Below are 57,671 nucleotides of genomic sequence, written 5' to 3'. Positions count from 1 at the left end.
AGCGCATCGAGGCGAGCCACCGGCTGGGCGGGTAGGCATCCGTTTCGACCCGCCGCGCGCGCCGAGCCGTGAGTTTCGAGGCGTTGAATCGTTCAAATCACCCTGAGACCCACGGCTCGGCGACCAAAACTCACAGCTCGGGACGCACGGCTCGCGAAGCGGATGCCCGCTCTACGACAGCACGTCTCGCACGAGGTCGTCGTTCTCGTGGTTCTGCATCCGGGAGAAGATGTAGCCGCCGATCAGCAGCACGAACGGCAGGGCCACGAGCACCCAGCCGATGGTGCTGAGGCCCCACGAGGTGGTGGTGGGGTCGACGCCGTCGGCCACGGTGCCGGCCAGCAGTCCGAAGCGGCTCATCAGCAGGTATTCGCCGAGCAGCAGGCCGATCGTCGCCAACACCGGGGCGATCACGGTCTGAAAGACGTTCTCCGCGCCGGCGTTGCGGCGGAAGTACACGATGATCGCCACGCTCACCAGAATTTCAATGAGCACGATCGCGATCACTGCGAGGCCGCTGAACCAGTAGAACAGGTTGAGCACCGGGTCGAGCTGGAACACCGCGAACACCACGAGCACGATGCCCGTGATCACCGAGGTGACGAGCGAGGCCGTGCTCGGAGCGCCGCGGCCGTTGACCTTGCTGAGTGGCCTGGGCAGCGCGCCGCCGCGACCGAGCGCGAACAGGTAGCGGCTGGACGCGTTCTGAAAGGCCAGGAGCCCCGCGAACAGGCTCGAGAGCACCAGAATGCCCATGAGAGTCGCCATCCACGGGCCGACATACTGGGTGGCCAGCGCGAACAAGACAGCGGCCGGGTCGGCCAGGGGGACGCCGGCAACCGTCGACAGTTCGACGGTCTTCTCGACCACGGTCGATGCTCCCATTCCGGTCACCATCGCGAACGCGGTCAGGCCGAACAAAACGGTGATGACGACGACGGCGAGGTAGGTGGCGCGGGGAACGACGGTCTTTGGGTCCTTGGACTCTTCACCGTAGATGGCGGTGGCCTCGAATCCGATGAACGAGGCGAAGGCGAACGCGAAGGCGATGCCCGCCGAGCCGGCCAGACCGCCGGCGACGATGGCGGCGGGGTTGAACGAGGCCCAGAAGTTCAGCCCCTCCGGCCCGCCGTCGATGAGAACGGCGACCGCGGTGACCACGAGCGCGGTCAGTTCGAGCAGCATTAGCACGCCGAGCACCTTGGCGCCCACGTCGACGCTGAGCAGGGAGAGCAGCGTGACGACACCCCAGGAGAGGAGCGACCAGGCCCACCAGGGAAGTACGCCCACCTGGCCGGCCATGAGGGCGCCAAAGAATCCGTAGATCGCCAGCTGAATGGCGAGGTAGGCGAGGATCGACACGAACGCCGACGCGGTGCCGAGGTGACGGCCCAGGCCGCGGCCGATGTAGGCGAAGAAGGCGCCGGCGTTGGTGACACGCTGGCTCATTGCGGCGTAGCCGACGCTGAACACGAGCAGGGTCAGCCCGACGATGAGGTAGGCGCCGGGAGCGGCCGCACCGTTGCCGAGCACGATCGCCACCGGTACCGCGCCGGTCATCCCCACGAGGGGGGCCGCGGCCGCGACGACGAAGAAGACGATTCCGAGAACGCCGAGCCGCCCCTTGTGCAGGGCGGTTTCCGGTGCGCTCGTCGAAGCGGGTTTGGTCTGGGTCATGGTTACTCCTCGTTGAGTAAGAGGTCTGCGAGCGGATGCGACGGCATCCTCTTCAGGTATGTCTCACAGCGTGGCAATCTTCAGGCCGAGCCGGTTGCCATTTGCGGCACCGGAGTTGTCAAAGGGCGCAGTGTCGAAGGGCCCCATGCTGGGTTAGACGCGGCGGTAGGTGCTCGGCGTCTCGCCGAAGGCCGTGCGAAAGATGCGGCTGAAGTGGGCGGCGTCGACGAAGCCCCAGCGGGCGGCGATCGTGCCGACCGAGCGATCACTGAGAATGGGGTCGCGCAGGTCGCGGCGGCAGTGCTCGAGACGGCGGCTGCGGATCCAGCTCGCCACGGTGCTGTCGGCCTCGTGAAACACGTTGTGCAGGTGCCGGGTTGAGATGAAGTGGGCGGCCGCGATGCTCGCCGGGCAGAGTTCCGGGTCACCGAGATGCGCATCCACGTACGAGCGGATGCGCCCCAGCAGGTCGCCGTGCGCGCCCTTATCGCGGCGCAGGTTCAGCTCACTCTCAAACATGGTCGCGATCAGGTCGACGGCGTTATAGGCGAGGCGGTGCCCGCTCGCGCCGGTGAGCACGTCGAGGTTCTCGGCGAGCTGCACCATGAACGGGCTGATCAGGCGGCCGAGTCCGGCGTCGCCGGGCAGGCGCACAGCGGTGAGCTGGCCGACAGAATCGGCCGGCAGGTCGAGCACATCGTGCGGGAACATGAGTACGAGGGTGCGAAAGTCCTGATCGAACTCGAGCGTGTACGGTCGGTTCGTGTCGTAGACGGCCAGATCGCCGGGGCGCAGGGTGGCCTCACGGTTGTCCTGCACGAGCAGGCCGGTGCCGGACAGCTGCAGGTTCAGCTTGAAATACTGCCGAGTGGATGCCGCGATCAGCGTGGGTGTGCGCACCACCTGGTGCCCGTTGGCGCTGACCTCGACGATCGAGAGCTCGTCGAGCACGCGCGAACGCAGAGTGCCATGGAAGGTTCGAGAGGCGCTGCGCACCTCGAGGGGAACGAACGACTGCGACACGAGTGTGCGCCAGTGGGTGAAGGAATCGGCGACCACGCAACGAACGGTGTCGTTCGGGACGGCTTGCGCCAGGGAGTTCACAACCGTCAGCGTCACGAGCAGCTCCTTTGCCGGGTCCTGACCAGATTGGCCCTCAGGGGCGTTTCATGATCGTCTGCAGCCAATGTAGCCCTTGGCGCGCTCGCTGTCATTCTTTTTTCAACACTCGGCGAAAATAGCCCAACGATCCGCGAGAGCGGAAAGTAGGTTGCTTCAGCACCCGTGAAGCAACAATTTTGTCGCTTTCGCGGGAGGAGTGCCGGCTAGTCGCCGGTGGCGAGTAACCGCAGATACCCGTCGAGCTGCGCCACGAGCTGCTCGGGGGCATGCTCGTCGGGGGAGAGCGCCGCGGTGATCTGCGCGCCGAGCACGACGTTCATGAGGTGACCGACAACATCCGTGTCGGTAGTGGTGGTGTGCACCTCACCCGCGGCTCGTGCCTCGGCCAGGTGCCCGAGCAGGGCGAGGCGCCATTGCAGCATTGACTCATCGTGCAGCTGCGCCTTGGCCGCATTGGTCAGTGCCTTCTGCCAGAACGGAATAACGATGCGCGCCTCGCTCACCCGCGTCTCGTCCAGGGGCAGAATCTCGTGGCAGTAGGCGCGCACGGCGGCGAGGCCGGCCAGACCGGCGGTCGAGCGCTCGATGCGCCGGTTGGTCTGGCTGAACACGTGGCCGAAGGCGAAGGTGAGCAGGTCGTCCTTGGTGCCGAAATAGGGTTTGAGCGCACCGTTGGCGAATCCGGCCTCGGTGGCGATCTCGCGCATGGTCGCACCCTCGATGCCGTGCCGGGCAATGATGCGCCAGGTGGCATTGACCAGCTCGACGCGACGCTGGTCGTGATCGACGACTTTCGGCATGGGTCCTCCCGCTTCAGCTTGCCAGAAAGATTCGCGAAACGCTTGCCACCACCAACGTGATGGCTTTATATTCTACAACCATAGGAAATAACTCCCCGGGGTCACACCGACGTATCCCGGGCCGATCCGAAAAGAGAAGCAATGCTCACCGCCGAGACCGCTGACACTGTGCCCGCCAACACTCAGGCCGCCTTCGCGCTGCCCACCGCCGAAGAGCTGCAGAGCGTGCGCACGATTCTGGCCGATGCCGGACTGTTCGGCGACACCATTCGCGTCGCCTACCTTGGCCTGCTCGACCCGCCCCGGGGCTCGAGCGCAACCGACCGTCGCTTTCGCGTCTTCCTGCACGACGTGGCGGGTGCCGCCCCCACCGACGTGGTCGTCTCGGCCACCCACGGCACAATCGAGTCGAGCGTCACACTGGACACCGCCCTCAGCGGCGAACTGCCCGTGCTCGAAGAAGAGTTCGGCGCCGTCGAAGAGCTGCTGCGCGAGGATGCCCGCTGGCTCGCCGCGCTCGCGGCCCGCGGAATCGACGTGGCCCAGGTGCGCGTCGCACCCCTCTCGGCCGGAGTGTTCGAGTACCCGAACGAGAAGGGTCACCGCATTCTGCGCGGCCTGGCCTTTGTGCAGAATTTTCCGGAGGACAGTGCCTGGGCGCACCCGATCGACGGCCTCGTCGCCTACGTCGACATCGTCGCGAAGACCGTGGACCAGGTGCTCGACTTCGGTGTCGTGCCCGTTCCGGCCGAACACGGCAACTACACCGATCCTGCTCTTACCGGGCCGCTGCGTGAGACGCTCAAACCGATCAGCATCACCCAGCCGGAGGGTGTGAGCTTCACGGTCACCGGCGGCAACCACATCGAGTGGGAGAAGTGGAGCCTCGACGTGGGCTTCGACGTGCGCGAGGGCGTCGTGCTGCACAATATCGGCTTTCGCGACGGCGACCAGACGCGGTCCATCATCCGTCGCGCGTCGATCGCCGAGATGGTGGTGCCCTACGGCGACCCGGCCCCGGTGCGATCCTGGCAGAACTACTTCGACACCGGCGAATACCTCGTGGGCCAGTACGCCAACTCGCTCGAACTCGGCTGTGACTGCCTCGGCGAAATCACCTACCTGAGCCCGGTCATCACCGACGGCTTCGGCAACCCGCGCGAGATTCGCAATGGTATCTGCATGCACGAAGAAGACTGGAGCATCCTCGCCAAGCACAGCGACCTCTGGAGCGGCATCGAATACACCCGCCGCAACCGCCGCTTCGTCATCTCCTTCTTCACCACCGTGGGCAACTACGACTACGGCTTCTACTGGTACCTCTACCTGGACGGCACCATCGAATTCGAGGCTAAGGCCACCGGCGTCGTTTTCACGAGCGCCTACGCCGGTAAGGGCTATCCATACGCCTCCGAAATCGCGCCAGGACTCGGTGCTCCTTTTCACCAGCACCTGTTCAGCGCCCGTCTCGACATGGCCCTCGACGGCGACACCAACCGGGTCGAAGAAGAAGACGTGGTGCGCGTTCCGATGGGCCCCGGCAACGAGCGCGGCAACGCGTTCACCCGTCAGCGCACCGTGCTCGCCACCGAGTCCGAGGGCGTCAGACAAGCGGATTCCTCCATCGGCCGCACCTGGCACGTCTCCAACCCCAATTCCCTCAACCGCCTCGGCGAACCCGTGGCCTACAAGCTGCACCCGCAAGGGCTGCCCATGCTGCTCGCCGACCCCGCGTCGTCGGTCGCTCAGCGGGCGGCGTTCGCCACCAAGGGGCTCTGGGTCACCCGTTTCGCCGAAAACGAGCGCTATCCCACCGGCGACTTCGTCAACCAGCACTCCGGAGGAGCCGGCCTTCCCGCCTTTATCGCGGCCAATCGCGACATCGACGGCGAAGACATCGTGCTCTGGCACACCTTCGGCCTGACCCACTTTCCCCGGGTCGAGGACTGGCCGATCATGCCGGTCGACACCGTGGGCTTTAAGCTGCGTCCCGACGGCTTCTTCGACCGCAGCCCGGTCTTGGACGTGCCGGCGAACGTGCCCCCGGCATCCGGTGGTCACTGCCACTGACCCGCGCCCTGCCCCCACCCGTCCGCGTTGGAATCCGTGCGCGGGAGTTCTGTAGTCCTGTGCTTTCTGGGCCCGGGCCCGGAAAGTGGGTCCGCGATAGATCATGCTCAGTTTCCAAAGATGGTCGTGGGTGCGTGGGTCAGCCGCGCAGTGCGGTCTCGAAGAGTGCGAGCAGGTGCGTGTAAAACGCAGAGCTCGGCATCGTCGTAATCGGAAAGACCGCGTCGCCCGACACAGACTCCGGCGCCCCCACGTTGAGCAAACCCGCCGATGGAGTGTTGATCGCACGCATCGACGAGAGCACCGAACGCACCCGCAGTTCGGTCCACTCCTGGTTCCAGAACCGCCCGAAAGCGTCGTTGGTGCCGGCCGGCGTCGAAGGCAGCGTCAGAGCATCCGCTGCCAGGCGCTCCTGCAACACACTGACCGATACCCGATCCGGCTCCATCGCACGCGACCACATCGGCCCGACGCCCAGAAAGCGCAGGATGAGGTCGACGGTCTGTCCGACGGGCCGCATCTCGATAGCGAAACCACCGGCATCCATTTCGTTCTGGGGTGCCGTCGAGTAGGCGAACAGGGTGGACTCGCCGCGCGTCCAGCTGCGCAGGCTTCGAGTGATCCCACTGCGTGTGGTGCTGGCCTCGAGCTGGATGCCGGAGTCCCAGTGGGTGACGACCTGCAGGGCGAATGGACTCAGCCGGCGGCTGTGGCCTTCGAGCAGGCCGCTGTCCCGCAGCTCCTGCTGGGCGGGGGAGCGCCGGGCCAGGGCGCCTGTCGTGCGGGCGGCGAGCAGCGCGCCCTGCGCCGCCACGGAGATCTCCAGCGACGGCGGGGTGTACGGCTGAAACGACGGCACGCGCTCGAGCAGTTCGAGCGGCTGCCCGGCTGCCGCGCTGGCGGTAAGGTCGAGCTTCGGGGCGACGTCCGTATTCACCTGGGTGGCGCTCATTTCCCCCGTCAGTTCGAGTGCGGTCGCAATGTACGAGAGCGTCGGCTGGCAGGCGAGAAGCTGATGGGTCGCAACGGATGCCGTGAGGTGAACGTGCCGCAGACCGGTCGCCCAGATCCAGCGCAGGATGACAATCTGCAGGTCGCCGGCAGGGTAGCTTGCCGTGATCATGCGCCCGTCGATCGCCTGCTCGGCCCACAGGTCGACCGCGATGATCTGGGCACCGGGATGGTCGGTGAGAATCGCTGCGATCGAGACACTGGAGGCGGCCTCGATCGGTGCGGTCGACGGCGTCGAGGTGAGCACGATATTGGGCCGAAAAGCACCGGTGGGTGTGTCAGTCAGGGCGAGCACGAGTTCGGCGCCCTCGTTCGATCGGCTTTCCCAGCCGCCGAGCTCGGGCAGCGTGGCGCTCGCGAAAGTCATTCGAGTCCCTTCAGGGTCTTGAACCAGCCTGGCAGCAGAAAGCGGGGCAGCCAGAACAGGGACATCGCGAACGTGAGCATGCTCAGAAAGCCGATGGTGAACAGAACGAGGGTGAGAGCCCTCGAATCGGCAGCCAGCGCGGAGTCCGTCGCCGAAAGGATGATCGCGGCGAAGCCCATGAAGATAAATCCGAAACCCACGCTGTAGCCGTAGTGCCCCGGAGTTACTGGGCGGATCCAGTTGCTCCAGATGCGTCGGTAGGCGAGGGTGCCGAGGGTCAGGGCGACCAGCCCGATGCCGATCAGAGACCAATTCATCCGAACAATCCGTTCCACGTGTCTCTAATGCCCTTGCCGATTTCGGCGCCGCCCCAGCCGCCGGCAACGCCGCCGATCACTCCGCCGACGATGCCGCCGATCAGCGTTCCGGGTCCTGGAAAAATGCTGCCGATGGCGGCTCCCGCCAGTGCGCCGCCCCAGGCGCCGCCAGCGCCGCCGGCCGCGCTCGCTCCACCGACGATGACGGCGTTCTGGGTCGCGCTGGCGACACGGTCGCCGTCGTCCCATTCCGGGTGCGCCTCGAGATCTGAGTTGTACTGGTCGGAGTACTGGCCCCACACTGTGAGGCCGACCCCCGCGACGCCCAGAACCTTGCCACCGGTTCGCGCCCACGTCGGCGGCGCGGAGGCGTTGGGTGCCCCCGTCAGCACGGGCTTGGATTGCCAGCCCTCACTCAGGGGGATGGTGGTCGGCAGTGGCGACGTCAGGGTTCCGACTTTCACCAGGAGGCCGCTGGGCAGACGCGTGTAGCCGACCCCCTTGATGATCTCGTCGGGCACGATCGCGTCGATGCGAAGGACCAGGGGAAGAACGGCGCCCGGGGTGGGGACGGACAGGGTTCGGTAGCGAGCCATGAGCTCGGCCGCGAGGCCCTGTACCGCACCTCCGGGCAGGCTGTTGGCCGCGCCGAAAACGCTCGTGCCCCAGAGCGGTTGGTATCGCATCAGGGTGCCGAGGGCTGAGGCGCACTCCTCGTCGGCGGCGATGGCATTGGCGTTGAACCGGGCGACGTCGGCCCGCAGGGTCGACCGAATCTGACCGAAATCGACGGTGACCTCGGCGTCGAGATTTCCGAAGGCTGTGATCTCCAGCAGGAGGTTGCTGCGTTGTGTTTTCAGGGTGGAGAGCGTTGCGCTGTAGTTGTCGAGCGCCGTTTGGGCGCTTCGAGTGGTCTGGCCGATCTCATCGACGATGGAGCGTGGTGTCGCCAGGGCCGAATACACCGTTGCGCTTTCGGGAGCGTGGTATGCCGCCGACATGCCACCCCACTGTCCCTCTGCGCGGGTCATCGATTCGGCGAGCGTGTCTGCGCACTTGACGAGAGCGGAGCCGTGCCCTTCCAGCACGGCTCCGTCCGGCAGCGTTTCGAGCACGAAAGTGGTCATCGGGCTACCTCGTCGAGTTTCCCCTGATTGTCTTCGGCCATTTGCAGGTCGCCGCGTTCGTAGGCATCCACTGCCTCAGCAGTGTGAAAGGTCGCCGACTCGAGGTGGCTCTTGGCTGATGCGACGCTGACCATCAGTTGGGATTCGGCGAGCTCGAGCAGCGCCATCGCAGTCCTCGATCCGGGTGCAGCGGCCGAGGCCTCGGCCAGCTCGCTGGTCAGCGCGGTCGCTGCGGTGTCGAACTCCGCGGACTCTGCCGCGACAGCACCAAAAATGCGTCGAGTTTCGGGTAAATCAATCGACCACGACTGCGACATGATTCCCCTGTTCCTGTGCTGTTGCGCCAATCGACGTGTGCCCCTCGCAGATCGACACTATCCGATGACGGTGGGCTTTCCCCGTTTGGGGGCCTGACCGGATCGATTCAGCCCGCGCGCACACTCGCCTCCGGGCGCAGGTCGAGGCGACGCAGCAGCTGCGCATTGAGGGCGACGACCACCGTCGAGACCGACATGAGCAGCGCCCCGATCTCCATCGGCAGCACGAATCCGATCGGGGCGAGCACCCCGGCGGCGAGCGGAACCGACAATAGGTTGTAGCCCGCCGCCCACCACAGGTTCTGCTTCATCTTGCGGTAGCTCGCCCGCGAAAGCTCGATCACCGAAAGCACCGAGCGCGGGTCGTCGCTCGCGAGAATCACCCCGGCCGACGCGATCGCCACGTCGGTTCCGGCGCCGATCGCGATGCCGACATCGGCCTGGGCCAGCGCCGGAGCGTCATTGACGCCGTCGCCGACCATCGCCACGCGGCGGCCTTCATGCTGCAGCTCAAGAACCTTGCGCGCCTTGTCCTCGGGGTGCACTCCCGCGAACACCCGGTCGATGCCAAGCTGGGCGGCGACCGACTGGGCCACCGCTTCGGCGTCGCCGGTGATCATGACCACCTCGATGCCCTGCCGGTGCAGGGCGTCAACGGCCTGCCGGGACTCTTCACGAATCTCATCGGCTAGACCGATCGCGCCGATGACCACGCCGTCCCGCAGCACGTGCAGAATGATCGCGCCCTGGCTTTGCCACGCCGCGGTCTCGGCCAGCGGCCTTGCCCCGTGTTCGTCGAGCATGCTCGGCCCACCCACACTCACGCTGTGCCCGTCGACGAGGCCGGTCACGCCGACCGCCGCGGCCGTCTGAAACTCGCTCGCCCGCGGCACGGTCAACTCGCGCGCCCGCGCCGCCGTCACAATGGCTCGGGCAAGCGGATGCTCACTGTCTCCTTCTACCGCCGCCGCCCAGGCGAGCACCTCGTCGCTGCTGAAACTCGCGCCGTCCTGAGCTGCGCCGTCCTGAGCTGCGCCGTCCTGAGCTGCGCCGGCCTGAGCCGAGCGCGCCGCGGCATCCGCTTCGCTGCTGGAGACCGCCACAGCAACGTGACTCACCGTGGGCTCGCCCTTGGTGAGCGTGCCGGTCTTGTCGAACAGTACCGAGGTCACCTGGCGCATGCTCTCGAGGGCGAGGCGGTCCTTGATCAGTACGCCGCCCTTCGCCGCGCGTTCGGTGGCGATCGACACGACGAGCGGAATGGCGAGCCCAAGTGCGTGCGGGCAGGCGATGACGAGCACGGTGATCGTGCGCACGACGGCATCCTGAGGCTGGCCGAGCAGGGTCCAGACGATCGCGGTGAGCATTCCGGCACCGAGCGCGAACCAGAACAGCCAGCCGGCCGCCCGGTCGGCGATGCGCTGCGCCCGCGACGACGAACTCTGCGCCTCGCTGACCAGCCGTTGGATGCCGGCCAGCGCGGTGTCATCGCCGACCGCCGTGACCCGCACCCGCAGGGCGGAATCGGTCGCGACGGTGCCCGCCACGACCTGGTCGCCGACTGTGCGCTGCACCGGACGCGATTCGCCGGTGATCATCGATTCGTCGACGTCGGCCGTGCCCTCGACGACCTGCCCGTCTGCCGGCACCCGCCCGCCGGGACGCACCACGACGAGGTCGCCGAGCACCAGATCGTTCGGCGAGACGATGACGACAGCGTCGCCCTCGACCCGTTCGGCCTCATCCGGCAGCAGCGCGGCGAGCGACTCCAGGGCGGTGGAAGTCTGCGCCAGCGACCGCATTTCGATCCAGTGGCCGAGCAGCATGATCACGATCAGCAGCGCGAGTTCCCACCAGAAGTCGAGCTCAGCATCGATGAGGCCGAGGCTCGCGCCCCACGACGCGAGGAAGGCGACCGTGATTGCCAGGGCGATCAGCAGCATCATGCCGGGCTTTCGAGCCTTCAGCTCACTGACCGCTCCCGTGAGGAACGGCCGGCCGCCCCAGACATACATGACGGTACCGAGCACGGGGGAGACCCAGCCGATGCCGACAATGTCGGGCAGGGCGTACCCGACAAGCCTCGAGAACATGTGGCTGAACCCCACGACCGGCAGCGCGATGACGAGCATGGTCCAGAACAGGCGCCGAAACTGCCCCACGTGATCGCCGTGACCGGCGTGGTTCATCGCGCCATGGTTCGTCGCGGTGTGGTCCATCATTGCGTGATCGGTTTGGTTTAGGTCGGGCTGCGTCATGTCATTCCTCAAAGCCGGTTCTCTCAAGAGTAATACCCCCCAAGGGTATACCAAAAAGGGGTTGATCGCGCCCGCCAGGGGGCGTGAACGACGCCCATGCCGGCATCCTCATGCCGAGAATGTGGCAGGGGCAGATCGTGCGTAACGCGGTGCGCGGGTTCAGTAGCGCACCCTTCGAAGCGGATGCGGCCGCGACCGTTCTCGGGCTCATGCCACCTCCGTCGACGCGTGCCTGGCGGCGCGAGTATGCCGCATACCCCCCTAGAGTATCCGTCCTGCCATCCCTGCGCAAAGTTGAACGTTCCGTGCTGCCTACGCGCCGAGCCGTGAGTTTCACCCGGCGACCTGCGCCGAGCCGTGAGTTTCACCCGGTGACCTGCGCCGAGCCGTGAGTTTCAGGCCGTTGAATCGATTAAATCGCGTCGAGACTCACGGCTCGGCACCCGAAAGTAGCGGATGGGCGCAACCCGCTGGCACACCGCGCGTAAATGTGCACGCGCGCAGCACCGCGATCGGGCAGGCTTGAACCATGGCGCTAAGCGAAGCCCCCCAACCCGAAACGGCGACCCCCACGACATTCGGTGAAGCCCGACCCGTCGAGTCCCCGAACGAGACAGCCCGCCGCACCGCGCTGAAACGCATGAAACGGCTCGCGGCCGGCCTGCTCGCCCTCATGGCTGTCATCTTCACGGTGTCGTTCGCCCTGCAAAGCCGCTATCCCTGGCTCGAATACGTGCGCGCCGCGGCCGAGGGCGGCATGGTCGGCGCGATCGCCGACTGGTTCGCCGTGACCGCCCTGTTCCGTTACCCGCTGGGCCTGCGCATTCCGCACACCAATATCATCGCTCATCGCAAGGACGAGATCGGCGCGAGCCTGGGCGAATTCGTCGAGACCAACTTTCTCTCCGAGGCGGTCATCCGCGGCAAGCTCGAGTCGATGAAACCGGCCCGCCGACTCGGAGCCTGGCTCAGCGACGACACGAACGCCGAGAGACTCACCGATGAACTCGCCGTCGCCGGCCAGGGGCTGCTCAACCTGCTCGGCGACGACGCCATCAAGAACCTCATCGAATCCGTCGCCCGCGAACATTTGATCAAGCCAGAGTGGGGCCCGAGCCTCGGCCGGGTCGGGGAGCGCCTCGTCACGAGTGGGCAGCAGCACGCTGCCGTCGACCTGCTGCTCGACCGCGCCGACGGCTGGCTGCGCGACCATCCCGAAGCGTTCGGCCGGGTCGTCTCGCAGCGGCTGCCCACCTGGCTGCCCGGATTCGTCGACAAACTCGTCGACGACAAGGCGTACCGCGAGGTGCTCGCCTTCGTCGCGTCCGCGCGGCAGAACCGGCAGCATCCGGTGCGTACCGCCCTCGACGACTATCTCAACGAGGTCATGCATGACCTGCAGTACGAGCCGGCCATGATCGACCGGGTCGAGAACCTCAAGGCCGAGGTGCTCGACAACGCCAAACTGCGCGAGTTCGCCGGCGACACCTGGGAAGCCATCAAATCATCGCTCACCCAGGCCCTCGGCGAGCCGACGAGCGCGCTGCGGGTCGGCATCCGTTCGACCCTCGAAGACATTGGCAAACGCCTCACCACGGATGCCGCGCTCGGCTCCCGCATCGACCGCTGGCTCGCCGACACGGCCAGCTACATCGTGGCCAATTATCGCCACGAAATCGCCGGGGTCATCACCGAGACGGTCGAGCGCTGGCCTGCGGCCGAGACCGCCGCGAAGATCGAGCTGCAGGTGGGGCGTGACCTGCAGTTCATCCGCATCAACGGAACGGTGGTCGGCGCCCTGGCCGGCCTGGTCATTTTCACCCTCGCGCACGCGGTGGCCGCGCTGCTCTGAACCGCAAACTTGCTGGGAATTGGAGGTCTATTCACGGGGTTTCCCCCATAAGGGGCAGACTGAGTTTTTCTGCTGTCCCCGAAAGGCTTAAATGCACGACCTCACCCGGTGGGCGCTCCGCCCGCTGATGCGCGCTTGGACGGCGTCCGCCGAACGTCAGGACCGCCATCTGCCCCGTCCGAGCGACGCCCCGCAGGCCCATGCCGCCGGCATCGACAGCGATCGTGTGCTCATTCTCGGCTCCGGACCCGCTGTCGGCTGGGGTGTGCTCAGCCACCAGGTGGCCCTGCCCGGCTCGCTCGCCCGCGAACTGGCCGCGCGCACTGGTCGCGGCGTTGACATCGACCTCGTGGCCAGCCGCAGCATGACCGCCGCGAATGCTCTCGTGGCGCTGAACGGCACCCGGCTCGGTCGGTTTGACGCCGTCGTCGTCATTCTGGGCCTCAACGAAGCCCTCGACCTGACCAGCGTCAGCGAATGGCGCGACCGGTTGGCGGCCCTGCTCGCGGTGCTGGAGCACGAGACCTCGCGCAGCACCCAAATCTTCGTGCTCGGCATTCCGCCCATTCGCAGCATTGAAATCTTCCGACGCCCGCTGGTAGGCATCGCCGACTGGTCGGCCACCGACCTCAACACGGTCGGCACCCGCCTGGCCCACGAGGCACCGCGCACGACGTTTGTGCCGTTCTCGCCGGCGGCGACCGTCGACGTCGATCGGCATCGCACCGCTGATGACTATCGCGGCTGGGCGGTGCTTCTGGCCAATGCCATGTCCGACAGCCTCGACGCGGCGCGCCTGGGCCTCACCGGCCCCGAATCAGCACGCCAAACGGATGTCGCCGGCCGGGAACGCACCCGGCAGGCGGCCGTCGACGGCCTCGCCATTGTCGACACCCCGTCGGAGGCCCGGTTCGACCGGCTGGTGCTGCTCGCGCAGCGTCTGTTCGACACCGAATCGGCATTGATCACCATCATCGATCGCGACCGGCAGTGGCATAAAGCCCGGGTCGGGCTGGCGGCAACCGAAGTGCCGCGTTCCGACTCGTTCTGCGCGATCACGATTACTGACGACGGCCCGCTCATCGTCGAGGATGCCCGCAGCGACGCCCGATTCAACGAGAACCCGCTCGTGCAGGGTGATCCGCGCATCCGCTTCTACGCCGGGTTTCCCATCGAATCGCCGTCGGGTGAGCGCATCGGCGCCCTGTGTGTGTTCGATCCGAAACCGCGTTCGGCGGCCGACGTCGACCAGGTGTTGCTGCGGGAGCTCGCCCTGCTGGTGCAGCGCGAGCTGCGGGTGGGGCGGAAGGCGCGGTAGCTGCCGGTGCCAGGTGTCTGCCAGCTGATGTTCGGTGATTGGTGCTCGGTGTTCGGTGCCTGGTGCCTCGGTGTTCGATGCTCGATGCTCGGCGGGTAGGCTCGCGGCGTGAGCGATTCCCTGCGTCGGCGCCTGCGCGCCCTGCCCGATTTTCCCGCCGACCTGCCGTCGTTTGATCCGGCCACGGCTCCAGCCGATCCGGTCGCCCTCTTTCTGGACTGGTTCGAGCACGCGCTCGACGCCGGCGTGCCCCAGCCCCACGCCTTCAGCCTGGCCACGGCCACCGCAACCGGGCTGGTGTCGTCGCGCATGCTCATTCTGAAGAACCTCGAGCCGGCTTCCTCGGGCGCGACAGCGGGCGTCGACTTCGGAGTCTGGCAGTTCGCGAGCACACGCACATCCCGCAAGGGGCGCGAACTCACCGCGAACCCGCACGCGGCCCTGAACTTCTACTGGGCGGCCCTCGGGAGGCAGGTGCGCGTGGTTGGTGAGGTTTCGGTGTTGTCGGCGGAGGCATCCGCTGCGGACTGGGAGGAACGCCCGGGAGCTGACGGTCAGGCCAACCCCCAGTGGCAGCTGTACGCGCTGCACCCCACCGAGGTCGAATTCTGGCAGGCGAGCGGCGATCGCCACCACATTCGGCACCGCTACGTGCTCTAAACCGCGCCCCGCGGCATCCGCTGCCCGGCTCTGCCCGGGTTTTGGTGGCTAATTCAGGAAATCCGGGCCCAGGTTTTCGACTGGCCGCGGCTACGCCGGGCGGCGGCACGATCGGGCCGGGGATTTCCTGAATTAGCCACCGCCGCAGCAAGTCACCGAGCGCCATGGGGGCACCGGCCTGAAGAGCCCTGGGGCACCGGCCCTGGAACAGAAATGCGCACCGAATCCAGTGGATTCGGTGCGCATTTACCGCGCCACGTGCGCGATCATGGTGGGCCCCGTCGGGCTCGAACCGACGACCCAAGGATTAAAAGTCCTTTGCTCTACCAACTGAGCTAGAGGCCCGTAGGTTCTAATCTACCGTGGATTCGCGCTCAGCTTTTCTGGGTAGCGTGGAGGGCAGCAAAAACCAGCTGCCTGAACCGAAGGAGAACCCGCCGTGGCCGAGAACTTTCACAAGCCCACCCTGTTCTCCGCGAACAAATTCGAGGCCTTCCAGGGCGGCGACGATCCGGCTTACATCAGCCGCGTCGCGCACGAGACCGCGCAAGCTCTGCTCAACCGGGTGCGCAGCGACCCCGATCCGGAGACGGTCGAACGCCTGGTCGCCTACACCGACGAGAACGGTATCGACGCGGTCGCCGAGCTGTGGTCGCGGGCCGCGCCGCGCAGCCTGCCGGGCGCGCTCTGGCGCATCTACCTCATTCGCATGCTGATTCGGCAGGATCCCGAGGGGTGCGCGTTCTTGTACCAACGGGGAACGGATGCTGCCGCCACGATCGACCCGCTCGTCGCGGGCGCCGCGGTGCCCACCGGTCCGGCCGAGATCATGGTGCTGGCCGATGAAATTCTGCGCGGCTTGTTCACCGGAGACTTCGCCGTGGCACTGGATCGCGGCGCGGCCTACTGCCGGGTCACAGCAATCGGCGCGACGAGTATCGCCGATGACCTCGAGTTGACCGAGCCTCACCGTTCCTCCGAGTTGACCACCCGGGCGCTGCGGTTTTCCACGACCGCAGCCGAATTCGCGGCCTGCGCGCGCCTTTGGCGCCGCGACTCCCTGGAGTAGCCCGGCACGGGTGGTGTCGCCGGGCCGCCCGGTTGGGGCGCTGCCGCAGGCATCCGCTCGGCCACGCAGCCAGCCGCCCGCGCGGCATCCGCTTGCCGCTTTCTCATGGTCCGTCCAGAGCCGCTCCGATAAGCTGGGCGCGCGGTTGTAGTTCACTTCCGCCCCCGTACCGAGGAGCTTGTTCGTATGACTTTGATCGAGGAATTCCTCATGCCCGGCGGCGGCACGAGCATCAACACCCTGCCCAAGGTTTCGCTGCACGACCACCTCGACGGCGGCCTGCGCCCGCAGTCCATCATCGAACTGGCCGACTCCATCGGATTCGTGCTTCCCACAACGGATGCCGACGCGCTCGGCGAATGGTTCGCCGACCAGTCCAACGCGGGCTCGCTCGTGGAATACCTCAAAACCTTCGACGTCACGACCGCCGTGATGCAGACCAGGGAGGGCCTCAGCCGGGTTGCCCGCGAATTCGTCGAAGACCTCGCCGACGACGGCGTCATCTACGGGGAGATTCGCTGGGCTCCCGAACAGCACCTGGCCCGCGGACTCACCCTCAACGAGGTCGTCGAAGCCGTGCAGGACGGCATCGAAGCCGGCATCGAGAACGTCGAAAAGTCTGGCCGGAGCATTCGCATCGGCCAGCTCATCACCGCGATGCGCCACGCCAACCGCTCACTCGAAATCGCCGAACTCGCCGTGCGCTACCGCTTCGACGGCGTCGTCGGCTTCGACATCGCCGGCGCTGAAGCCGGCTTCCCGGCCGGCACCCACCGCGCCGCCTTCGACCTGCTGGCCCGCGAATTCATGCCGGTCACCGTGCATGCCGGCGAGGCCGACGGCCTGGACAGCATTCGCGGTGCCCTGTTCGACGGCCGCGCGCTGCGCCTCGGCCACGGTGTGCGCCTCGCCGAAGATGTCACCATTGAACGCCAGGACGACGACAACACCTTCGTCACCCTCGGCCCGGTAGCCCAGTGGGTTCGCGACCGCGAACTCACGCTCGAACTGAGCCCGTCCTCGAACCTGCAGACCGGAGCGGTCGCCGCCTGGGGCGAGGAACTGTTCGACCACCCGTTCGACCTGCTCTACCAGCTCGGTTTCAAGGTCACCGTCAACACCGACAACCGCCTGATGAGCGACACCACCCTCACCCAGGAACTTGCCCTGCTCTCCGACGCGTTCGGCTACGACCTGGGCGACCTCGAGACCTTCCAGCTGAACGCCGCCCACGCCGCGTTCCTGCCGCTCGAAGACCGCGAAGAACTCGTCGAAGCCATCGAAACCGGCTTCGGCGAGGCCTGACACCGGTCTGGCTCGCCGAGTTGGCTGAGCCGACTCACTCCTGAATAGTCGAAAGAAAAAATGCCACTGCCGCACCTCCCGCTTGACGCCATCACGATCGGCGCGCACGCTGACGACTGGCCGGCCGCCATCACGGCGGCCGGTGACGCCCTCGTGCGTTCCGGCGCCGCGACATCCAATTACACCGATCGCATGATCGAGGTGATCCGCGAATTCGGTGCCTATATCGTGATCGCGCCCGGTCTGGCGCTCGCGCATGCCCGCCCGGGAGCGGATGTTCTCGCCGACGGGCTCTGCGTCGTCACCCTCGCCGAGCCGGTCGCCTTCGGGCACCCGCACAACGACCCGGTCAGCGTGATCGTCGGCCTGGCCGTGACCGGCGCTGACGACCACCTGCAGTTCGTCGCCGAACTCGCCAACGTGTTCAACGACCCGAAGGTGATCCCGGCCCTCGCCGGTGCGACCACCGCCGAGTTCGTGCAGAGCGTGTTCGGGCAGACCGTGGCACCCGAATGAAGATCGTCGTGATGTGCGGCGTCGGGCTCGGCACCTCGGCGATCCTCAAGGTCAACGCCGAGCGCGCCCTCGACCGTCTTGACATCGAGGCAAGCGTGCAGGCCACGGATGTCGCCGGAGTGCGGGTCGCCGCGGCCGATGCGCAGGTCATTCTGACCTCATCCGAGCTCGTTGATGCGATCGGCAAGACCAACGCCGACGTGATCGTCATTAACAACTACTTCGACGTCGACGAACTCGTCGCCAAGCTCGAGATCGCGCTGGGTTCCTAGCTCCTCCCACTTTCGATCATGGGCCCGGTTTCCTAAGGTGGGCCCAGCAAGCGGATGGCCTCCACCCACTCCGCCTACGCGATCAGCGCGTGCATGCCCCGCTCGAGTTCGTCGAGCGCCGCCTGAGCGGCCGAGCGCCGCTCCACCAGGGTGCCGACCGTGCTGCGGGTGTCGATGTACACCTTGAGCTTCGGCTCGGTACCGCTCGGGCGCACCATCACACGGGACCCATCGGTCAAGCGGATGCGCAGCACGTCACTCGGCGGCAGGTCGCCGAACCCCCACCGAAAGTCGTCGATCTCGTCGACGCGAATGCGGCCCACGTGGGTCGGCGGGGACTCCCGCAGCCGCGTCATCACGAGCGCAATCGTCGACAGCTCGCTGACCCGCACCGAGATCTGGCCCGAGGCGTAGTGTCCGAATTTCTCACTGAAGCGGTCGAGATACCCGGCGAGGGTCGTCCCCTCCGCCTTGAGGTCACTCACCAGCGAGAGCAGCGCGACGGCGGCCGAAATACCGTCCTTGTCGCGCACGGTCTCCGGGTTCACCAGGTAGCCCAGCGCCTCCTCGAAGCCGTAGACCAGCCCCGGCACGCGGGATACCCATTTGAAGCCGGTGAGGGTCTCGACGAAACGCAGGCCGTAGGCATCCGCTACCGCGTGCAGCGCCGGCGTCGACACGATCGAGCAGGCCAGCGTGCCCGTGTTGTCAGCGGCAACAGCGTCGGGATCGGGGGAGGTGAGCGCGGCGGCGCGCCAGCCGAGAACGGCCCCGACCTCGTTGCCGCTCAACCGCCGAAAACCGCTCGCGCTCGACAGGTCGGGGATGGCGACGGCGAGACGGTCAGCATCCGGATCGTTGGCGATGATGAGTTCGGCGCCCACCTCGCGCGCGGTCTCGTAGGCGAGGTCCATCGCGCCGGGCTCTTCCGGGTTCGGAAACGCCACGGTCGGAAAAGCGGCGTCGGGGGCGATCTGCGCGTCGACGAGGGTTGGCAGGTCGAAACCGGCCTTCTCCAGCACTCGGCGGGTGGTGTCCCAGCCGACCCCGTGCATGGCCGTGTACACCGCGTTCACCTGCGCGCGCGGTGTGTGCGCGAGTGACGCCGTGGCAGCGATGTAGGCGAGCACCACGTCTTCCTCGGCGGTCTCATACGCGCCGCGCGGAAGCTTCAACACCTGTTCGTCGGCGGCAACGCGCAGAATTTCGTCCGAGATGGCCTTGTCGTCGGGGGAGACGATCTGCGCGCCGTTGTTCGCACCGCCGAGGTACACCTTGTAGCCGTTGTCGTTCGGCGGGTTGTGCGACGCGGTCACCATCACACCGCAACTGGTGTCGAGGTGGCGCACCGCGAAGGCCAGCACGGGCGTCGGCAGTAACCGCGGCAAGAGGATGGCGCGCACCCCCGCGCCCGCCATGATCGCCGCCGTGTCGGTCGCGAAAACGTGGGAATTCTTGCGTCCGTCGTAGCCGATGACGACCGACGGTGTCACTCCCGGGGCGGCACGCCGCCGCAGGTAGGTGGCGAGGCCGGCCGCGGCCTGCGAGACGAGCACGCGGTTCATCCGGTTCGGGCCGGCGGAGATCTCGCCGCGCAGCCCGGCCGTGCCGAAGGCGAGCCGGGTGTCGAAGCGGGAGTGCAGGTTCGACAGAGCCACGGTGTCGCCGTCGTCGACGGCGTTGATCAGCGTGCGCAACTGCGCCTGGGTCTCCGGGTCGGGATCCTGGTTGAGCCAGGCCCTGGCCGCCTGCAGCAGCGCCGCGGTGCGGTCGGTCGAGGCCGGCGGGGTCTCCTGGGCGAGCGGAGCGGTGGCGAGGTCGTCGTCCCCGGTGCTGCCCGGGGTGATCGTCGAAATGGCGACCGTCGGTTCGAAATCATCGTCGGTATTCTGTGTGAGGGGCGCACCGGCATCCGAGCGGGAATCGTCGGGAATGATCGGCAGGGCGCGGGTCGGCGTCGGGTCCTCGTCGGCGTCATCAGAGTCGGTGACGCGGGGCGCGGCATCCGCTGCCGTCGCAGGCGCAGCAGCAGGCGCCGCAACGGGCGCAGCAGCAACGGGCGCAGCCGCAACGGGCGCAGCATTGGGCGGCGTGACGGGGACGGAAGCGGGCGACGCGGCATCCGTTGCCGAAGCCGGCGGGCCGGAGTGGCGGCCGCCGGTGCGCTCTGCCGGACGGTCGACCTCCGAACCGGGCTCGCCCTGGCCGGTCACAGTGCGGCCACGATCCGCGCGAGCAGCGCGCTGATCACCGGTTCAGCGAGCGCACCGGCCTCGATCACTTCACCGTGGCTGAGCGGAGTCTTCTGAATGCCGGCCGCGAGGTTGGTGATGAGCGAGAGGCCCAGCACCTCCATGCCGGCCTGTCGGGCCGCGATGGCTTCGAGCGCGGTCGACATGCCCACGATGTGGCCGCCGATGGCCTTGGCCATCTGCACCTCGGCCGGGGTCTCGTAGTGCGGCCCGCGAAACTGGCAGTACACACCCTCGTCGAGGGTTGGGTCGATGCTGCGGGCCAGGTCGCGCAGCCGCTGCGAGTACAGGTCGGTCAGGTCGACGAAGGTTGCGCCCTCGAGCGGCGAATCACAGGTGAGGTTGATGTGGTCGCTGATCAGCACCGGGGTTCCCGGCGTCCACGATTCACGGATGCCGCCGGCCCCGTTGGTCAAAATCATCGTCGTCGCTCCGGTCGCCGCCGCCGTGCGCACACTGTGCACGACCCGGCGCACACCGTGGCCCTCGTAGTAGTGGGTGCGGGCGCCGATCACGAGTGCGCGCTTGCCGCCGGGCAACAGAATGGAGCGCAGCGTGCCGGCGTGACCGGCCAGCGCGGGGGCGCTGAACCCGGTGATGTCCGCAGCGGCCACGGTGTGCGTGGTCTCACCGATCAGGTCGGCGGCCTTGGCCCAGCCGCTGCCGAGCGTGAGAGCGATGTCGTGCCGGGGGACTCCCGTGATGCCGGCGATCTCCGCGGCGGCTGACCGTGCTGCCTCGAACGGATCTGTTTCGGGCAGGTCTAACGGGTTGATCTCGTTCGTGAACATTTCACTACTCTAGAACCCCCATCGCGGGCATGGAGATTCTGCGCGAATTCTGCTCATCGGCGCGCCGAACGGGCGCCGAGACGCCCATTCGGTGCGTTTTCGCCCATTTCGGGGGACAAAGCAGGCGGCGTCGGCCCGCAGACGGTTTTGTGAGGGGTGCGCGGGCCACGAGAATGGACTACATGGCCTATGAGTTCGAACGCAAGCAGCGCATCGCAGTATTAGGCGGTGGGCCCGGCGGATACGAAGCGGCCATCGCCGGAGCACAACAGGGTGCCGACGTCACCCTCATTGAAAGCGTCGGTGTCGGCGGTTCAGCCGTGATCACCGACGTCGTCCCTTCCAAGTCGCTCATCGCCACGGCCGAGGCTTCGAACTCGATCGGCGAGGCCACCGACCTGGGCGTGCAGTTCTTCGTACGCGGCGAGACCGGCAAACCGCTGCGCCCCGAAGTGGCCATCAACCTGGCCGCCGTGAACAAGCGACTGCTCGCTCTCGCCCGCCAGCAGTCCGAAGACATGAAGGCCACGCTCATTCGCGCCGGCGTGCGCTACGTGCAGGGCCACGGACGTCTCGACGGCACCACCGGCATCATCGTCGCCACCTCGGGCGACGCAACGGCCACCGACTTCGACCGCATCGACGCCGACACCCTCGTCGTCTCGGTAGGAGCCAGCCCGCGCGTGCTGGCCTCGGCCATGCCCGACGGTGAGCGCATCCTCACCTGGACCCAGCTCTACAACCTCAAGGCCATTCCCGAACACCTCATCGTGGTCGGCTCCGGTGTGACCGGCGCCGAGTTCGCCTCCGCCTACCGCGCCCTCGGCGCGAAGGTCACCCTCATTTCCAGCCGTGACCAGGTTCTGCCCGGTGAAGACGCCGACGCCGCCAACGTCATCGAGAACGTCTTCAAGCGCAACGGCATGACCGTGCTTTCCAAGTCGCGAGCCTCCTCGGTTGAACGCACCCCGACCGGCGTCGTCGCCACCCTCGCCGACGGACGCACGGTCGAAGGCAGCCACTGCCTCATCGCCGTCGGCTCCATTCCGAACACCGCCAACATCGGCCTCGAGCAGGCCGGGGTGCAGATCACCGACTCCGGGCACATCCAGGTCAACCGGGTCGCCCGCACCTCGATTCCGAACATCTACGCGGCCGGCGACTGCACGACCGAGATCCCGCTGGCCTCCGTGGCTTCCATGATGGGCCGCACCGCGGTGTTCCACGCCATGGGCGACACCGTCAACCCCATCGAGATTCGCAACGTGGCCGCGAACATCTTCACCCAGCCCGAGATCGCCACCGTCGGCTACACCCAGAAGCAGATCGAAGACGGACTCGCCCAGGGCGAGATCTACAAGCTGCCCCTGTCGCAAAACCCGCGGGCCAAGATGATGGGAATCAAGGACGGCTTCGTTAAGCTGTTCGCCCGCACCGGCAGCGGCACTGTCATCGGCGGCGTCATCGTGGCCCCCAAGGCCAGCGAGCTCATCTTTCCGCTCGCCCTGGCCGTCGAACACCGACTCACCGTCGACGAGGTCGCCCGCACCTTCCCGGTCTACCCCTCGCTCACCGGCTCCATAACGGATGCCGCGCGAGCGATGCACGTAGTCCTCTAGTTCCCGACGCCCTGCGCATGCTTCCGTCGACGGGGTTGGGGGCAGGGCATCCGCTCCTCAGCTCAAACAATGCCGGTTTCCAGGAAGAGATCCGAGAAAAGCGTTCGGATCCCTTCCTGAAAACCGGCATAACTCGTCACCCCGCGAATACCCCGCCCCCGCCCGGTCCCGCAGATACTCTCGCGTCGGACAAACGCATGTGACCGGCCTCGGGGGCCGGGTTATTCGCGGAGTTGCGAGTTTTGCGGTGTTTCAGGGCTCTGCGCACGCTTTTCGCGCAGGGCCCTGGAACATCGCAATGTTTGAGCGGGGAGCGGATGACCCGGTTTCCGGGGCCTACCTCGAAAGCATGCGCCAGCCTCCGAAACGCACGGCCGACGGGAAAACGAAGGGGCTAGGCGGCGTCGGAGACGGTCAGCAGGACGCTGCCGGAGGAGACCGTCTCGCCGACGACCGCAGTGACGTTGCCGACGGTGCCGTCGCGGTGCGCGACGAGCGGCTGCTCCATCTTCATGGCCTCGAGCACGAGCAGCAGGTCGCCCTTGACGACCGTGTCACCCTCGGCAACGAGCAGCTTGACGATGGTCGCCTGCATCGGTGCCTTGATGGCGTCTCCGGTGGCGGTGTCGACGGCGTGCAGGCCGCCGCGACGCTTGGGTGCCGGTCCGACCGAGCGGGCGCTCGCGCCGCCGGGCAGCAGCCGGGTGGGCAGGGTCACCTCGATGCGGCGTCCCTCCACCTCCACGACGATACTGTGGCGTTTCTGCGGTCCGGGGGCGTCTTCCCAGCTGCCGCTCCACGGTTCGATGTCGTTCTCGAACTCGGTCTCGATCCAGCGGGTGAAGACGGTGAAGGGTTGGCCGTCGGTCGGTGCGAAGGCGGGATCGCGCACGACCTTGCGGTGAAAGGGCAGCACGGTGGGAAGGCCGGCCACTTCGAACTCGTCGAGGGCGCGGCGCGAACGCTCCAGCGCCTCTTCGCGGGTCGCGCCGGTGACGATGAGCTTGGCGATGAGCGAGTCGAACGATCCGCTGATCACATCGCCGGACTGCACGCCGGTGTCGACACGCACGCCGGGGCCGCCGGCCGGCCTGAACACGTGCACCGGGCCGGGCGCGGGCAGAAAGCCGCGGCCGGCATCCTCTCCATTGATGCGAAATTCAAACGAGTGAGCGGATGCGACGGGGTCGCCGTAGGTGAGTTCCCCACCCTCGGCGAGACGGAACTGTTCGCGCACCAGGTCGATGCCGGTGACCTCTTCGGAGACGGTGTGCTCGACCTGCAGGCGGGTGTTGACCTCGAGGAACGACACCGTTCCGTCCTGGCCGATGAGAAACTCGCAGGTGCCGGCGCCCAGGTAGCCGACCTCTTTCAGAATGGCCTTGGAGGCTCGATACATCTCGGTCGTCTGCGCGTCGGTGAGGAACGGGGCCGGAGCTTCTTCGACGAGCTTCTGGTGCCGGCGCTGCAGCGAGCAGTCGCGGGTCGATACGACGACGACGTTGCCGAACGCGTCGGCCAGGCATTGGGTTTCCACGTGGCGGGGGGAATCGAGGTACTTCTCGACGAAGCATTCGCCGCGACCGAAGGCGGTGATGGCCTCGCGGGTGGCCGAGTCGAACATCTCGGCGACCTCGTCGCGGGTGCGGGCCACCTTGAGGCCACGCCCGCCGCCACCGAAAGCGGCCTTGATCGCCACGGGAAGGCCGTGCACGTCGACGAAGGCGAGCACCTCGGCTGCGTCGGTGCAGGGGTTCAGGGTGCCGGGTGCCATCGGCGCGTTGACCTTCTCGGCGATCTTGCGGGCCGAGACCTTGTCGCCGAGCTGCTCGATGGCTTCGGGCGACGGCCCGATCCAGATGAGCCCGGCACTGATCACGGCGCGGGCGAAGTCGGCGTTCTCGGCCAGAAAGCCGTAGCCGGGGTGCACGGCGTCAGCGCCGCTCCGCCGGGCGATCGACAAAATCTTGTCGATGACGAGGTAGGTTTCGGCGCCGCTGGTGCCGTCGAGACCGTACGCCTCGTCAGCGAGACGGGCGTGCAGGGAATCGCGATCCTGGTCGGCGTAGACGGCGACAGAGAGAATTCCACTGTCTTTCGCGGCACGGATGACCCGAACGGCGATCTCGCCTCGGTTGGCGATGAGGACCTTCGTTATGAGTGACACAATCACCTAGCCTATTGCCCCGTGCCACATCCCTTTTGGTTCTGTCCCACAAAAAGACTCGGCAGATTCTTGCGGATGCCTACAATTACAGCGCTCCCGGGCGATTCCACAGGGTCGGCCACTCGTGTCCGAGGGCCCGCACCAGGCGCCGCAGCGTGGGCAGTGACAGCCCCACCACCGTTGACGGGTCGCCGACGATGCTCGTGATGAAGGGAGCGCCAAGGCTGTCGATGGTGAACGCGCCAGCCACGAAGAGGGGCTCACCGGTGGCGATATAGGCGTCGAGTTCGGCATCGTCGAGGTCGTCGGCGAAGGTCACCTCGGCCACCGCAACCGCGCCGATCGCCCGGCCGGGCACACCATCGGCGAGCTCGATCAGCCAATGCCCGGAGTACAGGGTGCCGGTGCGCCCGCGCTGGCGTTCCCAGCGTTCGCGCGCGGCATCCGCTGTGTGCGGCTTGCCGTAGATCACGTCGTCCAGCACGAACACCGAGTCACCGCCGAGCAGCAGCCCGTTTAGCGGTTCGGCCAGCCGAGCGGATGCCGCAGCCTCCGCTTTGGCGCGCGCCAGCAGCTCCACGAGCACTCGCGGCTCAAGCGCTGAGCCGCGCACGGTCTCGGTCTCGGCGACGACCCGCGCCTCGTCCACGTCGGGGTTGATCAGCACCGGCTCGATGCCGGCTGCGCGCAGCAGGGCGAGACGGGCCGGAGACGTGGAGGCCAGATAGAGGCGCATGATGATCCTTTTCAAACGAGGCGTGGGCATCCATTCAAGCAGGCGGCAACCGGCAGCCGGCCAGGCGGTGTGGGATCATCGTTAGATGAGCAACACGAGTAGCCAGCCCGCCACCCCCGCCCCGACGTCGTCTGCGACGGTCGGCGACGAGCTTGAGCTCGACATCACCAACGTCGCCCACGGCGGAATTTTCATCGCCCGGCACGAGGGCCGCGTCATCTTCGTGAGCGACACCCTGCCGGGGGAGCGGGTGCGCGCCCGCCTCACCGAGGCCAACCACAAGAGCTTCTGGCGGGCCGAGACCGTCGCTGTCATCGACGCGGCAACCGAACGTCAGCCGCACATCTGGAGTGCGGCCTCCGTGGAGCGTGCTCCCGAAGACCGCGCCGGCGGGGCCGAATTCGGTCACATCGAGCTCGGCTTCCAACGCGAACTCAAACGTCAGGTGCTCGCCGACGCGCTGCAGCGCATGGCCGGGATCGTCACCGATGTGGTCGTGGAGCCGGTCGCGGTCAGCGCGAAAGCCAGCCCGGGTGACGCGATGGACGGCACCGGATGGCGCACCAGGGTGAGCCTGCACGTGGCCGACGACGGAACCATCGGCCCGTACGCCGCGCGCAGCCACCGGGTCATCCCGGTCGACGACCTGCCGCTCGCCGAGCACGAGCTCGAACTGCGCGCCCCGCTCGACACTCTCTTTCACAACGCGGCGAAGATCGATCTGGTCGCGCCGAGCAAGGGCGACGTGCAGGTGCTCGTCTCGGCCAAAGACGCCACCGGTAAGCCCAAGCGGGTGCCGCACGGGCTGATCCACGAGATCGTCGCCGACCGGGAGTTTGAACTGGACCGTTCCGGATTCTGGCAGGTGCACTCGATGGCCGCCGACACCCTGTACCACGCCGTGCAGAACATCATCGATCCGAACATCTTCGACCCGCGCGCCTCCAACCTCGACCTCTACGGCGGCGTCGGCCTGCTGGCCGCAGCCGTCGGCGACCGGTTCGGTTCGACGACCCGCATCACCTCGGTGGAAAGCGACCCTGACGCGGTCGCCTTCGCCGCCCGCAACCTTAAGGAATGGGCCGGAGCAACCGCGGAAGCCGACCGCGTCGACCGTTTTCTGCAGCGTCTGCTGCGCGAAGCGGATGCCGCGGAGCGTGCCCGCCTCGCCGCCGCCACCGTCGTGCTCGACCCGCCGAGGTCCGGCGCCGGAGCGGCCGTCGTCGACCAGCTTGTGACCCTCGCCCCGCAGCAGATCGTGTACGTGGCCTGCGACCCGGTGGCGCTCGCCCGCGATGTGGCACTGTTCGCGAAGCAGGGCTACCAGCTAAAAACCCTGCGCGCTTTCGACCTGTTCCCCAACACCCACCACGTCGAAGCCGTCGCCCTGCTCTGCAAATAGCTATCGTTGACACTAGACAATCCGAAAGCAGCCACACCGTGAGCTACGCAGCAACCGATCCCGCACCATCCACCCCCACGTCGGCACCCGTGCGCGTCGGCATCGTCGACGACCACGAGTCGGTGCGACTGGGCTTGCAGGCCGCCTGCGAGAACGCCGGCTACGAGGTGTTGTTCGCTGCAGCGACGGCGCAAGCCCTCGTCGACGGCCTCGCCGGTCGCAAGTGTGACGTGATTGTGCTCGACCTCTCCCTCGGCGACGGATCTCTCGTCACCGACAACGTGCACCTGGTGCAGTCCACCGGCTCCGCCGTTTTGGTGCACAGCATCGCCGACCGGGTCGCCTCGGTACGGGAGGCCCTCGCGGCCGGTGCGGCCGGGGTCATTCCCAAATCGTCGCCGACCACCACGGTGATGGCCGCCGTCGCGTCGGTCGCCCGTGGCGACGTGCTCAACAACCTCGAGTGGGCCACCGCCATCGACGCCGACCGGGACTTCGCCAAGGCGCAGCTCGGTCGCCGCGAACGCGACGTGCTGCACCTCTACGCCTCGGGCCTGCCGCTCAAGATGGTCGCCATGCAGCTGGGTATCGCGCACTCCACCGCCCGGGAATACCTCGACCGCATTCGCGTGAAGTACGTCGAGGTCGGGCGCCCGGCGCCGACCAAGGTTGATCTGCTGCGCCGCGCCGTCGAAGACGGGATTCTGCCCGGGCTCGACGTGACCGAAGCTGACCGCGGTGTCTAAACGGGCCGCCCGTGTGGGCGACCACGGCACCACCGGCACCCTGGTGTCCACCGCCACCCAGCCGTTCGCGGCGGTCCGCGGCGAGTCAGGCGGCACCGAGGGCAGCCTGTTCGGTCGGTCCCGGCAGCCGCGCAACCCGATCAGTCACGCGCAGATCGAGATTGCGCTCTCCCGTTCGGTGGCCGGAGTCGCGGTGATCTTCGCCGTGCAGACCCTGCCGCTCATGCTCGAGCAGCTGTCGACCCGCAAAACCGAGGCGGCGATCCCGCTCGCCGGCCTGCTCGGCCTGTCGATTCTGGTGTTCGTCGTCGCCACGCTGCTGCGGCGCGGCATTCGCACGTCGGCGGCCGTGGTGAGCGGCATCTATCTGTTCGCGCTGCTCGTCTGGCCGCTGGTCATGATCGATCCCACCCTGGTGCTCGCGAGCAAACCGTGGTTGTGGTATTTGTGCACAGTCGCCACCTCCTGTGCGGCGATCGCTTTTCCACTGTTTTGGGCCGCCGTGTACACCGTTGTCACCCCGGTGGCCTTCGGACTGGTGCGGCTGCTGCCCTCCGGCGGCGAAGCAGAGAGCCTGCTCGCCGTGCTCGACACCTGCTACGCCATGCTCCTCGGCGGTGTGGTGCTCATCATCATCTACGTGCTGCGCGAGGCCACGGCCAAGGTCGACACCGCCCAGTCGAACGCGCTGTCCAAATATGCCGTGGCAGTGCGCCATCACGCCACCGAGGTGGAACGGGTCGAGGTCGACTCCATCGTGCACGACAGTGTGCTCGCCACCCTGCTGTCAGCCGCCGGCGTGCGCAACGAGAAGGGCGCGGAACTGGCGGCGGCGATGGCTCGCAGCGCCATCATCCGCTTGCAGGAGGCCAGCGGTGAACGCAACCTCGACGATGCGTCGGTCGCCGTCAGCAAGCTGGTCGCTCGCCTGCGTACGGCGGCAATCGAGACCGGAGTGTTCACCGTGACCGAGCAATGCGTCGACGCGATCAGCATTCCGGAGCACGCCGCCGAGGCGCTCTACTCGGCGAGCGTGCAGGCCATGGTCAACAGCGTGCAGCATGCCGGCCCCGCCCAGTCGCGCCGGCTCATCATCGGCGGCAACGATCAGAACGGATGCACCATCAGCATCAGTGACACCGGCCGCGGTTTCGACGTTGCCAGCGTTGACAGCGCCCGACTGGGCCTGCGCGTGTCGATCCACGACCGGGTGCTGAGCGCCGGAGGCGTGGCCGTGTTGCGCACGAGCCCCGGCCTCGGCACCACCATCACCATCACCTGGCCCCGGCCCGACGACGAGGGCGCCGCGTTGAACGTGAACTCGCCGGACGGGGGTATCCGATCATGACCGGTGTCGTGGTGGTCTCTCGAACGCTGACTCTTATAGTGGCGACCTGCTTTTCCGGTTACCACGTGCTGCTCGGCCTGTATTCGATCAACGAACCGGCCTCCTCGATGCCGATTTTGGCGGCGATGGGGCTGTACATAGTGGCGACCATTGCGAGCCTCTGGCCCACCAGCCCGATGCGCATGTCGCTGCCGCTGGCCCTGTTCAACGTGGCGGTCGCCATCGCGATTCCGCTGATCGTCGGCAGCCAGCTTGACGGTTCCTCCACCACTCTCGGCTATGCCACCTGGTATGTCGCGGCGATCGGCACCCTGATGACGATCACGGCCACCCGCAAGCGCCCACAGCTGGCGCTGCTGGGTGTGGGGACTCTCGTCGTGCACAGCGTGCTCTGGGCGGGGCTCAGCGACGTGGGGAGGGGAGGCATCCTCGGCAGCGTGGTCTGGGCCGGAATCGGCGAGCTGGGGCACATGGGCGTCATCGGCAGCGTGGTCTGGGTGATGGCCGCCGCCGTGCTCTCCAAAGCGCTGGTGAAAGCCGGCCGGGACGCCCGCCAGTACGCTCGAGCCGAGCGGGAGGCCAGCGGATGGCACGCCGCCCAGGAGGCCCACCTCTACGAGCGCCAGGTGCGACTCACCCAGACCATGCGCCTGGCCATGCCCATGCTGCGCCGCATCAGCGACAGCAACGGCAATCTCAGTGAGGCGGACCGCCAGGAATGCCGGCTGCTCGAAGCGGCCATTCGCGATGAAATTCGCGGGCGCCGGCTGCTCAACCACGCGGTGCGGGAGCAGGTGATGGCCGCCAGACGACGCGGTGCCAGTGTGACCCTGCTCGATGAGGGCGGCATCGACGACCTCAACGGTGCCGACCTGGAGATTGTACTCAACACCCTCGCGACCGCTATCGGCCGCACGAGTGCCGACAAGATCATCGCCCGCACGTCGGCGGACAGTGCGACCGTCGCGGTGACCGTGGTTGGCCTGAGCAGTCCCGACCCGGCGGAGAGTGCCCTCGGGCCGGACTCCTCCAACGAAGAGGTCGACCTGTGGTTGGAAATCCCCCGGCAGGCTGAGCCCGCCGTCTCTGCCTAAAACTGCGCGTGCCGCGCATCGGGCGGGGCGCAGCGAGCACCGGCATCCCCCTGGCGAGAGGGGCGTGCTCAGCTGGCGAGAGCCGTGTGCGCTCAGCTGGCGGCAGGAACGCGAAAGGGGACCAGCCGAAGCTGATCCCCTAACGACTATTCGAGAAAGGACGACAACCCGAATGCCATCCGTTCTCGCCCCCAACACATTCGCTCGCTTACCCTAGTCAGCGAATGATTGGTGGTGAAACTCCAGGAGCGTCACCGAGCACTTCTATTCTGACCGAACGAATGCGCCTGCACAGTCGGCATTTAGGAGGACAGACATACCGGTGGTTGCGCCCCGCCCCACCCCAGCCCCACCCAACACGTGGACGGGGCCCGGGCCCCGTCCCTGGGCCCAGTTTATAAACTGGGCCTGTGGACGGGGCCCGGGCCCCGTCCAAAAAAAAGCGGGGTGAAAGCGGGAGCGTTAGCCGGTGAAGCCGCGCCAGCGGCCGGGGCCGGGGTGCACGGGCTTGCGAAGCGGGCGCTGGCTCTGCTGCCAGGCGCTCTGACCGGGTTCCGGGGCGGCCCGACGCTCGTCGGATTCCTCCCGCAACAGCCCACGGATGACGGCACTCACCGCCGACACCTCGGCGTCACTCACGTGCGTGGTCACGAAAACCAGCTCCGACGGATCAAACTCTGAGGGCTTCACAGAAGAAGGCATCAGAGCGGAATGTTCCCGTGCTTCTTGGCCGGCAGCGAAGCCCGCTTGGTGCGCAGCGCCCGCAACGCCTTGACGACCGACACGCGCGTGGCGGCCGGTTCGATGATGCCGTCGAGTTCTCCGCGTTCCGCAGCGAGAAACGGGCTCGCCACGTTGTAGGTGTATTCGTTGGCCAGGCGGGTGCGCACCGCGGCGACGTCTTCGCCGGCCTGCTCGGCCGCCTTGATCTCGGCACGGTAGAGAATGTTCACGGCGCCCTGGCCACCCATCACGGCGATCTCCGCGGTCGGCCAGGCCAGGTTGGTGTCGGCGCCGAGCTGCTTGGAGCCCATCACGATGTACGCGCCGCCGTAGGCCTTGCGCAGAATGACCGTGACGAGCGGCACGGTGGCCTCCGCGTAGGCGTAGAGCAGCTTGGCCCCGCGACGGATGATGCCGGTCCATTCCTGGTCGGTGCCGGGCAGAAAGCCGGGCACGTCGACGAGGGTGAGAATCGGAATCGAGAACGCATCGCAGAACCGCACGAAACGTGACGCCTTCTCCCCGGCCTCGATGTTGAGCGTGCCGGCCATGGCGTTGGGCTGGTTGGCGACGATGCCGATCGAGCGGCCCTCAACCCGAGCGAACCCTACGACGATGTTCGGCGCGTACAGCGGCTGCGTCTCAAGGAACTCGCCGTGGTCCACGATGTGCTCGATGACCGTTTTCACGTCGTAGGGCTGGTTGGGCGAATCGGGGATGATCGTGTTGAGGCGACGGTCGGCATCCGTTGTTTCGAGCTCGACCTCGCTGTCGAACACCGGCAGCTCGGCCAGGTTGTTGTCGGGCAGGTAGCTGAGTAGGGCGCGGGCGAAGTCGAGCGCGTCGGGCTCGTCGCTCGCGAGGTAGTGCGAGACGCCCGAGATCTTGTTGTGGGTGAGGGCGCCGCCGAGCTCTTCCATGCCCACGTCTTCGCCGGTGACGGTCTTGATCACGTCGGGGCCGGTGACGAACATCTGGCTGGTCTTGTCGACCATGATCACGAAGTCGGTCAGCGCGGGCGAGTAGACCGCGCCGCCGGCCGCCGGACCGCAGATGATGGAGATCTGCGGAATGACACCGGATGCTGCCGTGTTGCGGCGAAAGATCTCGCCGTACTTGCCGAGGGCCACGACGCCCTCCTGAATGCGCGCTCCGCCGGAATCGAGAATGCCGATGATCGGCACCCCGGTCTTGAGGGCGAGATCCATCACCTTGATGATCTTCTCGCCGGCCACCTCGCCGAGCGAACCGCCGAAGATGGTGAAGTCCTGCGAATACACGGCCACCTGGCGGCCGTGGATGGTGCCGGTTCCGGTGACGACGGCGTCGCCGTAGGGCCGCTTCTTCTCCATGCCGAAGGCCACGGTGCGGTGCCGCACGAACTCGTCGAGCTCTACGAAGGAGCCTTGGTCGAGCAGCAGGTCGACGCGCTCGCGGGCGGTCATCTTGCCCTTGGCGTGCTGCTTCGAGGTTGCGGTGGCCCCGCTGGCGGTCACGGCTTCGTGATAGCGCAGCTTGAGGTCAGCGAGTTTTCCCGCCGTCGTATACAGGTCGGGTGCCGCAGCGGGCGTCTTGTCAGTCACCATTTCACTCTACCGGCACCCCCCGACCGCTCCCCGTTGATGATGTTCCACAACTTTGCCGCGCAACACTGCACGTTTCCCCCTGCAGCCACCCAAGCCAGCCCCAAGTTCCTGTCTCTCCCGCCTCTTCGTGGCTAATTCAGGAAATCCGTCGGGATATCGGTCAGAACGGGGTGTTTGCGGGCCGAATCGAGCGAATATCCTGAATTAGCCACAGCGCAGGCCGGTGACCACCGGCAGAAACCCGGTGCGCGGGCACGAGAGGGTTGTCACCATGGAGTTTTCGCTCAGCCGCGCCGAGGTGACCCGGTTCGAGTACCGGTCTGAGGCCGCCTCGACCAACGATGTGCTCAAAGAACTCGCCACAGCGGATGCCGCAGCCTGGCCCGACCTCTCGGTGATCGTCACCGACAACCAGACTCAGGGGCGTGGCCGGCTCGGCCGCGTGTGGTTGGCCCCGACCGGCAAAGCCCTGGCCATTTCGGTGCTCGTGCGCCCGCAACTTCCCCCGGCGAGCCTCGGCTGGTTCCCGCTGCTGGCTGGCGCCGCCATGACCCGGGCCGTCAGAAAAACCGTCGAAGCCAGCATGCAGCCGGTCAAAGACGTGAAAGAGGCCGAGACGCCCCGCCACGACACGACTCTCAAATGGCCCAACGATGTGCTCATCGACGGGTACAAGGTGTGCGGAATCCTCTGCGAGCTGCTGCCCGACGGCGAGGGCATCATCATCGGCGCCGGCCTCAACCTGTCGCTCGACGAGCACGACCTGCCCACCCTCACCTCCACCTCGCTGCTGCTGGTCACCCGCACCGCGCCCGACCCCGACCAGGTGCTCGCCGCCTACCTGCACGAGCTCGTCACGCTCTACGACGCTTTCGTGCAGGCCAACGGCGACGCCCAACACGATCTGCACGCCGCCGTCACCCAACTCTGCGGCACCCTCGGCAGCGTCGTGCGGGTCGAGCTGCCCGGCGGCACCGACCTGGTCGGCACCGCCACCGGCATCGACAGTGAGGGCCGATTGCAGGTCGTCAGCCAGGCCGATGGCGAGCAATGGTCTGTCGCCGCCGGCGATGTCACCCACCTGAGGTATTAATAGAAGTAATGAAACCGAAGAAGACCGAGACGAACGAGACCGAACCCTCCGGCTACGCCCGTGAGAGTCGGCCCGAGAAGGTCGTCGCCCGCCTGCGCCCGCACGCCCGGGTGCTCGCCTGGCCCACCCTGCTTCTGTTCGTTCTGGCCGGCGCCACCGGCTACTTCTTCGGCAACCTGCCCGAGCCCTGGCAGAACGCGGCCCTGCTGGCCGGCGCCATCGTGTTCGCCGTGCTCGGCTGGCTGCTGCCGCTCGCCGCCTGGCTCACCAAGCGTTACACGATCACCACCCGCCGCATCATCTTTCGGCACGGCTTCTTCGTGCGCACCCGGCAGGAGCTGCTGCACAGCCGCGGCTACGACGTGAGCGTGCGGCAGAACTGGGTGCAGGCCGGGTTCCACTCGGGTACGGTGCTGATCAATTCGGGGCTGGAGCATCCACTCGTGTTGAAAGACGTTCCCAACGTCGACCTCGTGCAGAGCACCCTGCACGACCTCATGGAGCAGGCGACCACCGTCATGGGATCCCGCCGGCAGGAACAGTCGGCCCTCGCCGCCGAGTCAGCGTTCTGGGGTCGCCGTTAGCCGAATCGCTCCGGTGCGCGTGCTGACCGACCCGATACCAGCGGATGCCGCAGCGCCAGCCCCAGAAACAGCCCCGACCCCAGAAGCACCCCCAGCAGCAGAAACAGCCGGAGCCCCGCTCCGGCTCGGCGCAAACACCCAGTAGCGGTACAGCGTGAAGCGGAACACCGCGCCGAGCAGCAGCCCCACGACGTTGCCGGCGATGTTGTCGGCGAGAACGCTCGTGTAGCCGAGCACGTAGTGGCTGAACCAGAGGCAGGCGATGCCGATGCCCATGCCCACCAGGCTCACCGCGAGAAACTCCAGGCCCTCGCGCATGGTGTGGTTCTGCCGGTTCTTGCTGAAGGTCCAGAAGCGGTTGCCCAGCCAGTTCACCAGGATGGCCAGCACGGTCGAGATGACCTTGGCGTAGATCGGGCCGGCGTGCACCTCGGCGGAATCCAGCACGGTGGTGCGCAGCAGGTTGAACACCGTGAAGTCCACCACGAAGCCGAGCGCACCGACGGCGCCGAACTTGAGGCCCTGACTCAGAAAGCTGAGCAGGCGCTGCTTCAGGGTGATCGACATGCGTCCGTCCGACGTTCGGTAAAGTAGAAAAGCACTGAAGTCTCGCAGTCTACGGCGGTTCAAAACCCCCGGGCTGGGTATCCACGCGCGTTTAGCTGAACGCTGGCATAGAAAATGGTGAACAGATGGCTTTGACCGTCGGTGTGATTGGCGCAGGCCAGCTGGCCCGCATGATGATTCCCGCGGCCGTGAACCTCGGCATCGACCTGAGGGTTCTCGCCGAAGCCGACGGCATGTCCGCCGAGCTCGCCGCCGTGCGCGTCGGCGATTACCGTGACCTGCCCACCGTGCTCGCCTTCGCGAAAACCGTCGACGTGATCACCTTCGACCACGAGCACGTGCCGCAGCAGATTCTGCGCGAGCTCGTACGTGAGGGCGTCACCGTGCATCCCGGCCCCGACGCCCTGCTCTACGCGCAAGACAAACTGCTCATGCGCGAGAAACTCGCCGAGCTGGGCCTTCCCGTACCGGACTGGGCCCGCATAACGGAGCCGTCGGGCCTCGCCGACTTTTTGCAGCAGCACGGCGGCCGCGCCGTGGTGAAGACCGCTCGCGGCGGCTACGACGGCAAGGGCGTGCGCGTGGTCAGCCACGAACACGACGTCGACGACTGGTTTCAGGCGCTCGCCGAAGACGGCAACGACGGTGCCCTGCTGGTCGAAGAGCTCGTGCACTTCAGCCGCGAACTGGCCCAGGTGGTGGCCCGCCGCCCGAGCGGCGAGATCGCAGTCTGGCCGGTCGTGGAGACCGTGCAGAAGGGCGGCGTCTGCGCCGAGGTCATTGCGCCGGCCCCCCAGTCCGCGGGGCGACTGGCCGACGTCGCCACCGACATCGCCGTGGCCGTGGCCGAGGGCATCGGCGTCACCGGGGTGCTCGCCGTCGAACTGTTCCAAACCACGGATGAGCGCCTCCTCATCAACGAGCTGGCGATGCGCCCGCATAACAGCGGTCACTGGTCGATCGACGGGTCCACGACCAGCCAGTTCGAGCAACACCTGCGGGCGGTGCTTGACCTGCCGCTCGGTGCGACCGGTGCCAGGGACCCGTGGACGGTCATGGTGAACATCTTCGGCGGACCGGCCTCGGGCTCACTCGGTGACCGGTATGGGGCGGCTCTAGCGCAGCATCCGCACGTGAAAGTGCACAACTACGGCAAGGCCTCCCGGCCCGGCCGCAAGGTGGGCCACGTCACCGCGGGCGGCGACGATCTCGACGAAGTTGTCTACCAGGCGCGTGCCACTGCACAAATCTTTCAGGACTGAGCCATAGGATCATCTGCGTGCCAGATAACACCGAGACATCCACTGTGCTCAAGCCGCTCGTCGGCCTGGTCATGGGCAGCGACTCCGACTTCACCGTCATGAGCGCTGCTGCGCAAACCCTCAAGGACTTCGGGGTGGCGCACGAAGTACAGGTGGTTTCGGCGCACCGCACCCCCGAACGGATGCTCGACTACGGCCGCAGCGCACACGCTCGCGGCCTCAAGGTGATCATCGCCGGAGCCGGGGGAGCCGCGCACCTGCCCGGCATGCTCGCCGCCATGACCACCCTGCCGGTGGTGGGGGTGCCCGTTCCGCTCGGGCTGCTCGACGGCCTCGACTCGCTGCTGTCGATCGTGCAGATGCCGGCCGGCGTGCCGGTCGCCACGGTGTCGATCGGCGGGGCGAAGAACGCCGCGCTCATCGCGATCAAGATTCTCGCCACGAGTGACGACGCGTTGCGCCTGAAGCTTGAAGACTATTCTGTGCAGCTCCAAGAGCTGGTCGAGCAAAAGAACCGGGACCTCCAAACGCGATTATGAGTAGTGTCTCCGACCCGATCCGGCACCCGAATTCCGGCTCCACGCGCATCATGACGACGCGTGCGTGGTGGCTTGTCGTACTCAATCTTGTGCTGCCCGGCTCGGCGCAGGTGCTCGCCGGCAACCGCCGGCTCGGTCGGTTCGGTCTTCGCGCCACGCTCACGCTGGTCACCACCGCCATCGTCGCCGGCGCGGTCTACCTGCTCTGGCCCGAGGTGGTGCTCACCGTCTTCACGAGCACCGTCGGCCTGTGGGTCGCCGCCGCTGTACTCGCGTTTTACGCGCTGACCTGGCTTGTGCTCACCGTCAACACCCTCGGCCTGATCAACCTGGTGAAGGCCGCTCCCGGCGCCCGCCCGATCATCGCCGCGTTCTCGGCTGCGCTCATGGTCGTGGTGTGCGGCACCGCCGGTTACGGTGCGTTCGTCGCCACCTCGGCGAGCGGCTTCCTCTCCTCCGTCTTCGTCGGCGGGCCGAGCGAACCGCCGGTCGATGGCCGGTACAACATTCTGCTGCTCGGCGGTGACGCCGGAGCCGACCGTGACGGTCTGCGCCCCGACAGCATCTCGGTGGTCAGCATCGACGCCACGACCGGCCAGGCCACAACCATCAGCCTGCCGCGCAACTTGGAAAACGTGCCGTTCTCGGCCGGCTCCTCGCTTGGCGCGCTCTACCCCGAGGGCTACGGTTCCATCGACGGATGCGACGTGTCGGCCTGCATGCTCAACTCCATCTTCACCGAAGCCGAGCTGAAACGCCCCGAGTATTATCCCAACGCCACGGCCGAGGGCAGCTCCCCGGGCATTCAGGCCACGCTCGAGGCGGCGCAGGGCATCACCGGGCTCACGATTCAGTACTTCGTGCTCATCGACATGCAGGGCTTCTCCGACCTCATCGACGCCCTCGGCGGCGTCGACATCGACGTGCAGAACCGCGTGCCGGTGCACACCGACGAGACCTTCAGTGAGGTGTTGTTCTGGTTTGAGCCCGGCATGCAGCACATGGACGGCTACCACGCCCTCTGGTTCGCCCGCTCCCGGCACGGCACGAGCGACTACGACCGCATGCAGCGTCAGACCCAGATGCAGGAGGCCCTGCTCGCGCAGGCCAGCCCGGCGAACGTGCTCACCAAATTTCAGGGTGTCGCCGCCGCCGGCACGCGCGTTGTCAAGACCGACGTGCCGCAGGGCATGCTCGGCTACTTCGTGAACCTCGCGTCGAAGACCAAGGAACTGCCGGTCGTGTCGCTGCCGATGATTCCCGAGAACGGTGTCGACCCCGAAGACCCCGACTACGCCGCGATCCAAGCCATGGTCGCCGCGGCTCTCGCTCCCGCGCCCACCGCCACCCCCACCCCGTAGCCCTCACGCCGCCAGTCTCAACCCGCTGGTCGTGTCGGGACAGGCTCGACACCCGAGCCGAGACCGCAATCCCGGCACCGCAACCCGCCTGATAAAGGCCCGCATCGCGCAAGCGGATGCCTACGAGTGCGTCAACTGGTTCACTCGCTGCGTCGAGAGCCCGAGTAGACGTGCGCTGTCGCGCTGAGTGATCCCGCGATCGGCGAGCATTCGAACTGCCTCGCGGCGTAGCCGAGCGGCCTCCTTCACAGCCTCGCGCGCCGTCGATTCTTGCTCGTTGGCGACGGACCACAGTGATTTGACGTCGTCGGGAATCAGAACCGTCACGGAGACCTCTACCTCGCTGGGGTCTACGTTGAGCCACAGAGCGGCGACCTCGTGCGCGGCATCGTCAATTTCGGAGATCCGGCGCGCCTGGCCTACGGTGTCAAGCTCGGGAATCTGAATGAACCACCACTTTCCGTCACGAATGGCGGTGGCTTCAAGCTTGCGAATCATGGTCGTTCCTTCCTATCGCCAGCTTGGTGGAAACGCTGGGAGCTTCTTCATAAGCTGGCCCACTACTCCTGCGGAAACGTCACCATGTGCCGGAATCGATTCCTTGACAGATTCGTCAGGAAGCCCCCAAAGCTCGTGGCTTCCCTTGCCTTGTCGGAGTAATACCCAACCTTGGGATCGCAGGAACCGAACCACATCTCGGTATTTCTGCGCTCTTGGCATGATAGTAATCTAGCCCCGGATAGAACGCAATATCACCCCCGGGCTAGATAATGCCCGGTCATCGCTCCAGATCGGCAAAGACATCGTCAAGCACATTGTGCGGGTCCGGGGCTCGATCGCTGACATCCAGGGCGAGCTGCAGCACCTGAAGCACGTCGAAAACGCGAAAGAGTGACACGCCCACCTTCGCGGATTCGAAGTTGACGAGCCATTCCCGAGAGACTCGTGCGCGGTCGGCTACTTGCTGTTGGGTCAGTCCCAAAGCCTCGCGTTTCTCGCGCGCCACCGCGCCAAGATCCTGTGCGGAACGTGTATACATTTCAGCCTCCACTGTGGATGATCGTGCACATGTGGCCCGGCACAGTGACCCCACATCGTGGAGCGGACACCGAGGAGTGGGTCACCCGTCGGCGATCGGCGGCTCACCCTCGCTGTGCTCACCACCGCGGCGAAACGAGAACTTCTTGTGCCCGAAGAAGCTCAGCAGTGTCGTCACCAGAAGGATGATCAGCTGGGCGAGCAGCGGCGGCACGCGCACGATCTCCACCAGCAGCGGCAGCGCGGCCGCATTGATGCCGATCGCCACCAGGTAGACGCTCACGAACCGGGCGAAGTCGCGCAGTACGTGCCCGTGCACCACGAACACAAACCGCCGGTACAGCACGAAGGCGAGGGTGATGCCGACCACGTAGGAGAGCGCGAGGCTGATCAGGTAGCCGAGGTAGACATCCGCGAACACCCACAGGGTGAAAAACGAGAAGACCAGATACCCGACCGCCGTGTTCGTGGCGCCGACCGCGAGAAACCGCACCCGCTGGTCCCGCAGAAACCCCAGAAAGCTCACGAACTACAGGTCCGCGTGCAGCTGCCAGACCCGTTCGGCCGAGTCGCGCCAGCTGAACGCGCGCGACCGGTCGCCGCCGAAGATGCTCATGCGGTTGCGCAGTACGCTGTCGCCGAGCACCCGGTTGATGGCTTCGAGCAGCCGGCCGGGGTATTCCTTCGGGTCGGAGCGTTCGACCGCAACGCCGGCGTCGCCGGCCGCTTCGAGCAGGGCCGGGGCGTCGGAGTGCACAACCGGTGTGCCCAGGTGAAATGCCTCAATGATCGGCAGGGCAAAGCCTTCTTCGAGGCTCGGGTAGACGAACACGCTGGCCCGGGCAATCACCACGGCCAGATCGGAGTCGCTCAGCCCCGACAGGGCACGTACGCGGCCCGGCGCCAGCCCGGCTTCATCGGCGACCGAGGCGAGGTCGAGTTCGCCCCAGGTGTCCGGTCCGAGCACGATCAGCGGCAGGTCGGGTGCTCCCGGCAGCCCGAGCGCCGTGATCAGCGCTGTCACGCCCTTGCGCGGGTCGAGCGAGCCGGAGGTCAGCAGGTACTGCGACGGGAGGTCCAGCGCCTGCAGGCGCTCTTCTACGAGGGGGATGGCCGGCAGCACGAGGCCCCGCCCCACGGCGCCGCCGATCACGCGCACCCGGTCGCCGAGGTTCATGATCTCGGTCAGCTGGCGTGCCACGGCGTGGCTGGGCACGACGATGGCGTCGGCGTGCTTGCGGGCACGCTTGAGCATGCCCTTGGTCCAGGCCACGGTTGCCGGGGTCAGCGACGACGGATGCGTCCACGCCAGCACGTCATGCAGCGTCACCGCAATCTGGGTGCCGTCCTCGGCCCGGTTGTGGCGGCGCAGCGGTGCGAGCAGTCCCGGCGCGTGAATCAGTCCGGTGCCCGACGACGCGGTCACGCCGAGCGCCCAGGCCGCAGCGAGCTCGCGTCGGGCCAGCGACGTCTTGTGCAGGTTGCCCAGGCCGGGCAGCGCGGCCTCGATCAATTCGTACTCTGCGGGGGTCGACGACGAGACGATGCCCTCAACGTCGCACCCGGCCGGCGCACTCGCGATCAGCGCGCGGGTGAGTTCCTCGGTGTACCGCCCGATTCCGCCCGGAACCGGGGCGACCATCTGGTCGACGACTACCCGCAGAGTGATCATGCAGTCTCGAAAACTCCCGCAGCGAAAGCCTCAGCCTGGGCGTCCTGCCAGCTGCGCATCGGCGCAATCCCGGCGGCGGCCCAGTGGGCGTGGCCGAGCACCGAGTAAGCCGGCCGCGGTGCGGGCAGCACAAAGGCCGAGCTGTCGGTCGGCAGCACGCGTTCCGGGTCGAGCCCGGCCAACGCGAACACGTCGCGGGCCTGGTCGAACTTCGACGCCAGGCCGGAGTTCGTGCCGTGATAGATGCCGGCGGGCGCGTTGGAGTCGAGCAGCAGCACGATCTGCGCGGCCAGGTCCACCGTCCAGGTGGGCTGGCCCACCTGATCGTTGACGACGTTCAGCGTGTCGCGCGTGGCAGCGGCCTTGAGCATGGTTTTGGCGAAGTTCGGGCCGTTCTTGCCATACAGCCACGCGGTGCGCACGATGTAGCTGCGCGGCCCGTTCTCCACCTGCACGAAGTCTTCGCCGGCCGCCTTGGTGCGGCCGTAGGCCGAGATCGGGCTGTGCGGCGTGTTCTCGGCGTAGGGCGCGGTGGCACTGCCGTCGAAGACGTAGTCCGTCGAGATCTGCACGAGCTTCGCTTGCATAGCGGATGCCGCCACCGCCAGGTTCCACGGCCCCACCGCGTTCACGGCGTAGGCCTCGTCTTCATTCGTTTCGGCGTCGTCGACCTTGGTATATGCGGCGCAGTTGATGATGACGTCGTACCCGGCGACAGCGGCTGTGACCGCGTCAAGGTCGGTCACGTCGAGGTCGGCACGGCCGAGAGCCGTCACGTCGCGGCCGGCCAGGGCAATGCGCAGGTCGCGGCCCAGCATGCCCGTGGCGCCGGTGATCAGATAACGGGTCATATTAGATCAGAGCCGCACGAGCCTTGAGCGGTTCCCACCACTGGCGGTTGTCGCGGTACCACTGCACCACGTCGGCGAGACCCTGTTCGAACGGAACCTCGGGGGCGTAGCCCAGTTCGGCCTGAATCTTGCTGATATCCACCGAGTAGCGCAGGTCGTGGCCGAGCCGGTCGGCGACGCGGTCCACGTAGGACCAGTCCTTGCCGGTCGAGTCGAGCAGCAGCTGGGTGAGTTCCTTGTTGGTGAGCTCGGTGCCGCCGCCGATGTTGTAGATTTCTCCGGCGCGGCCGCCAACGAGCACCATGGCGATGGCGCGGGTGTGGTCGTCTACGTGCAGCCAATCGCGAATGTTGTTGCCCTCGCCGTAGAGGGGAACGTGCAGGTCGTCGATCAGGTTGCTGACGAACAGTGGAATGACCTTTTCGGGAAAGTGGTACGGGCCGTAGTTGTTCGAGCAGCGGGTGATCGACACGTTGAGGCCGTGGGTGCGGTGGTAGCTGCGGGCGAGCAGGTCGCTGCCGGCCTTCGATGCGCTGTAGGGCGAGTTGGGCTCGAGCGCCCGCTCCTCGTTCCAGGAGCCTTCGGCGATCGAACCGTAGACCTCGTCGGTGGAGACATGCACGAACCGGGCCAGCTTGTGGCGAAGCGCCGCGTCGAGCAGCTGCTGGGTGCCGAGCACGTTGGTCTCGACGAAGATCGTCGAGTCCATCACGGAACGGTCCACGTGGCTTTCGGCAGCGAAGTGCACCACCGCGTCGAGCCCGGGAAACAGGGTGTCGAGCAGCTTGCCGTCGCGAATGTCGCCGTGCACAAAGGAGTAGCGCGGGGAGTCGGCGATCGGGGCGAGGTTTTCGAGGTTGCCCGAGTAGGTGAGGGCGTCGAGCACGACAACCTCGGCGCCTTCCAGCCCCGGGTACTTGTCTTCAATCGTGCGTCGAACAAAGTTGGAGCCGATAAAACCGGCGCCGCCGGTGACGAGGATCTTCATATAGGAGTAACCGTTCCGTTCGCTTGCATGGCCTCCGCGATTCTACCGTGGCCGGCCCTTGGTTCCTGAGAGCCCCGGCAGCGGCCTGCTCAGGCATTGGGTGAGTGCACGTGTAACCATTACGATGAAATCCACCAAATAGGACAATGTCGTCCTTACAACCAGCGGTGCAAGGGAGATCGACTTGAACGATGTGGCCGAGATGATGTCTTCGACAGATTCGCGTGACGCCTGGTTGAGGGCGAGCTCCTATTGGAAGCCGACCCACATCACGATCTCCGCATGGCTCGGGCACGCTCCCTTTGCCTTTTGGCTCGTCGATGCGATTCGGCCGCGTTCCATCGTCGAGTTGGGCACGCACTTCGGCTTTTCATACTTCGTGTTCTGTGAAGCCGCGGTGCGGCTCGGGTTGGATACCCGTGCATACGCCCTCGATACATGGCAGGGCGACGATCAAGCCGGTATTTACGGTGAGGAAGTCTTCCAGTCCGTGAGCGCTACCAATAGCGCGGAGTTCTCGACCTTCTCGACGTTGCTGCGCGGCTATTTCGACGATTCGCTCGCTGCTATCCCCGACGGCAGCGTCGACCTCCTGCACATTGACGGTCGGCACGGCTATGAAGACGTCACACATGATTTCGCGGCGTGGCTGCCCAAAATGTCGAATCGCGGGGTAGTTATTTTTCATGACATCGCCGAACACCAAGAGGGATTCGGAGTCTGGCAGTTTTGGGAGGACGTTAGCAAGCAGTATCCGTCGTTTGAGTTTGAGCACGCCCACGGGCTGGGTGTCTTGGGGGTCGGGCCAGATCTGCCGCTTACGATGCAAGCATTCTTTGCCGCTTCGGCCGAGTCGCCTGGTCAGGTGCGAGCGGATTACGAGCGCCTGGGTGTCGAAATCGAAGAACTCGCCGACCTCCACGATCGCGCTCGGCAAACCGAGTCCTTGGTCAGCACGGTCGCAGCGCGCGAGGGGGTTCTCCGTGAGGTCCGGACGGAGCTTTACAACGCGCGTGCACGATTACTGGCGGCGGAGGCCGAAGTCACAGGTCTACGTCAGCAACTCGTTGCGCTTCAATCCAGCACCAGCTGGACTATCACTCGCCCGCTCCGGGCCATCAGTGCGCGGCTCAAATCATAGTCACGTGGTGGGCAGCAGAGCTCTAGCAGCCCCAGGGAGCGGCCATTGCTAGACTCCGAATGTGCAGATTCGCGAACTTTCTATCCCCGACTCATTCGAAATCACCCCCAAGCAGTTTGGTGACGACCGGGGAGTCTTTCTCGAGTGGTACCGGTTTGACAAGCTCGAGGAGAGGGTCGGCCACAAACTCGACCTTGCCCAAGCGAACACTTCCGTGTCGAAGCGTGGTTCGGTGCGCGGTATTCACTTCGCTGATGTCCCACCCAGCCAGGCCAAGTACGTCACCGCAGTTCACGGGGCCGTTCTCGACTACATCATCGACATTCGCGTTGGTTCGCCGACGTACGGCCAGTGGGACAGCGTCCTGCTCGACGACACGGATCGTCGTGCGGTCTACCTGGCTGAGGGACTCGGGCACTGCTTTGTCGCGCTGACCGATAACGCCACGGTGAGCTATCTCGTCAACAGCACTTTCAGCCCCGGCCGCGAGCACGGTATCAGCCCACTCGACGAAGAGATCGGCCTCGTGTTCCCGCCAGAAGCCGGGGAGCTGCTACTTTCTCCCAAAGATACGGAAGCCCCCACCCTCGCGGCCGCGGCTGCCTCCGGCCTGCTCCCCACTTGGGATGCCGCGCGCGCCTTTTACGCCACCTTGAACGACAGGAACTAACTCTCATGCGCGGAATCATTCTCGCCGGCGGCTCGGGCACGCGCCTGTGGCCGATCACCAAAGGCATTTCCAAGCAGCTCATGCCCATCTGGGACAAGCCGATGATCTACTACCCCCTCTCGACGCTCATGATGGCGGACATCAAAGAGATCCTGATTATCACCACTCCGGAGTACAACGAGCAGTTTCGGGCGCTGCTCGGCGACGGCTCCGATCTCGGTATCCGCATTGAGTACGCAATTCAGCCGTCTCCCGACGGCCTCGCCCAGGCATTTATCATCGGCGAGGAGTTCATCGGTGACGAGAGTGTTGCGCTCGTGCTCGGCGACAACATCTTCCACGGAGCGGGCCTCGGCTCGGCCTTACGCGGCAACGCCGAAATCGAGGGCGCGCGCATTTTCGCCTATCACGTCAGCAACCCGACATCGTACGGTGTAGTCGAGTTTGATGAGTCCGGAACAGCAATCTCGATTGAAGAGAAGCCCCCGAAGCCCAAGAGCAACTATGCCGTTCCCGGTTTGTACTTCTACGACAACTCCGTCGTCGCGATCGCGAAGACCATCGAGCCCAGCGCGCGCGGTGAGTTGGAAATCAGCACGGTAAACGAGCGCTACTTGGAGCAGGGGACCCTGCACGTGCAGGTACTCGACCGTGGAACCGCATGGCTGGACACTGGCACGTTCGACTCGATGATGCAGGCCTCCGAGTACGTGCGCGTCATTGAGGACCGTCAGGGCTTCAAGGTGGGCTGCATCGAGGAGATTGCCTGGCGCGCCGGCTGGATCACGGATGCGCAGCTCGCCGTTCTGGCTGCTCCACTAATCAAGAGCGGTTACGGTCGGTACCTGTCCGGTCTAATCGCTGTTGAATAGGTGTAAGCGGCACCCGGACTAGCGTGCTCGGCGCGCGGATATCCCGTTGCGAACAGTCTGCAGTGGATTGCGCAGCAGCCTCGCTAAGCGCTGGTTCCAAGTGTGCTGAAGGATTTCATTCTCGCCGCGAAGGTCGTCAACTTCATCGGCCAGTCGGTCTATCTCGTCAGCTAGTCTTTCATTTTCAGTCGACTGAGCAGTCTGCCTCGCGAGTGCGGATAGTCGCCGGCCCTCCACAAGTCCGATGGCGTTGTCGCGATCTGCAACTACATCTGAGGATTGGCTATGCCGCAGATTCTCGCGTCGAACGTCAGGCGGGATGGATGGACCCATTTTCAATGTGCCACCGTCATCGGTGGACAACCAATCAGCATACAGGTCGAAGGCGCGTTCAACACTGGCACGATCAGCGTCAATTCCGTCCCGGAAATCAAAAGTCTCCATGTTGAGGCGTTCAAGCATTTGCCTAAGACCGGAACTCGTTTGAACGACATGCTCATCGAGTCCACGGTCGTCAAAATAGTTGTTGATCTTTTCCTGGTGGATCGAAACAAAAGGAACGTTTTGGCTATACGCAAAAATTGATATGTGCAGTGACGAGGCCAGAACCTGAGTCATCTGCCCCACCACAGAATGAAGTTCCAACGCACTTAATCGGTCGAGAAAGATGCAGTTGTCTCGGTCAAATGGCAACGATTTCATGAACGACGCGTCCGCGTTGTAATGCGTGAACGGGATGAAGACTTTCTTGTGCGGGATCGCATTGATGATTGGAACGAGATCCTCGATGAGCCGCATGGAATGCGGAACCAATTGGATGCCGATAACAGGTTCGCCTGGCGTGATACCTGGAATTGAGAAATGATCGCTGCGCAGAACTGTTGTGGTACAAGGGACGACCGCGGCCTCAGGTACCCACTTGCGCAGGTACTCAGCTTCACGGTTGGTTCGAGCAGAGACAAAGGCGTAATCGGTCAAGTACCCCAGGTCGTCGGCCTCCGACCACACTCCGGCCGCATTCAATATATTTTGCCCGTGTGGGCGGAAGAGATCGTAATACGGGTCGCCTTTGACTCGGATGAGGTCGCCCCCGCCAACAATTAGCTGACGAGGAAATTTCGGATGGAACGGGTCGACCACTTGCGAACCTATTCCGCGATCATTCAGCGCCTGCGCCGATGCTAGACCTATCGCTATGTCCCCGGTGTTCACGCTGACAGAGTCGAAAAGAAGGCTGGCCCGGCGTGGTGACATGATTAAGTCTTTTCTCGGCAAATTCACCGTCGGTTCGTACGAAACTCTTCTATCCGCGCTCGTGTACCGAGCCCTAGAGAAAGTACCACTCGAAGGGGGAAAAGTAGTGGTCCTGAATATTTCTTGAACAGGAACCTCCTTGCGCTGTCATGATGCGCACGAATCATGCGGGTAGATTCGTCACCTTGGGTGGAGTGAGCGCCAGTATGCACGACCACGGAATTTGGTTCGTAGACGTTTCTCAGCCCTAGTTGACTAATTCGATAGCCCAGATCAACGTCCTCGAAATACATGAAGTAGCTCTCGTCGAAGCCAGCGAGTTGTTCGAACACAGACCGGCGCACCATGAGAAACGCTCCGGATAGCCAACCCGCGTCGCGGCGCGCGAGTGCGGTGCTGAGCTCGCGGCGGTAGGTGCGAGTCCACGGATTCCGGGGCCAAAGTCCCGAGAAGAGAGCGTGCCCGACACCAGAACGCAGGGAGGGAATCGTCCTGGCTGAAGGATACACGTCGCCTGTCGACGAGAGTATTCGAGGGCCCACGGCAGCAATGGAGAGGTCATTGCCAGCACTCTCAAGGAGAGTGTCGATTGCTCCGGGCGTGAGCATTACGTCAGGATTGCTGACAACAATCCATTCAATGGTAGAAGGCAGGGTCCGCACGGCCTCGTTGATTGCGTGTCCGTATCCTTGATTGGATCCCAACGGCAGATACAGTGCGCCGATGTCTGATGCAAGGCCGGAGATGGTATTGGGCTCACGCTGACATTTATTGTCGGCAATCACCACGACGAGCTGTTCGACGGACGCGTCAGCCAGGGAGGCTAGGAAAGCACCAATGACATCGTCAGACCCGTAGCTGACGGTGACGACGGCGAGTCTGCTGGATTCTAGGCGCGAGTTCGGTGGAATGGCCATACGACTCCCAATCATAGTTCTAGGCTAGATTGACATGCGGCCACTCCGGTCTGATATTCAGTGAGGTTACATGCGATACCTAAAGGAAGTTCTCGAGTCGAGAGAGCTCCTGGCCAATCTCACCCTTCGTGAGATTCGCGGTCAGTACAAACGGACGATTTTCGGTCAACTCTGGTCGCTGGTGAACCCACTGGCCTCGATGTTGGTTTACACCCTCGTCTTTGCGTTCATCCTTCGAGTGGAACCGGAAGCTGGCGACCCAAGCGGGCTGGATATTTTTGCCGTTTGGTTGCTCTGCGGGCTTCTCCCGTTCGCATTCTTCTCAAATGTGGTGCAGCAAGGCATGGGATCCATTTTGGGGAACGTTGGCCTTGTGCAGAAGGTCTACTTCGCGCGAATCGTGCTGCCCCTGTCTAAGGTCGGCTCGGTCGGATATAACTGGCTATTTGAGATGGGCGTACTCGTCGTCGTGCTCGTCATCTGCGGAGCTTTCGTCTGGCCGTGGCTCCCTCTTGTCGTCCTGACGATGGTTCTGCTGGCCATCTTCGCGGCAGGGATCGCACTCATGCTTGCCGTGGCAAACGTGCATTTCCGAGATACTCAGTATTTTGTCTCGATCATCATGCAAATCTGGATGTACTTGACTCCGATCATTTACCCCATCAGCCTCGTCACGGTCCAATCCGACAAATTTGGCGGTCTCTTCGGCACCTCGGTAACGATCCTCGATGTATACCGCATCAACCCTCTCGAGCGATTTGTTGCGGTGTTCCGTCAGCTTTTGTATGACAACCGGTGGCCAGATCCGCAGGACTTTCTACTCTGCGCGATCTGGGCATTGGCCGCGTTCACCGTGGGACTGTGGATCTTCCGACGGAGCGAGAGAGGACTGGCTGAAGCACTGTGAGCGAAATCGCCGTAGAAATTGAACACGTCAGTAAGAAATTCCGCCTCTATCACGAGCGGAATCAATCGATCAAATCTGCGATCATGCGCGGTCGGCGGTCCGTGCACGAAGACTTTTGGGCTTTGAAAGATGTCGGCTTTGAGGTCCCGGTCGGTTCGACCTTTGGCCTGATCGGTAGCAACGGGTCGGGTAAGTCGACTCTGTTGAAATGCCTCGCCAAGATCTACTACCCCGAGACCGGAAACATCACCTACAACGGCAAGATCGCTGCGCTTCTTGAAGTCGGCTCTGGTTTTCACCCCGAATTGTCGGGCCGAGAGAACATCTTTTTGAACGGTTCGATTTTGGGAATGTCCAAGAAAGAGATCACCGGAAAATTCGACGAAATCGTCGATTTCTCAGGAGTTGAACAGTTCATCGACCAGCCCGTCAAGAACTATTCGTCGGGAATGTACGTGCGGCTCGGTTTTTCCGTGGCCATCAACGTAAACCCCGACATTCTCGTAGTAGACGAAGTTCTGGCCGTGGGCGACACAGAATTTCAGGCGAAGTGTGCGCAGAAATTCGTTGATTTCAAGAATGAGGGACGAACCGTAATCCTCGTCAGCCACTCTATGGAATCCGTGCGGGAAATGTGTGACAGTGCAGCGTGGCTCAGCCACGGCGAGCTCGTCAAGGTCGGTCCGGCTGACGAAATAATTGACGCCTACCTCAAATCATTGCCGGGTGCGTCCGCAGCTTAATCGTGCGGGTGTGCTGCGCTAGCGCAGCACAGGCATCGACGCCATTTTTAGTCATCTATTTGTGAGGTATCACTGTGAAAAAGCGACGTACAGGTGTTGTAACGGTCGTCCTCGTCAATTTTCGGGGTGCTGAAGACACGATCGAGTGTGTACAGGGTCTGTTGACATTGGATTGGCCGTCGGAGCTGCTCGAAATCATCGTCGTTGAAAATGGTTCCGGTGATGACAGCCTGGCAAAGCTCCAAGTCATTGGCGAGCAAATAACCCTGATCGAATCCGCCGAAAACCTCGGCTTCACTGGTGGATGCAACTTGGGCGTCTCGAGGGCTACCGGCGAGTTCATCGCTTTTCTCAACAACGACGCCAAACCCGACTCGGGCTGGATCAGGGAAGCGATCGCCACTTTCGCTACCGGAAACAATATCGGCGCCGTCGCCAGCAAAGTTCTCGATTGGGAGGGTGACCGCGTCGACTATGTCGGCGCCTCGATCACTTGGTACGGCATGGGATACAAACCTCATGCGGGCGAGACAGACCGTGGCGCTTGGAACGATGAACGGGATGTTCTGTTTGGTACGGGTGCTGCCATGTTTATCCGTGCATCTGTGTTCGAGGAGCTCGGCGGTTTCGACGACAGCTTCTTTATGTTCTACGACGATGTGGATCTCGGTTGGCGCCTGAACTTGTTGGGCTACAGGTTTCGTTTTCAACCGAAGTCATTGGCCTTTCATAAGCACCATGCTTCCATGAACAAGTTCGGCAACTTTCGCGAGACGTATTTGCTCGAGCGCAACGCCCTTTACGCCCTTTACAAGAACCTCGACGATGAGTCCCTGGCGCAGGTTTTGCCAGGCGCGCTATTACTTGCAACCCGACGCGCCGTTGCCCGCGGTGAGCATGATTCTGCGTCCCTAGACCTTCGAGTCCCCGGCAACGATGCCGAGCCGACGCTACCGATTTCAAAGCAGACAATGGCCGGTATATACGCGGTCGATCAATTCGTTGAGCTTCTTCCAGAGATGTCACAGTCTCGAGCCGAAGTGCAGGCCTCGCGAAAGGTGACGGATCGCCAGCTTAAGCGGCTGTTCGGAAATACTGACGAGCCTGCTTATCCCATTGAGAAGTACCTTCGCGGTTACGAGAAAATCGTCGACAACCTAGGTCAGCTCTCGATCGAGGGTCGCCGGCACATTCTCGTCATTACCGGGGATCCGGTTGGTCGCCAGATGGCGGGCCCAGCGATTCGCGCATGGAACATCGCAAAGCTGCTATCTGATGAGCACGACGTTCGCCTGCTGAGTATGACGAAAGCCGTCGCTCTCGACGATGAAGTCGAAGTTGGCGTGATTGACCATCATCACCCGAACTCAGTCGTTGAGCATGAGAAATGGGCTGACGTCATTATTGTTCAGGGCCACGCGCTGGCGCTGTTCCCGAGCCTGGAGACGTCAAGCAAGATTCTCGTCGTCGACGTCTATGATCCTCTGCACCTCGAACAGCTGGAGCAAGGCAAGGGCCAAACCCTGAAGGTCTGGAACAAGCAGGTGACCGAGGCGACGGATGCCTTGAACCATCAGCTGCTTCTCGGTGACTTCTTCCTGTGCGCGAGCGAACGCCAGCGCCACTTTTGGTTGGGCCAGCTATCAGCGCTTGGCCGTGTGAACCCCTACACGTATTCGCGTGACAATGATCTGGATTCGCTTATTGCCGAGGCTCCATTCGGAATTCCCAGTGTGGACCCGGTGCAACGCAAGCCCGCACTGCGCGGAGTGGTGCCAGGCATCAGTGAGGGCGACAAGATCATCATCTGGGGCGGTGGAATCTACAACTGGTTCGATCCCGAGACACTCATTCGCGCCGTGGCTCACTTGACAGTGCGTCACCCGACAATTCGTTTGTTCTTCATGGGCGTCAAGCACCCGAATCCAGCCGTTCCCGAGATGGAAGCCGTAGCTGCAGCACGCGTTCTCTCCGAGCAGCTCGGACTCACCGGCAAGAATGTCTTCTTCAACGAGTCGTGGGTGCCCTACAGCGACCGGCAGGACTATCTTCTTGAGGCTGATGTCGGAGTGTCGACTCACTTTCAGCATGTTGAAACTACTTTCTCGTTTCGCACGCGAATTCTTGATTACCTCTGGGCGGGGCTGCCCATCGTCACTACCGAAGGTGATTCTTTCGGTAGTCTCGTCGAGAAGGAATCCCTCGGGGCATCGGTCCCGGAACGTGACCAAGCCGCACTAGAGTCGGCCCTCGAACGATTCCTGTTTGATGTTGAGGCGATCGCAACGGCCCGCGAAAATGTGAGTCGGGTACGCCAATCGTTCACCTGGGACAAGGCGTTGGCGCCTCTGGTAGAATTCTGCCGCAACCCACAACAGGCCGCTGATAAGCAAGGCGCCAAGAAGGGTGGCAAGAGCAAGAGTTTGAAGGGAATTCCCAACGGTATTCCCAAAGCCAAGTCGTCTCGCAGCACAGGGCTTCGCCGCGACATAGAGCGCGCCGCGTACTATTTTCAACAAGGCGGTCCAACTGCTGTCGTGGAGCGGATCCGCGCACGCCAGGATCGAAATCGGCCGCCCGCCGAGTAAGGGGAGCTCACCAATGACTTTATTACCAGCGCGGTACGAACAATGAGGATCAAGATATGAACGCGGACGACAACGTTGGCCCCGACTTCTTAGCCGACGAAGTAGCGCGACTCAGAGCGGAGCATGATGTCTTGGTCGCGTCGATTCGGGACCTTACACACTCGCAGCTCATCGGCCGCGATTTGGAATTGGGCCTTCGTGCCGAACTTATGCAAGCCAAGATCGACCTTGGGCACGTTCGCGATCGAGGAGTGCACGACCTGTACATGACGCGACGATCAACAACCTGGCGAGTCGGCCGATTGGTAATGAAACCAGTCGTATTCGGGCGTCGTGTGCTCAGACGAATCACCAAATGAAAATCCAGAGATCCGAACCGCTTTTCTCGATCATCACACCGGTCTACAACACGCCACTCGACGTACTTCACGACACCATCGAATCGGTGCTCGCGCAGACATTTAGCGAGTGGGAGTTGATATTGGTCGACGATAAATCGCCCAATCCACTTGTCGTGCAAGCATTGCTAGCGGCATCTGAACGCGACGCACGCATTCGCGTACTAGCGCGCGAAACGAACGGCGGAATTGTTGTGGCATCAAACGACGCTATTGAGGTCGCTCAGGGCGAGTTTCTTGCATTGCTTGACCATGACGACCTCCTCGCAGCCAATGCACTTCAAACTGTTGCCACTGCTATTGAGTCGGGATTCGATGTTGACTACGTCTATTCCGACGAAGACAAGGTGTCTCCGGATGGAAAGTTTTTCGATCAGTTCGACAAGCCGGATTGGTCGCCGGAGCGGTTGCGCGGCCAAATGTACACTGGGCATTTTTCTGTTCTCCGAGCCGATCTCGTGCGGAAAGTTGGCAATTTTCGCGCCGATTTTGAGGGGTCACAAGATCATGATCTGGTGCTGCGAGTCACCGAAAATGCACGTCACATCGTCCATATTCGAGAGGTGCTCTATCACTGGCGGGTTGTCCCCGGGTCAACAGCTGAATTGGCGGAGAACAAACCCTACGCTTGGGATGCTGGCGTTCGGGCGGTTGACGCTCATTTAGAAAGAGTCGGCATCGCCGGTCACGCGACGCACGGCCCCGTTCCTGGCACTTATCGGATCGAGCGGGAGCCGGATCTCGACAAATCCGTCAGTATTATTATTCCTACGCGAGGCACGGCCGGCGAGGTGTGGGGTGAAAACCGTGTTTTCCTAGTCGATGCGGTTCGGTCTGTCCTCCAAACAACCAACCATCGGGATCTCGAGATCGTAGTCGTCTTCGACGCCGATACGCCTGCGGAGGCGTTGGCTGACCTTGCGGAATTGGCGGGGGATCGATTGACGCTCGTTCCATTCTTCGGGACATTCAACTTCAGTCGTAAATGTAACGAAGGCTTCCTGGCTGCTCGGGGGGAAGTGCTCCTTTTTCTCAACGACGATGTACAAGCGCTCAGCGACGAGATGGTCGGAAATCTGATCGCACCCCTGAACGAACCAGACGTGGGGATGACTGGAGCTATGCTTTATTTTGAAGACGGCGGCATTCAACACGCAGGACACCTTCACCACATGGGTCAGTTTTCTCACGCCTACCTTGGCGAGCCCAAGGGTACCTATGGTGCCTTTTCGTCACTCCTGATCAACCGCGAAGCATCGGGATTAACGGCTGCTTGTATAGCCATGCCGCGGACTGTGTTCCAGGAAGTCGGAGGGTTCTCTGAGATGTTCCCCGGGAATTTCAACGATGTAGATCTCTCAAAGAAGGTGACACAGGCGGGCTATCGTCTGGTCTGGCTGGCGCAGGTCGAACTCTTTCACTTCGAATCACGATCGCGGAATCCCTTGGTGCATTCCTTCGAAGAGAAGATGATCATCGACCGCTGGGCTGGCCCGCAGCGCGACCCGTATTTGGCTTGAGTTCGCTCTAGTTTTGCAAGAAGTCCCACGTGCGGACTTTTTTTCGCGTAGCCTGAACGAGAGCTTTGTATTCAGTACATTGCCAGTAACGGAGTAACAAATATGCTGGCCAAGTTGATGCGCGTTGCCGCAGTCGCTGTCCTGACAAGCCTTGTCGCAGTCGCAGTGGTGGCTGTCCCTCAGAAGGCCGAGGCGCTAAGCGGCGCCGAATTTGACCCAGGATACATCATCTCGGATGCGCAGTTTTATGCGCCTGACGCGATGTCCCAGGACCAAATTCAGGCCTTCTTAGACGCGCAGATCGGGACCTGCAAGAACTCGCTCTGTTTGAATGTTCTCCGTATCAATACGACGACGACCACTTTGTCTTTCGGAACGTGTGCCACATATCCGGGTGAAGCCAATGAATCCGCTGCTCGTATGATCTACAAGGTCCAGCAAGCATGTAGCATCAGCGCCAAAGTCCTACTCGTTACTCTGCAAAAGGAGCAGGGTCTGGTGACCAGCAAGGCTCCGACCGAGGCGACCTTGCGTAAAGCCCTTGGTCAAGGCTGCCCGGACACCGCTCAATGCGACTCCGCGTACTACGGCTTTTTCATGCAGGTCTACTCCGCAGCCCGACAGTTTGCTTGGTATGGTAACCCGGCCGGATCACACACATCGATCAAGGTGGGACAGACCAATGCCGTGCGTTTCCACCCCAACAATGCCTGTGGATCAAGCAATGTCGTGATCCAGAATCGTGCCACCGCATCTCTTTACTACTACACGCCGTATCAGCCGAACGCTGCGGCGTTGGCGAACCTGGGCGGCGTTGGTGACGCGTGTTCTTCATACGGGAATCGAAATTTCTGGGTGTATTACAACAATTGGTTCGGGTCCCCGAATCGTGAAGGCAATCCTCTTGCTAGCCTCGATGTGTTCTCGGCCGTCCCTGGTGGGATACGACTCGCGGGCTGGGCGCTCGACCCTGACACTGCAAATTCCATTCAGGTCCACATATATGTCAACGGTGTCGGTACTAATATCACCGCGAGCAATGACAGACCCGACGTGGGCGCAACCTGGCCCTCGGTAGGATCAGCGCATGGGTTCGATGTGACTGTTGCGGCACAAGGAATCGGCCCGCAGCAAGTATGCGTTTACGGCATAAATCAAGGGCCGGGCGCCATCGTTCAATTTGATTGTCGAAATGTCGTCGGAATGACCGGTTCTGCCTTCGGTTCGCTTGACTCGGTCAACGTTCTGGCCGGTGAGGTGACGGTGAGAGGATGGGCTTTAGACCCGGACTCCTCCGCATCGATTCCAGTGCATGTCTATGCTGATTCTGCAGTTTCAGGTATTACTGCGAATGCGGCCCGTTCCGACATTGGTCGAATCTACCCGGCGTATGGGGATGCCCACGGGTTCTCCAGCACGTTTTCACTGGGGACGGGCGCGCACACAATTTGTGCGTACGCAATAGATATATCTGGTTCAGGAACGAACGCGCAACTTGGGTGCAAGTCGATTTCTGTTGGAGGTCTGCCTTTAGGTTCTCTTGATTCAGTGGTCATGAGCCCGGGCGCCATCACAGTGTCTGGTTGGGCACTTGACCCGGACTCCGTTGCATCATCTGAAGTGCATGTTTATGCGGGAACAACCGGTGTGGCGCGGATGGCAGACCAGCCAAGGAGTGACATTGGTCGCGCGTTTCCTGGGTACGGCGACAATCACGGCTACTCAACGACCATGCCAGCTACCCCGGGTTCACAAACTGTTTGCGTTTACGGCATAGATTCAGGGACCCCGCAATCAAACAGCACGCTTGGATGCCGCCTGATCACACCGATGAGTGGATCTCCGATTGGGTCCGTCGACGCGGTTTCCGTATCGAGCGGCGTGATTTCCGTTGCAGGTTGGGCCTTGGATCCAGATACACGAGATCCCATAGCGGTTCACGTGTACGTTGATTCGACAGTAGGGGGGGCTTCCGCGTCACTGGAACGTGAGGATATCGCACGTGCCTTCCCGCAATATGGTGCCGGTCACGGATTCGCTTATGCGGTCCCCGCGTCTGCCGGGTCACACACGGTCTGCACGTATGCAATTAATACTGGCCCCGGTGAGAGTGCTCCGCTCGGTTGCTCAACAATCGTAGTCAAGTAGTTGTTGGGTAGTTAGAACTAAGTGACTTCAATTATTGACCAGCAGATAAGTCAGCCTTCAGGCACCAAGAATAGGATCAGATATATCGAAAGGCTCGTCTGTGTTGTCATGGCCCTAGCTAGCCTAGGCATGGTCCTCTGGCAGGTCCCACAACATTCGACTGTGTCTCCCGTCGACGAATACGTCTACATCGACTATCTTGCAAAAGTACCGGATCAGCTTGTCGTCCATCGCGGTGAAGACGTTGGCGCGTATGCTCGCAGCTACTTGGCTTGCAACGGGGTGCGCGTGTTGGGCAGCTTTCCCCCAGACATGTGCACCACCCCTGCACTGAACGACGATCCGCGCCTACCAAACTCCGGGATGACGTCGGCTGATCTCTACACGCCGCTCTACTTTGTTGCAACGCGAGCAATGGCCCAGCCCCTTGTTTCACTTGGCGTGGTCGATCTTACCGATGCAGGTCGCATTTCGGGATGGGTGTGGCTTGCTGCCGCTGCGATCCTCCTCTACCTATCCCTGCGAAGGTGGAAGGTCCCGATCGTTGTGGCGTCGGGTGTGTCCCTCCTGATGGTCGGGTCTCTTCCTGCCTACTGGTCAAATACATATGTGAGCACCGATGCAACGGGGCTGTTCAGTGGGGCGCTCATGCTCTTCGCCGCAACGCTCGTCGTGGAGCGCAAGAAGTTTAGTATTTTCTTGTTTACCGCTTCCGCAATCTTGCTCCCGCTTTTCAAGCTTCAGAATATTATGGCTGTTGGCGCTGCCGCACTGTTCCTCCTCATCGCGGCGGGCGTGAATGCATTCCGCACGAGCTCGAGTATGAGATCGCGGGTCAAAGGTTTCTTAATAGACGCTTGGACCCGAACTGCGGCGGTAGCGCTCATTGGCGCCGTCGTTGCTCAGGTGCTTTGGATGATTATCCGAGACCTGATAGCAGTTGGGCCGGCGCCAGATCAGGGGATTTCGACTCCGATATCCATCAAGTCACTCGTGGGTGAATTCTTTAAGTACATTCCGGGAGTTGGAACTGGTGCGTTGGATCCAAATGGGTTTGGGTTTGGGGCCTGGCTCGCCGCGGTCATTATGACTTGGGCAATCGTTGGGGGAGTATTTGGACTCCTCTTAGGAGCCCGGAAGGGATCGCATGCTGAAGCACTTGCACTGGCGTCGGTTGCGGTTGCGCTCGTGGCCGGACCGATCCTGGCCATTGCCCTAGTAATAACCAATGGTTTCTATTTCACGATGCCGGCGCGATACGGTATTTCTTTGCTTCCGTTTTTCCTGGCTTGCCTAGCCCTCCTTTTCGCGCGAAAAGCTTGGCTGGGCTATCTGATGCCCGTGATCGCCATCGTCAGCTACATTGCAGTCCTCCGTATCCCCGCGGGATGAATACGGCAAAGCCTGAATTGCGCTATCACGCGTGCGTCAGGCCAGCGCGCCGTTGCAGGATGAGTGTCCTCCGCTACGAAGCGCGCAGACTAAACTTGGTCTGGTCTTCTCTACCCTGGACGAGGACTCAATGGAATGGGAGAAATCCATGCGGGCTCTACTTACTGGGGGCAATGGCATGCTGGCGGGCAGCATCCGAGCGGCGTGGACTTCTCAGAATATCCAGGGGGAGCTGACATCCGTGACGCGGCTGGATGCCGATCTCACGGATTCGGTTGCGACCCGTTCGATGATAGAACGACTTCGACCCGACGTGATTCTTCACACCGCGGCCCGAGTTGGGGGCATAGCGGCTAACATCGCAGACCCGGCGGGCTACCTGATGGACAATATTCTCATTGACGCCAGCGTGCTCAAGTCCGCCGTAGACCTTGGAGTCAAACGTTTCGTATACTTCGGGAGCTCATGCATGTACCCGAGGGACTACCGGCAGCCCCTCGTCGAGGGCGATGTACTTGCCGCGCCCCTTGAGCCGACAAACGAAGGCTACGCACTATCGAAGATTGCCGCATCCAAGTACTGCGCCTACGTTTCCTCGCAGTTCGGCCTGGAGTATCGAGTGGTCATTCCCTCCAATCTCTATG

At 64.0% G+C, this 57,671-nt stretch carries 53 protein-coding genes and 1 tRNA gene (2 of these 54 cut by a window edge); 29 read left to right on the top strand and 25 right to left on the bottom strand.

What is annotated here, in order from left to right; genetic code table 11:
• Nucleotides 1-35 carry the end of a DMT family transporter gene (locus E3O25_RS09565; RefSeq protein ID WP_134361089.1) on the top strand. It extends 889 nt beyond the left edge of the window, so only the last 35 of its 924 coding nucleotides appear in the window; its start codon lies beyond the left edge, outside the window; it ends in the stop codon at nt 33-35.
• Between the two features lie 136 nt (nt 36-171).
• Here the strand turns inward: E3O25_RS09565 and E3O25_RS09560 are convergent, their stop codons facing one another.
• The 3 genes from E3O25_RS09560 to E3O25_RS09550 form a co-directional block, all read right to left on the bottom strand.
• Entirely contained in the window at nt 172-1,677 is a 1,506-nt protein-coding gene (locus E3O25_RS09560) for an APC family permease (protein WP_134361032.1), read from the bottom strand.
• 153 nt (nt 1,678-1,830) lie between these two features.
• Complete coding sequence (locus E3O25_RS09555) at nt 1,831-2,790, bottom strand: helix-turn-helix domain-containing protein (RefSeq protein WP_241983959.1); 960 nt, start codon at nt 2,788-2,790, stop codon at nt 1,831-1,833.
• 212 nt (nt 2,791-3,002) lie between these two features.
• Nucleotides 3,003-3,599, bottom strand: a complete 597-nt coding sequence (locus E3O25_RS09550; protein ID WP_092107484.1) for a TetR/AcrR family transcriptional regulator — start codon at nt 3,597-3,599, stop codon at nt 3,003-3,005.
• A gap of 141 nt (nt 3,600-3,740) precedes the next feature.
• Between E3O25_RS09550 and E3O25_RS09545 the strand changes: the two genes are divergently transcribed.
• Nucleotides 3,741-5,669: a primary-amine oxidase gene (locus E3O25_RS09545; RefSeq protein WP_134361031.1), complete on the top strand. Its 1,929-nt coding sequence runs from the start codon at nt 3,741-3,743 to the stop codon at nt 5,667-5,669.
• 139 nt (nt 5,670-5,808) lie between these two features.
• Here the strand turns inward: E3O25_RS09545 and E3O25_RS09540 are convergent, their stop codons facing one another.
• The 5 genes from E3O25_RS09540 to E3O25_RS09520 form a co-directional block, all read right to left on the bottom strand.
• A complete protein-coding gene (locus E3O25_RS09540) occupies nt 5,809-7,047 on the bottom strand; it encodes a hypothetical protein (RefSeq protein ID WP_134361030.1) in 1,239 nt (412 codons plus the stop codon).
• A complete protein-coding gene (locus E3O25_RS09535) occupies nt 7,044-7,364 on the bottom strand; it encodes a hypothetical protein (protein ID WP_092107490.1) in 321 nt (106 codons plus the stop codon). Before E3O25_RS09535 ends, E3O25_RS09540 begins: the two co-directional genes overlap by 4 nt.
• On the bottom strand, nt 7,361-8,491 hold the full coding sequence (locus E3O25_RS09530; protein ID WP_134361029.1) for a hypothetical protein: 1,131 nt from the start codon (nt 8,489-8,491) through the stop codon (nt 7,361-7,363). Before E3O25_RS09530 ends, E3O25_RS09535 begins: the two co-directional genes overlap by 4 nt.
• Complete coding sequence (locus E3O25_RS09525; RefSeq protein WP_092107494.1) at nt 8,488-8,808, bottom strand: DUF6507 family protein; 321 nt, start codon at nt 8,806-8,808, stop codon at nt 8,488-8,490. Before E3O25_RS09525 ends, E3O25_RS09530 begins: the two co-directional genes overlap by 4 nt.
• Nucleotides 8,809-8,915: 107 nt before the next feature.
• Complete coding sequence (locus E3O25_RS09520; protein WP_241988564.1) at nt 8,916-11,030, bottom strand: heavy metal translocating P-type ATPase; 2,115 nt, start codon at nt 11,028-11,030, stop codon at nt 8,916-8,918.
• A 565-nt stretch (nt 11,031-11,595) separates the two neighbouring features.
• Here E3O25_RS09520 and E3O25_RS09515 point away from each other — a divergent pair.
• The 3 genes from E3O25_RS09515 (at nt 11,596) to E3O25_RS09505 (ending at nt 14,896) form a co-directional block, all read left to right on the top strand.
• On the top strand, nt 11,596-12,918 hold the full coding sequence (locus E3O25_RS09515) for a DUF445 domain-containing protein (RefSeq protein WP_092107498.1): 1,323 nt from the start codon (nt 11,596-11,598) through the stop codon (nt 12,916-12,918).
• 91 nt (nt 12,919-13,009) lie between these two features.
• On the top strand, nt 13,010-14,236 hold the full coding sequence (locus E3O25_RS09510) for a GAF domain-containing protein (RefSeq protein WP_092107500.1): 1,227 nt from the start codon (nt 13,010-13,012) through the stop codon (nt 14,234-14,236).
• Between the two features lie 108 nt (nt 14,237-14,344).
• Nucleotides 14,345-14,896, top strand: a complete 552-nt coding sequence (locus E3O25_RS09505; RefSeq protein ID WP_134361027.1) for a pyridoxal 5'-phosphate synthase — start codon at nt 14,345-14,347, stop codon at nt 14,894-14,896.
• A gap of 269 nt (nt 14,897-15,165) precedes the next feature.
• On the opposite strand, the gene E3O25_RS09500 is transcribed toward E3O25_RS09505, so the two are convergent.
• Nucleotides 15,166-15,241 (bottom strand) — tRNA-Lys (locus E3O25_RS09500).
• A gap of 94 nt (nt 15,242-15,335) precedes the next feature.
• Between E3O25_RS09500 and E3O25_RS09495 the strand changes: the two genes are divergently transcribed.
• The 4 genes from E3O25_RS09495 to E3O25_RS09480 all read left to right on the top strand — a co-directional run bounded on the left by E3O25_RS09495 (nt 15,336) and on the right by E3O25_RS09480 (nt 18,058).
• Nucleotides 15,336-15,965: a DNA-directed RNA polymerase subunit beta gene (locus tag E3O25_RS09495; protein WP_092107504.1), complete on the top strand. Its 630-nt coding sequence runs from the start codon at nt 15,336-15,338 to the stop codon at nt 15,963-15,965.
• Nucleotides 15,966-16,151: 186 nt separating this feature from the next.
• Nucleotides 16,152-17,270 (top strand): adenosine deaminase, encoded by a 1,119-nt coding sequence (locus E3O25_RS09490; protein WP_092107506.1) that lies wholly within the window; start codon nt 16,152-16,154, stop codon nt 17,268-17,270.
• Nucleotides 17,271-17,330: 60 nt separating this feature from the next.
• Complete coding sequence (locus E3O25_RS09485) at nt 17,331-17,786, top strand: PTS sugar transporter subunit IIA (RefSeq protein WP_092107508.1); 456 nt, start codon at nt 17,331-17,333, stop codon at nt 17,784-17,786.
• Nucleotides 17,783-18,058 (top strand): PTS sugar transporter subunit IIB, encoded by a 276-nt coding sequence (locus E3O25_RS09480; protein ID WP_134361026.1) that lies wholly within the window; start codon nt 17,783-17,785, stop codon nt 18,056-18,058. Before E3O25_RS09485 ends, E3O25_RS09480 begins: the two co-directional genes overlap by 4 nt.
• 74 nt (nt 18,059-18,132) lie before the next feature.
• Here E3O25_RS09480 and E3O25_RS09475 read toward each other — a convergent pair whose 3' ends face one another.
• Both E3O25_RS09475 and E3O25_RS09470 read right to left on the bottom strand, forming a co-directional pair.
• Nucleotides 18,133-19,815: a phospho-sugar mutase gene (locus E3O25_RS09475; RefSeq protein WP_092107639.1), complete on the bottom strand. Its 1,683-nt coding sequence runs from the start codon at nt 19,813-19,815 to the stop codon at nt 18,133-18,135.
• Between the two features lie 452 nt (nt 19,816-20,267).
• The gene (locus tag E3O25_RS09470; RefSeq protein ID WP_092107512.1) at nt 20,268-21,101 is read right to left on the bottom strand and encodes a purine-nucleoside phosphorylase; all 834 of its coding nucleotides are present in this window, start codon (nt 21,099-21,101) and stop codon (nt 20,268-20,270) included.
• 182 nt (nt 21,102-21,283) lie between these two features.
• Here E3O25_RS09470 and E3O25_RS09465 point away from each other — a divergent pair, with 182 nt between their 5' ends.
• Nucleotides 21,284-22,720: an NAD(P)H-quinone dehydrogenase gene (locus E3O25_RS09465; RefSeq protein WP_092107641.1), complete on the top strand. Its 1,437-nt coding sequence runs from the start codon at nt 21,284-21,286 to the stop codon at nt 22,718-22,720.
• Between the two features lie 394 nt (nt 22,721-23,114).
• Here the strand turns inward: E3O25_RS09465 and E3O25_RS09460 are convergent, their stop codons facing one another.
• Both E3O25_RS09460 and E3O25_RS09455 read right to left on the bottom strand, forming a co-directional pair.
• Complete coding sequence (locus tag E3O25_RS09460) at nt 23,115-24,887, bottom strand: biotin carboxylase N-terminal domain-containing protein (protein ID WP_134361025.1); 1,773 nt, start codon at nt 24,885-24,887, stop codon at nt 23,115-23,117.
• 85 nt (nt 24,888-24,972) lie between these two features.
• Nucleotides 24,973-25,623 (bottom strand): nucleoside triphosphate pyrophosphatase, encoded by a 651-nt coding sequence (locus tag E3O25_RS09455; protein WP_174721729.1) that lies wholly within the window; start codon nt 25,621-25,623, stop codon nt 24,973-24,975.
• Nucleotides 25,624-25,708: 85 nt separating this feature from the next.
• Here E3O25_RS09455 and E3O25_RS09450 point away from each other — a divergent pair, with 85 nt between their 5' ends.
• The 4 genes from E3O25_RS09450 to E3O25_RS09435 are packed head-to-tail and all read left to right on the top strand — an operon-like array spanning nt 25,709 to nt 30,213.
• Nucleotides 25,709-27,025, top strand: coding sequence for a class I SAM-dependent RNA methyltransferase (locus E3O25_RS09450; protein WP_092107514.1), 1,317 nt, complete (start codon nt 25,709-25,711; stop codon nt 27,023-27,025).
• 38 nt (nt 27,026-27,063) lie between these two features.
• On the top strand, nt 27,064-27,771 hold the full coding sequence (locus E3O25_RS09445) for a response regulator transcription factor (protein ID WP_092107516.1): 708 nt from the start codon (nt 27,064-27,066) through the stop codon (nt 27,769-27,771).
• Nucleotides 27,764-29,119, top strand: a complete 1,356-nt coding sequence (locus E3O25_RS09440; RefSeq protein WP_134361024.1) for a sensor histidine kinase — start codon at nt 27,764-27,766, stop codon at nt 29,117-29,119. Before E3O25_RS09445 ends, E3O25_RS09440 begins: the two co-directional genes overlap by 8 nt.
• Nucleotides 29,116-30,213, top strand: coding sequence for a hypothetical protein (locus E3O25_RS09435; protein ID WP_092107520.1), 1,098 nt, complete (start codon nt 29,116-29,118; stop codon nt 30,211-30,213). Before E3O25_RS09440 ends, E3O25_RS09435 begins: the two co-directional genes overlap by 4 nt.
• Before the next feature lie 462 nt (nt 30,214-30,675).
• On the opposite strand, the gene E3O25_RS09430 is transcribed toward E3O25_RS09435, so the two are convergent.
• Nucleotides 30,676-30,915, bottom strand: a complete 240-nt coding sequence (locus E3O25_RS09430; RefSeq protein WP_134361023.1) for an acyl-CoA carboxylase subunit epsilon — start codon at nt 30,913-30,915, stop codon at nt 30,676-30,678.
• A complete protein-coding gene (locus E3O25_RS09425; RefSeq protein ID WP_134361022.1) occupies nt 30,915-32,522 on the bottom strand; it encodes an acyl-CoA carboxylase subunit beta in 1,608 nt (535 codons plus the stop codon). Before E3O25_RS09425 ends, E3O25_RS09430 begins: the two co-directional genes overlap by 1 nt.
• Nucleotides 32,523-32,745: 223 nt before the next feature.
• Between E3O25_RS09425 and E3O25_RS09420 the strand changes: the two genes are divergently transcribed.
• Together E3O25_RS09420 and E3O25_RS09415 are read left to right on the top strand one after the other, a co-directional pair.
• Nucleotides 32,746-33,615, top strand: a complete 870-nt coding sequence (locus E3O25_RS09420) for a biotin--[acetyl-CoA-carboxylase] ligase (protein ID WP_241983950.1) — start codon at nt 32,746-32,748, stop codon at nt 33,613-33,615.
• Between the two features lie 8 nt (nt 33,616-33,623).
• The gene (locus E3O25_RS09415; protein WP_092107528.1) at nt 33,624-34,199 is read left to right on the top strand and encodes a PH domain-containing protein; all 576 of its coding nucleotides are present in this window, start codon (nt 33,624-33,626) and stop codon (nt 34,197-34,199) included.
• Here the strand turns inward: E3O25_RS09415 and E3O25_RS09410 are convergent.
• On the bottom strand, nt 34,176-34,766 hold the full coding sequence (locus E3O25_RS09410; RefSeq protein WP_092107530.1) for a GtrA family protein: 591 nt from the start codon (nt 34,764-34,766) through the stop codon (nt 34,176-34,178). The two genes, E3O25_RS09415 and E3O25_RS09410, sit on opposite strands and share 24 nt — an antisense overlap.
• A 125-nt stretch (nt 34,767-34,891) precedes the next feature.
• Between E3O25_RS09410 and E3O25_RS09405 the strand changes: the two genes are divergently transcribed.
• The 3 genes from E3O25_RS09405 to E3O25_RS09395 all read left to right on the top strand — a co-directional run bounded on the left by E3O25_RS09405 (nt 34,892) and on the right by E3O25_RS09395 (nt 37,928).
• Nucleotides 34,892-36,028: a 5-(carboxyamino)imidazole ribonucleotide synthase gene (locus E3O25_RS09405; RefSeq protein ID WP_092107532.1), complete on the top strand. Its 1,137-nt coding sequence runs from the start codon at nt 34,892-34,894 to the stop codon at nt 36,026-36,028.
• A 71-nt stretch (nt 36,029-36,099) separates the two neighbouring features.
• Entirely contained in the window at nt 36,100-36,567 is a 468-nt protein-coding gene (gene purE, locus E3O25_RS09400; protein ID WP_092107647.1) for a 5-(carboxyamino)imidazole ribonucleotide mutase, read from the top strand.
• Nucleotides 36,564-37,928 carry an LCP family protein gene (locus E3O25_RS09395; protein ID WP_241983951.1) on the top strand — a complete coding sequence of 455 codons (1,365 nt, stop codon included), beginning with the start codon at nt 36,564-36,566 and terminating at the stop codon, nt 37,926-37,928. The genes purE and E3O25_RS09395 overlap by 4 nt, the downstream gene beginning before the upstream one ends.
• A 120-nt stretch (nt 37,929-38,048) precedes the next feature.
• Here the strand turns inward: E3O25_RS09395 and E3O25_RS09390 are convergent, their stop codons facing one another.
• The 7 genes from E3O25_RS09390 to rfbB form a co-directional block, all read right to left on the bottom strand.
• The gene (locus tag E3O25_RS09390; protein WP_092107534.1) at nt 38,049-38,426 is read right to left on the bottom strand and encodes a hypothetical protein; all 378 of its coding nucleotides are present in this window, start codon (nt 38,424-38,426) and stop codon (nt 38,049-38,051) included.
• 12 nt (nt 38,427-38,438) lie between these two features.
• On the bottom strand, nt 38,439-38,648 hold the full coding sequence (locus tag E3O25_RS09385) for a type II toxin-antitoxin system HicA family toxin (RefSeq protein WP_092107536.1): 210 nt from the start codon (nt 38,646-38,648) through the stop codon (nt 38,439-38,441).
• Between the two features lie 58 nt (nt 38,649-38,706).
• On the bottom strand, nt 38,707-38,967 hold the full coding sequence (locus E3O25_RS09380; protein ID WP_092107538.1) for a helix-turn-helix domain-containing protein: 261 nt from the start codon (nt 38,965-38,967) through the stop codon (nt 38,707-38,709).
• 81 nt (nt 38,968-39,048) lie between these two features.
• Nucleotides 39,049-39,492: a GtrA family protein gene (locus E3O25_RS09375; RefSeq protein ID WP_092107540.1), complete on the bottom strand. Its 444-nt coding sequence runs from the start codon at nt 39,490-39,492 to the stop codon at nt 39,049-39,051.
• A gap of 3 nt (nt 39,493-39,495) precedes the next feature.
• Entirely contained in the window at nt 39,496-40,638 is a 1,143-nt protein-coding gene (locus E3O25_RS09370; protein WP_134361021.1) for a glycosyltransferase family 1 protein, read from the bottom strand.
• Nucleotides 40,635-41,489, bottom strand: coding sequence for a dTDP-4-dehydrorhamnose reductase (gene rfbD, locus E3O25_RS09365; protein ID WP_092107544.1), 855 nt, complete (start codon nt 41,487-41,489; stop codon nt 40,635-40,637). The genes E3O25_RS09370 and rfbD overlap by 4 nt, the downstream gene beginning before the upstream one ends.
• 1 nt (nt 41,490) lies before the next feature.
• Nucleotides 41,491-42,477 (bottom strand): dTDP-glucose 4,6-dehydratase, encoded by a 987-nt coding sequence (gene rfbB, locus E3O25_RS09360; protein WP_092107546.1) that lies wholly within the window; start codon nt 42,475-42,477, stop codon nt 41,491-41,493.
• Nucleotides 42,478-42,670: 193 nt separating this feature from the next.
• On the opposite strand from rfbB, the gene E3O25_RS09355 reads away from it, so the two are divergent.
• The 3 genes from E3O25_RS09355 to rfbA all read left to right on the top strand — a co-directional run bounded on the left by E3O25_RS09355 (nt 42,671) and on the right by rfbA (nt 45,160).
• Entirely contained in the window at nt 42,671-43,618 is a 948-nt protein-coding gene (locus E3O25_RS09355) for a class I SAM-dependent methyltransferase (protein WP_241988563.1), read from the top strand.
• 61 nt (nt 43,619-43,679) lie between these two features.
• The gene (locus E3O25_RS09350; RefSeq protein WP_134361019.1) at nt 43,680-44,288 is read left to right on the top strand and encodes a dTDP-4-dehydrorhamnose 3,5-epimerase family protein; all 609 of its coding nucleotides are present in this window, start codon (nt 43,680-43,682) and stop codon (nt 44,286-44,288) included.
• 5 nt (nt 44,289-44,293) lie between these two features.
• On the top strand, nt 44,294-45,160 hold the full coding sequence (gene rfbA / locus E3O25_RS09345) for a glucose-1-phosphate thymidylyltransferase RfbA (protein WP_134361018.1): 867 nt from the start codon (nt 44,294-44,296) through the stop codon (nt 45,158-45,160).
• Between the two features lie 18 nt (nt 45,161-45,178).
• On the opposite strand, the gene E3O25_RS09340 is transcribed toward rfbA, so the two are convergent.
• Both E3O25_RS09340 and E3O25_RS09335 read right to left on the bottom strand, forming a co-directional pair.
• Entirely contained in the window at nt 45,179-46,372 is a 1,194-nt protein-coding gene (locus E3O25_RS09340) for a polysaccharide pyruvyl transferase family protein (RefSeq protein WP_206750214.1), read from the bottom strand.
• 65 nt (nt 46,373-46,437) lie between these two features.
• Entirely contained in the window at nt 46,438-47,331 is an 894-nt protein-coding gene (locus tag E3O25_RS09335; RefSeq protein WP_134361016.1) for a glycosyltransferase family 2 protein, read from the bottom strand.
• A 70-nt stretch (nt 47,332-47,401) separates the two neighbouring features.
• On the opposite strand from E3O25_RS09335, the gene E3O25_RS09330 reads away from it, so the two are divergent.
• The 7 genes from E3O25_RS09330 to E3O25_RS09300 form a co-directional block, all read left to right on the top strand.
• Nucleotides 47,402-48,238: an ABC transporter permease gene (locus E3O25_RS09330; RefSeq protein WP_134361015.1), complete on the top strand. Its 837-nt coding sequence runs from the start codon at nt 47,402-47,404 to the stop codon at nt 48,236-48,238.
• A complete protein-coding gene (locus E3O25_RS09325) occupies nt 48,235-48,981 on the top strand; it encodes an ABC transporter ATP-binding protein (protein WP_134361014.1) in 747 nt (248 codons plus the stop codon). Before E3O25_RS09330 ends, E3O25_RS09325 begins: the two co-directional genes overlap by 4 nt.
• A gap of 74 nt (nt 48,982-49,055) precedes the next feature.
• A complete protein-coding gene (locus E3O25_RS09320; protein WP_134361013.1) occupies nt 49,056-51,569 on the top strand; it encodes a glycosyltransferase in 2,514 nt (837 codons plus the stop codon).
• Nucleotides 51,570-51,924: 355 nt separating this feature from the next.
• Complete coding sequence (locus tag E3O25_RS09315) at nt 51,925-53,487, top strand: glycosyltransferase (protein ID WP_241988555.1); 1,563 nt, start codon at nt 51,925-51,927, stop codon at nt 53,485-53,487.
• Nucleotides 53,488-53,589: 102 nt separating this feature from the next.
• Entirely contained in the window at nt 53,590-55,635 is a 2,046-nt protein-coding gene (locus E3O25_RS09310; protein ID WP_134361012.1) for a hypothetical protein, read from the top strand.
• 162 nt (nt 55,636-55,797) lie between these two features.
• Nucleotides 55,798-57,027 carry a hypothetical protein gene (locus E3O25_RS09305; protein ID WP_134361011.1) on the top strand — a complete coding sequence of 410 codons (1,230 nt, stop codon included), beginning with the start codon at nt 55,798-55,800 and terminating at the stop codon, nt 57,025-57,027.
• 130 nt (nt 57,028-57,157) lie between these two features.
• Nucleotides 57,158-57,671 carry the 5' portion of an NAD-dependent epimerase/dehydratase family protein gene (locus tag E3O25_RS09300; protein WP_134361010.1) on the top strand. It continues 428 nt past the right edge of the window, so the window shows 514 of its 942 coding nt (coding positions 1-514); the start codon lies at nt 57,158-57,160; the stop codon falls past the right edge of the window.

The sequence above is a fragment of the Cryobacterium sp. TMT1-3 genome, from assembly GCF_004402315.1.
Lineage (GTDB): Bacteria > Actinomycetota > Actinomycetes > Actinomycetales > Microbacteriaceae > Cryobacterium > Cryobacterium luteum.
This window is presented reverse-complemented; position numbering and strand designations above follow the sequence as displayed.

Coding starts and splice junctions, on each gene's coding strand:
- E3O25_RS09550 (WP_092107484.1), bottom strand. CDS start 3,599: ATGCCGAAAGTCGTCGATCACGACCAGCGTCGCGTCGAGCTGGTCAAT.
- rfbB (WP_092107546.1), bottom strand. CDS start 42,477: ATGAAGATCCTCGTCACCGGCGGCGCCGGTTTTATCGGCTCCAACTTT.
- E3O25_RS09415 (WP_092107528.1), top strand. CDS start 33,624: ATGAAACCGAAGAAGACCGAGACGAACGAGACCGAACCCTCCGGCTAC.
- E3O25_RS09380 (WP_092107538.1), bottom strand. CDS start 38,967: ATGTATACACGTTCCGCACAGGATCTTGGCGCGGTGGCGCGCGAGAAA.
- E3O25_RS09395 (WP_241983951.1), top strand. CDS start 36,564: ATGAGTAGTGTCTCCGACCCGATCCGGCACCCGAATTCCGGCTCCACG.
- E3O25_RS09410 (WP_092107530.1), bottom strand. CDS start 34,766: ATGTCGATCACCCTGAAGCAGCGCCTGCTCAGCTTTCTGAGTCAGGGC.
- E3O25_RS09470 (WP_092107512.1), bottom strand. CDS start 21,101: ATGTTCACGAACGAGATCAACCCGTTAGACCTGCCCGAAACAGATCCG.
- rfbD (WP_092107544.1), bottom strand. CDS start 41,489: ATGACCCGTTATCTGATCACCGGCGCCACGGGCATGCTGGGCCGCGAC.
- E3O25_RS09545 (WP_134361031.1), top strand. CDS start 3,741: ATGCTCACCGCCGAGACCGCTGACACTGTGCCCGCCAACACTCAGGCC.
- E3O25_RS09455 (WP_174721729.1), bottom strand. CDS start 25,623: ATGCGCCTCTATCTGGCCTCCACGTCTCCGGCCCGTCTCGCCCTGCTG.
- E3O25_RS09480 (WP_134361026.1), top strand. CDS start 17,783: ATGAAGATCGTCGTGATGTGCGGCGTCGGGCTCGGCACCTCGGCGATC.
- E3O25_RS09330 (WP_134361015.1), top strand. CDS start 47,402: ATGCGATACCTAAAGGAAGTTCTCGAGTCGAGAGAGCTCCTGGCCAAT.
- E3O25_RS09425 (WP_134361022.1), bottom strand. CDS start 32,522: ATGGTGACTGACAAGACGCCCGCTGCGGCACCCGACCTGTATACGACG.
- E3O25_RS09335 (WP_134361016.1), bottom strand. CDS start 47,331: ATGGCCATTCCACCGAACTCGCGCCTAGAATCCAGCAGACTCGCCGTC.
- E3O25_RS09430 (WP_134361023.1), bottom strand. CDS start 30,915: ATGCCTTCTTCTGTGAAGCCCTCAGAGTTTGATCCGTCGGAGCTGGTT.
- E3O25_RS09535 (WP_092107490.1), bottom strand. CDS start 7,364: ATGAATTGGTCTCTGATCGGCATCGGGCTGGTCGCCCTGACCCTCGGC.
- E3O25_RS09540 (WP_134361030.1), bottom strand. CDS start 7,047: ATGACTTTCGCGAGCGCCACGCTGCCCGAGCTCGGCGGCTGGGAAAGC.
- E3O25_RS09385 (WP_092107536.1), bottom strand. CDS start 38,648: ATGCCAAGAGCGCAGAAATACCGAGATGTGGTTCGGTTCCTGCGATCC.
- E3O25_RS09560 (WP_134361032.1), bottom strand. CDS start 1,677: ATGACCCAGACCAAACCCGCTTCGACGAGCGCACCGGAAACCGCCCTG.
- E3O25_RS09520 (WP_241988564.1), bottom strand. CDS start 11,030: ATGATGGACCACACCGCGACGAACCATGGCGCGATGAACCACGCCGGT.
- E3O25_RS09510 (WP_092107500.1), top strand. CDS start 13,010: ATGCACGACCTCACCCGGTGGGCGCTCCGCCCGCTGATGCGCGCTTGG.
- rfbA (WP_134361018.1), top strand. CDS start 44,294: ATGCGCGGAATCATTCTCGCCGGCGGCTCGGGCACGCGCCTGTGGCCG.
- E3O25_RS09315 (WP_241988555.1), top strand. CDS start 51,925: ATGAAAATCCAGAGATCCGAACCGCTTTTCTCGATCATCACACCGGTC.
- E3O25_RS09525 (WP_092107494.1), bottom strand. CDS start 8,808: ATGTCGCAGTCGTGGTCGATTGATTTACCCGAAACTCGACGCATTTTT.
- E3O25_RS09405 (WP_092107532.1), top strand. CDS start 34,892: ATGGCTTTGACCGTCGGTGTGATTGGCGCAGGCCAGCTGGCCCGCATG.
- E3O25_RS09370 (WP_134361021.1), bottom strand. CDS start 40,638: ATGATCACTCTGCGGGTAGTCGTCGACCAGATGGTCGCCCCGGTTCCG.
- E3O25_RS09515 (WP_092107498.1), top strand. CDS start 11,596: ATGGCGCTAAGCGAAGCCCCCCAACCCGAAACGGCGACCCCCACGACA.
- E3O25_RS09490 (WP_092107506.1), top strand. CDS start 16,152: ATGACTTTGATCGAGGAATTCCTCATGCCCGGCGGCGGCACGAGCATC.
- E3O25_RS09310 (WP_134361012.1), top strand. CDS start 53,590: ATGCTGGCCAAGTTGATGCGCGTTGCCGCAGTCGCTGTCCTGACAAGC.
- E3O25_RS09465 (WP_092107641.1), top strand. CDS start 21,284: ATGGCCTATGAGTTCGAACGCAAGCAGCGCATCGCAGTATTAGGCGGT.
- E3O25_RS09485 (WP_092107508.1), top strand. CDS start 17,331: ATGCCACTGCCGCACCTCCCGCTTGACGCCATCACGATCGGCGCGCAC.
- E3O25_RS09530 (WP_134361029.1), bottom strand. CDS start 8,491: ATGACCACTTTCGTGCTCGAAACGCTGCCGGACGGAGCCGTGCTGGAA.
- E3O25_RS09390 (WP_092107534.1), bottom strand. CDS start 38,426: ATGATTCGCAAGCTTGAAGCCACCGCCATTCGTGACGGAAAGTGGTGG.
- purE (WP_092107647.1), top strand. CDS start 36,100: ATGGGCAGCGACTCCGACTTCACCGTCATGAGCGCTGCTGCGCAAACC.
- E3O25_RS09450 (WP_092107514.1), top strand. CDS start 25,709: ATGAGCAACACGAGTAGCCAGCCCGCCACCCCCGCCCCGACGTCGTCT.
- E3O25_RS09435 (WP_092107520.1), top strand. CDS start 29,116: ATGACCGGTGTCGTGGTGGTCTCTCGAACGCTGACTCTTATAGTGGCG.